This window comes from Helicobacter pylori (genome assembly GCF_003638305.1).
Classification (GTDB): Bacteria; Campylobacterota; Campylobacteria; order Campylobacterales; family Helicobacteraceae; genus Helicobacter; species Helicobacter pylori_DJ.
In genome coordinates this window covers 1-57671 of sequence record NZ_MVYP01000007.1, presented here as the reverse complement: position 1 = coordinate 57671, position 57671 = coordinate 1, and the positions used below count along the sequence as shown (strand labels likewise).

Here is a 57671-nt window from a genome sequence, read left to right as displayed (position 1 = left end):
ATGCCCAAAAACGCCCTTTAAAAACCCTTTTTCAAAAAGCTCTTTGCCTTGAGTTTTCACCCCACAGCCAGTAAATAGCACTTCTTTATTTAATCGCGCCATTTTTTTAGCGTAGCTTCTTACCGCGCTATCGGCCCCATTGGTTACGGTGCAAGAATTGATTACAATAATATCGGCTTCTTGTTCTTCTAAAGTCGTGCCAAAGTCCTTCAAATTCTCACCCATCACTTGCGTGTCAAAAAGATTCGTCCTGCACCCAAAAGTTTTGAAATAGACTTTTTTCATTTTTGTTCCCTTTTATTCCCAAAGCCATCGCCTAGAGCATCAGCATCCACTTTAAGCAGCTTGCTGGTCGTATAAGCGATATGAATATTTTCTTCTTTCAAAAAAGCTTCAACGATTTCAGCCACAATCTTGCTCCTTAAAGACATGGTTGCATACGAATTGGTTTGATACCACACCGAGATTTTTATCCCGTTATTTTCAGGCATCAAAAAGCATCGAGGCTTCACACTCAAGCTCCTTAAAGAATACCGGTCGCGCATTTTATTGAGCTGTTTATAGGTAATATCCGTGTATTCTTTAGACAATTCTGTAGCGATATTGAGCGCAATTTTAGACGCTTTTTTAAAATCAGAATCAAATGTAACGCAAAAATCCACGCCATCCCAAACCGTTTTCATCCCAAAATGGCTGTAATTAGCGAACATGGTGGTGAAAATATAATTATTAGGCACAAAGATAATTCGGCCCGCTCTCCTGTTATTCGTGTAAGTGGTAAAGGTTACATCTTCTAAAATCGTAATGTGCAACATAGAAATATCCAACACATCGCCAATAAAAATATCCGTCCCCTTAGCGATACGCACCCTATCACCCACATGCACGCTCCCCCCAATCAAAATAATAAACCACCCAAGCAAGCTCATGAATAAATCCTTCATCGCAATCGCTAAGCCCGCGCTCGCAAAGCCTAAAACCGTTACCAAGTAAGTAACATTTTCTAAATAAGAAAAAAGAAAAATTAAAACGATCACGCTCACATTCACGAAGTTAATGGCTTTATTCACGGTATAGACGCGCTCATTATTTTCAATGTATTTGCTGGAAATGATTTTTAAAATCCACGCAAACACCACGCTCAAAAGGGCCGCTAAAAACACATAAACCAATTTAAAAAGCTGGTTTTTAACTTGAGATTTGACAATGCTTATAGCTTCATCGCTGTCTTTTTGGAAAATCCCGATCGTGGTTTTTAGAATGTTTTGAGCCCCTTGCAATTCTAAGCGTTTGGCTTGAGTTTGATAAATCTCATCGCTTAGTTTCGCGCTTTTGTCTAAGGCGTGCCACTCATTTAAAAGCTGGTGTTTTTGATCTAAAAGCTTTAAAACTTCTTCTAAAGCAGTTTGGTTATTTTTAAGACTTTCATGCTTTAAACGCATGCTTTTAATGAAAGAAATGCCATCAATGATCGCAATAGGGTTAGCGATATTAGGGATATTGGGGATATTGGGACGCTCTATCAAATCCTTAAAAGGATTGACCCCATAGCTTTCAAACATTTTTTGTTGGGACTCTAAAGCCTTTAGGGTATGCTCTAAGGTGCTAATCTTTAATAAATCCTTGCTTTTTTTGTTTTTTAAACGCCTTAATTCCTGCCTCACGCTCTCTTTTTCGGTATAAATCTGGTTGTAGATCTTGTAGTTTTCAAATTTTTTCAACCACACGTTATCGTCTTTGGCGAGTTTTTTATCCACCAAAGCCATTTGTTTTTGTATGGATGATAATTCTTGGCTTTTATCTTCTGCTTGTAAAAACAAAAAACAAAAGAATAATAATACCCTTAATGCCATTTTTCTAACACCTTTATGATCGTTTCTTTAGGGATATGAGAGACCGCTTCAAACGCTCCAATGCCTTTAGGCAGAATGAATTTGATTGTCTTATCCTCGCTTTTTTTGTCTAAAAACAAGCGTTCGTAAAATTTTTGAAGATCAAGGATTTGGTAATTGAATACCAAATCAAATTTTTTCAATAAATTTTCTATGCGTTCGTATTCTTTTAAATTGAGCATGCCTAAAGAAAGGGCTAAATCATTCGCCATGCGCATGCCAATAGCGATCGCTTCGCCATGCAAAAATCGCTCATAATCAGTCTCGTTTTCTATCGCATGCCCAAAGGTATGCCCATAGTTCAACCCGGCCCTGATGTTTTGCTCTTTTTCATCTTGAACAACGACTTGAGCTTTGATACTGACGCTTTGGAAGATTACTTCTTCTAAACAATCTTTTAAATCCTTTGTTTCCAATCTTTCTACCAGGTTTTTATCAAAACACACCGCCATTTTAATGATTTCAGCCACCCCTGCTTGAAATTCCCTTTTTTCAAGGGTTTTTAAAAAAGCTAAATCAATATAAACCGCTTTAGGCTGGTGGAACGATCCGATTAAATTCTTGCCATAAGGCGTATTGATCCCTGTTTTCCCTCCCACGCTCGCATCCACTTGAGCGAGTAAAGTCGTAGGGATATTAATAAAATCAATCCCCCTAAAATAAATACTGCTCGCAAACCCCACCATATCGCTTATCACTCCCCCACCAAGGGCTATCATTAAAGAATGGCGGTTTAATTGCATTTCAAAGGCGTTGTTTAAGATCCGCTCTAATGAATGAAAATTTTTGTATTTTTCCCCAGACTCTATCACGCACACTCTGACTTCTAAGGCTTTCAAGCGCTCTAATAAATAGGGCAAATGCAACCCGGCCACGATGCTATCGCTAATGATGAGCGCTTTTTGTTTCAATTTTATTTCAGGCAGTTCCCCCAAAAACACTTTATAGCTTTTTTCTTTTAAAGGGATTAAGATTTCTTGCATTCTTTCACTCCGCTACAGGGATAAAAATTTGAGGGTTATCATCGTTTAAAAACGCTAATTTTTCCACTTTAGTGGATAAAAACCACCAAAAGCGCGTGTGCGTGATGCACTCTTCAAAAGGCATGAAATGCAAAATGGGATTTCTTAAAGAATTGAGATACATGATAGGATTTCTAATATCGGTTTGGAAAATCTCAATCTTGCGGTTGAGCGCGTTGGCTAAATTTTCATAATGATTGACAATCTCGTTTTTATAGCGCTTGTTAGGGTCAAAATCATAGAGCAACAAGCCCAAATCCATTTGCATAGACACATCAAAGATCACTGAAGACATGTCCTCATTAATATCCAAGCTTTCATTCAAAACCACCACGCTTTGAGAGGTTTTAAACAAGCCGGAAGTGTTGGTTTTATAAACTGGGGTGGCTGTTTTATACAAGGCCTTTCGGTGTTTTTTAGATAAAAAAAGCTCTCTGCCTACCACGATTAGGCCCATTTTTTTTTGGTGGTCTTCATGAAGTTTTTGGATAAAACTTTTCCCGTAAAAATCAAAATTCACTTCAATGCTTTCGGTTTCTAGCGCTAAAAATTTGTGGTAAAACTTAGGGCTAGTGGGGTGTAAAACCTGAATGTAGAGCTTGTAGCTCTTTAAATGTTTGTGCAAAAACAAGGCCTGATACACATCGCGCATCATCGCTTTTCTGTTCTGCAAACGCATATCAATGTATAAATAAATGCTCTTACCAAAGGGGGCTGGGAACTGCCCCACATTGCTTTTGACTTGATGATACACCGCGTTTAAAATTTCAGGATTACCTGCCACTAAAAGAATGTCTCGCGGCTGGATAACCAAAGATTTAGTGGAGAGCAACAAAACATCGTTGCGATAAAGCCCTACAATCCTGTATTCTTTTTGCCTGATAGAGCCAATATGTCTGTAAGCAAAAACGCTCCCAAAAGGCACATCAATCTCCATGATCTCGCCCTTGCCTAACCCAAACTCTCTAGGGGTGCTAGGGATATTAGGCAAACGAGAAATGAATTTATTGGCTAAAACTTCAAATTCATCAATCAAAATAAGCTTTTCATCTTTATTTTCTTCATTATTTTCTAAGGTTTTTTCACCATCTTTTTTCACGCTCAAAACCACGCGCATGCGTTTGAAATGGGTCTGAATGATTTTATGAATGATGCGCTGTTCTTTAAAATCTTGTATGATTAAAAACGCATCGCTCACCTCATCGTTTAACACTTGCAAAAGCCTGAAACTAGAAGTCGCATCAAAACAATAAAAAGCGAAAGTGCTTGGGTAGTTTTTAGGGATAAGGCTCTCATTTTTGACAACCACTATATAAAAATTATGATTAGAATAATGCCTTAGCACCAAGTCTAAAAAATTTTTTGCTACAATGCCATCTAGAATAAGGGCGATTTTTTTCAATTCCAAACTTCCTAAAAAATGATTACGCCATTATATCCAAGATTAAGGCTTAAACGATGGATTTTCAACTCCAAGCGACTGACAAACACGCGCGAGCTGGTCTTTTAAATTTAGCCCATTCTCAAGTAGAGACACCCGTTTTTATGCCCGTAGGCACGCAAGGCTGTATCAAATCTTTAGACGCTATGGATATGCAAGAAATTTTAGGCGCTAAACTCATTCTAGCCAACACCTATCACATGTATTTAAGGCCGGGTGAGAAAGTGGTTGAACAATTAGGGGGTTTGCATCGTTTCGCTCAATTTCATGGGAGTTTTTTAACCGATAGTGGAGGGTTTCAAGCCTTCAGCTTGAGCGATAACGTCAAATTGCAAGAAGACGGGATCGTTTTTAAATCCCATATTGATGGGAGCAAGCATTTCTTCACGCCCGCTAAAGTTTTAGACATTCAATATTCTTTGAATAGCGATATTATGATGGTTTTAGACGATTTAGTGGGCTTGCCCGCTCCCTTAAAACGCCTTGAAGAATCCATTAAAAGAAGCGCTAAATGGGCGAATATGAGCCTAGAATACCACAAAGAAAAAAACCGCCCCAACAACAACATTTTTGCCATTATCCAGGGCGGCACGCATTTGAAAATGCGAAGCCTTAGCGTGGAATTGACGCATGAAGGTTTTGATGGTTATGCTATAGGCGGTTTAGCGGTGGGGGAAAGCGCAGATAAAATGCTAGAAACGATCGCTCACACCGCCCCCTTGCTCCCCAAAGACAAGCCTCGCTACTTAATGGGCGTAGGCACGCCTGAAAATATCCTAGACGCTATCAGTTTAGGGGTGGATATGTTTGATTGTGTGATGCCCACCAGAAACGCCAGAAACGCCACCCTTTTCACGCATTCTGGCAAGATTTCTATCAAAAACGCGCCCTATAAATTGGATGATACCCCTATTGAAGAAAATTGCGCTTGTTATGCTTGCAAACGCTATTCTAAAGCCTATTTGCACCATCTCTTTAGGGCTAAAGAACTCACCTACGCTCGTTTAGCTAGCTTGCACAATTTGCATTTTTATTTAGAGCTGGTTAAAAACGCCAGAAAAGCCATTTTAGAAAAGCGGTTTTTGAATTTTAAAAAAGAATTTTTAGAAAAATACCACTCTTGTTCGCATTGAATGATGGAATGCAAAAATACTAAAAAGCGTTTTTTTACAATCAATGACAAAAAGCTTGCGTGAGTAAGCGATAACTTTTTAAAAAAAGCGGTCTTCTTGGGTTAGGGGGTTATTTAAGGGGGGTTGTAGGGGGAATTATTTCAAAATACCCCCTATCCCCTTAAGGAAGTGGGTTTTTACTATAAAAATTAAATTTAAAAACCCTATTTTTTGAAAAAATGTAAGGTTTTGAGTATCCATTCAAGGATAACAAAACCCTATCTTTGATAAATTTCAGGGTGGGTGCTTTTAAAACGCCTGTGGAACCAAAAATAACTTTCCGGGTGGTTTCTAATCACCTCTTCGCACAAACTCGCTTGGGCTTGCGTGCATTCTAAAATATCGTTTTGCGCGTTATCAGTGATTTGAGAGCGGATACTTTCATAATAAGTCGCTGTATAATGTGAATAATCGTCATTAAAATCAATGAATACCGGCTGGATGTCTATATTGTAGCGGCGCGATAAAATAGAGGCGATCGTGGTGTGCGTAGCGTCTTTATCAAAGAATTTCACCACCACCCCATCTTTGGGCACGACATTTTGATCCACTAAAATCCCCACAAGGCCATTGCCTTGATTATACATTTTAATGAGTTCTTTCATCGCCCCTATTTTATTGACAAAACGCACCCCAAACGCCTCTCGCCTGCTCATGATCATGTGATTGATGGGGGCGAATTTAGTCAAACGCCCCAAACACCCCCTACCATAATCCTTATAATATTGCGCTAAAGTCGTGCCTACCGCTTCCCAATAGCCAAAATGCATGCATAAAGTGATCGCTTGGCCTTCCTTGTTTAAGGACTTCCACACATTCTCTTCATTGATGAGCGTGAAACGAGCGTCGTATTCATCTTTAGGGATAAAGATCACTCTAATGGTTTCTAAAATGATGAAAGCAAAATTTTCATACCCCTTTTTAATGATCCTTTTTTTCTCTTCTTCGCTTTTAGAATCCCCAAACACAAAATCCAAATTGGCCTTAGCGTCAAAATAACGGCGCCTATCAAAGGTTCTCATCAGCCACGCTAAAGCTTTAATGCACCTTAAAAACCAAAAATGGGGCATTTTAGCCAAAATAAACCCCAAAATATTCACTAAAGATTCCACGATAAAAACGCTCAAAATGCGCAGTTCTGTTTTAAAACCCTTGTCGTTTTGGTTCAATATTTTTTCGTGTATGAGTCGTTCTTTATAAGTCATTCTTTTTCCTTTAAAATGTTTAAAACGCATTCTTTAATTTTTTTAGGCTCTATATTTTGGATAGAAAAATCCTTTTTATGATAGCTGGCGTTTGAATTACCGGTAAGCGAAATATTGATCGGGCTTTCTAATTTAAAACGCTCCATGGGCGTGTTGCCATAAAGGGTGATGCTAGCTTTTTGCAACGCCCATGCCAAATGCGTGATACCCGTATCGCCCCCAATAATCACATCCATTTTAAAGAGCAACGCCTTAACCTCGTTTAAAGTGAGTTTAGGGAGCAATAACACATCGCGCTGGTGTTTTAAAGCGTGATAAAGCGTAATGGCCTTCTTTTCATCAGCATGCCATAACAAGCAAATTTGAAAATTTTCTAACATTAACGCTAATTCTTTAAAACGCTCTGTGGGGTAAGTTTTATTGATTTTAGAAGTTTCTAAAACAAAAAGGATTTTTGGCTTATTCTCATTCAAATTTAACGCATTGATTTTTGGAGAATCTTGGTAAGAAAACACTTTAAATCTAGAGCTTAAGCTCTCTGAAATTTCTTTTAAATTTTCTTTTTGGGGCAAGTTTAGGGCTTGAGAAAGGAGCGTGGAATTGCGCTTTAAAATAGGCTCATCATAAGCGATAGAAACTTTTTGCGAGTAAAAAAACGCGCTCAAACCCTCTCTAGCTGAAGCGTGATCAAAGCCGACTTTTTTAGGGGCTTTTAACATTTGAGTGATGAGGGCGGATTTGATCAAACCTTGCATGTCAATGATTATATCGTATTCATAAGCCCTTAAAGATTTAAAAAGCTTAAAAATCTTCAAAGGGTTAAAGGTTGTGAGCGTGCTTTTTAAAGCGATGGGGTGTAATTTATCAATATAGGGGGAATGCTCTAAAATCGCGCTAAATCTTTCATCCACGAACCATTCTATTTGAGCGTCAGTGAAACGCTCTTTAATAGCCGCTAAAAACACCGCGCTCACGATAATATCCCCGAGCGCTGAAAGCCTGACAATCGCTATTTTCAAGCAAACTCTATCGTCAAAGGAATGGGCTTAATGAGTTTGGGGAGCATTTCTTTAGCCAAGTAAAGCGCGTCATTAGAATGGATCACAAGCTTGTTTTTTTCTAGCGTGTATTTTAAATGGTGGCTGTCTGTCAGGCACAGATTTTCGGCTAAAGAAAGGATAAAACTCAGCCATTGTAAGGTTAAAAGGCTTGGCATCATCGCGCTCATGTGGGCGATAGCGTTGTCTTTAGGGATTTTTTTATGGCTGAATTGCGCCAATAAGCAAATGATCGCTCTATCTTGGTGGCTAAAGCCATAACTCAAAGCGTTTAAAATAAAATACGCGCTGTGCTTGTGGGCTAAATAGACGCTTAAAATCTTACCCATGCTCGCTAATTCCCCCGCAATCTTTAAATGGAAAAGGTATTTTTCATCTATTTTATGCAAGGGCGATAAGGCTTCAAACAGTTTCACGCATTCTTTTTTGACCTTTTGGCTGTGCTTTTCATGGGGTAAAAAGCGATCTTTTAAAGAGATGAGAGAGGGGTTGATATTAGGGGGGAATTTATGGTAATGGTGGCGCAATAAATCGCTCAAAAACACGCCTTCTCTCACCCCTACCCCGCTAGTGATCATTAAAGAAGTTTTTAAATGCTCCAAAACGACTGATAAAATCAACGCCCCGCTCCTAATACTATCCAAACGCTCTTCATTCACCCCTAAAAGCCGTAATTGATCTTCTTTAAGCATGACGATTTTTTCAATGAACGCTAAATTTTTATGTGCATCTATTTCATAGCCATGCAAAGAATCAATAGGGTAATCAAAGCGTTTCATGAGTATCTTACTCAACGCCCTGATTGTCCCCCCCACCCCAAAGGCGTTTTTATGCTTAAAAGGCAGTTTAGAGATCTCTTTTTGGATAAAGGCTTTAGCCAATTTGACGTCTAAGTCTTTGTCTAAAAACATTTCTTTAATGCGAATCGTGCCGACATCAAGCGAGATTAAGTCCTTAATCTTACCTTTTTCAATCAACGCGCACTCGGTGCTACCCCCTCCAATATCTATCGTGATCCCTGAATTTTTATGCAACAAATTCGCGCACGCAATCCCGCCATAGAGCGCTTCTTTTTGCCCGTCAATGATTTTGATTTGCAAACCGCAAGCCTTTTTCACCCTCGCTACAAACTCTAACCGATTAGGGGCATCGCGCACCGCTGAGGTCGCTACGCACAGGATTTTTTTGCTTTTGTATTTGAGGGCGATTTCTTTAAATTCGCTCAAGGCTTTAACGGCTCTTTGCATGGGGATTTCTTGTAAGATTCCATTAAAAGCATAACAGCCCTCTGAAATCCTAACCTTGGACTTAGTCTCAAAAAGCAAGTAAAACCCAAACTGGCTCGTCTTTTTAAAGACAGCCAAACGCACTGAATTAGAGCCTATATCAATCACGGTTGTGATTTTAGCCATTGCTAGCCTTTAATCTTGCTCTTTTAAGCTTTCGTACTTGTATTTCAATTCCTCTTTGCTCTCTGCATTATTAGGATCCGGTAAAATCGCATCTACAGGGCATACGCTCACGCAACGCGGCTCATCATCATCATACCCGTAACACTCCGTGCATCTGTCTGGATCAATATTATAAATAGGATCGCCCTCTTCAATCGCCTCACTAGGGCATTCTTCTCTGCAAGCATCGCACGCAATGCATTCATCATTCACTAATAATGACATGACTAACTCCTTTTAAAAAGTTTGAATACGATTTTTACTCTAAATTAGCTTAAAATTCAATCTAAAAAGACTATTTTTTTTTGATTATAAGAATGGGGGACCTTTTCTAGCACGCCTAAAACCCCTAAATCTTTTAAATGAGTGTAATCTGGCTTGTCAGTTTCTACAAACACGCTCAAGCCCAAACGCCAAGAAAATTCTACCATGCCCTTTAAATCTTCTTTTAAAAGCTCTTCATCTAAAATGACCCCATCAGAGCCTTGAACAAGCGATTCTAAAAGCTGGTAGTGGCTGATGAAAAAATCCTCATGGACAATCAAAGAGTTCGCATGGCGGCGCAATAACCCTAAAACTTCTAAATCAAACACGCTTGGCGCGCCTATTTCGTATAATCCTTTGAAATTGACAATGACGCAATCGGTGTGGGTGTTTTCTTTCAAAAGCTTTTCTAAAACCTCATCAGGGGTTACAAAAACACAATTTTTGGTTTGAGGAATGATTCTAGGCAAGTAAGGGTTATACGATAGGCTTTTACCTAACATTTCATAAGAAAGCATGCCCTCTTTTAAGGCCAAGCTTTTTTGTAAATTTTCTAAAATCCCTATTTCTTGCATTCTTGAATGATTTTATTGTGTTCTTTTAATTCGGATTCGTTTTGGATAAGCTCTTTAGCGATGCTAGAAAAGATCTTTTTAGCTTCCAAGCAATTCCCTAATTTGTAATAACCCCATGCTAAAGAATCCAAATAAAGCACTGATCCAGAATCCAACGCTAAGGCTTTCCTCACAAGATCCATGCCCCTTTTAACATCCATGTCATAATCTATTAAGGAATACCCTAAAAAATTATAAAAGAAAGCGTCTTGCGCGTCTTCTTTATCTTTAGTTTTAGCAAGCCAAGCTTGGCGCTCTTTGGTGGCTTGCTCTAATTTTTGAATGATGGGCAACATCTCTTCTTTGGTGAGCTTTTTCTTATTCGCGCTCAAGCTTTCATAATGATAAATCGCCTCTAAGCCTAAGAATTTAGGGTCTTTTCTTTCTTGATAGATCAAAGAAGCCTGTTTGGAAGCTTGATCAAATTTCTTTTGCGCGGTGTATAAGTCTAGCAATAAACGCCTGTCAAAGGGGAATAATTCTGCGATTTGCTGGGCCTTATCAAACTCTTTTAACAAGATTAATACCCCTATGTAAAATTGGGCGTTTTGAACAATAGGGTTTTTTTCATACAAACGAGCAAAAGTCGTTTTAGCCAAATCAAGCTCGTTAAATTGCGTGAAGGTGTTGAGCGCTTTTTGGCACAATTGCTCTGAGCAACCATACCTGTCTATATGAGATTGCAACAAATCCAAGCCCTCTTTTTTGCGGTTTTGTAAAAAATAAATCGTAATGAGTTTTTCTAGGCTGTCTTCATCATGCACTTGGTTATAAAACTTATTCAACAAAGGGAAAGCCTTATCCAAACGCTTTTGAGTCAAATACAAAGTCCCTAACACATTGTCTGTAGCTATGGTCTTTTCTTCCTTACGGATTTTGTGTAATAGTTCAATCGCCTTATCAATCTGCCCCATTTGCGCATAGCCATCCACTAAAATCTTATTGATAGAAACATCGTTACGATTATTGGTGATTTTTTGATAAAGCATGGCTAAATGCATAGCGGTTTTAATGTCCCCTAAGCTCGCCGCTGAAATGGCCGCTTCTTTAGCATACACCACCTTATTGGTTTGCTTGTAAAGATTCATATAGCCTTTTTGAGCGGCAGCAAAATCCCCTCTATGGAAAGCGTCTGAACTCAATAGGATTTGATGATCTTCTGAAAGGGTTTCAGCCTTAAGGCAAGAAAACAGACTAAAAAGCAATATATTTACTAAAAATCTTTTCTTTGTTTGAATATTCATTATTTGATTTCCTTTTTTTGTATCACTATAGTGAATTTTAGCGCACTTTAGTTTCTTTGGTTTTTTGTGTGATGCCCGGACAGCTCTGGCAAAAAGCCTTTTTTTGCTCTTTAGAGAAAGTTTTCACGCTCTCCCAAAAAGGAAAAGTCTGGCATTGCTTAGGGCGCACGCTATAAATCTGGCATTTTTTCGTCTCCAAATCCAAAAACACGCACGCCAAACCCAACTCTTTAGCGTCTTTTTCTAATAAAGAGAACTTATACCCCACCTTTTTAACATATTTTTGACTGAATTCTTCTAATTCTAATTTTAAAAAAGCGCTAATTTGTTGCATTTCTTGGATATTTAAAAAAATATACCCGCTTTCCCCCACGCAACACTTTGCCCCACAACTCTCGCATGCCTTAGGATTAAAACTAAAATCAAAATCTTGCATTAAACTACCCTTATCCTATTGGAGATCAATACTCACGCTAAATTGCACCAACAGCCCTTCATCATCTTTAGAAATTTTTAAGGGCAATTGGCTTTGAGCGCTCGGTAAATACTTGTTGATTAAGGTGAAAAAAAGATAGGTTTTTTCCAATTCGCTCGCTCTGGCCATGATAAAAAATTGGGTTTTTTGAAGGGGGTTTTGAGAGAGCAAGGGTTTGATTTTATAAGCATCAAAACATTTTTTTAAGATCTTTTCTAAGATCCGCCTAGACTCTTCATCATTAAAAATCTTTAATAAGGATTCGCTGGTTTCTTTTTGATTACGATAGTTTGCTAGGGCTGTTTCAAAATGCCTTTGCGCGTATTCTAAAACGCTTTTTTTACGATTTTCTTCTAAAAGGATTTTTTTTAATTCCAGCATGCTAGGCCATAGAAAATACTCGGTATTGAGCCAACCCAATAAGGAAAAAACCCCTAAAAAAATAAGGTTTTTAATGATAAACCCTACATCGCCTGATTGCTCTCTGTCTAAGTGTGAAAAATGCAATGGCTTCATTTAATAGACTCCGGATTTTTTATCAGCAAGGAATTAGAAAAGTTGGTGGAGACAAAATTAAACCACCCGTCGCTTAAAGGGAAAAATTCCGCCCTAGAATAATCAAACATGGGGTTTAATTTGTTTTGAAACAAAAAATAAAAGGCTTCTTTAGAAGGGGTTTTACCACTAACCACCACGCTTTGCTGGTCTATTTCAATGCTATTAATAGTGATGGAATCCGGCACAATATTCAAAAGCCCTTGCAAAACATCTCGTATATCATCGTTGTAATTCAAACGCTTTTTGGCCTCTTTAATGAGTTTTAAGGTTTCATCAGTCTTAACCTGTAAGCGACTGATTTCATGGCGGTAGAGCCTTTCTTGGATCATCAAACTAGACGCGTTGTCTTGAGTGCTTTTAATGGCGTTACGCATAAACCACACTAACCCCCCTATTACCACAAAAGATAAAAAAATGTAAAAAACCCAAATTTTAGAAAGCTTGCTGATAAGGTATTTCGCTCTTGGCTCAATATAACTAAAATGCATGCTTTTCATTCTCCATGCGCGCTAAGATATTCAAGCGCTCCACTAAAGAAAAATCAAGCCTATCCACTTCTATCATCAAAGTTTCTTGCAGATGCATTAACGCTTTGTGGTGGATTTGACAGCTGTCTAAAACAACCACTTTTTCCACAAAGTCTATCTCTCTAGAATGATAGACGCTGCACAATCCCTCTTGCAAAACATCTGCAATTAAGGGGATATTCGTCATGCCTTCAATCAAACTATAAGCGTCCTCTGTTATTTTTTCGCTATTATCCTTACTGCTGTCTAGGCCTATCGCTTCTTCAAGGCTGTCAATATCTTCTTGGATTTCGCTCAAAAACAAATTCACAGCTTCATTACTCATTCCCATAGAATCTTCTTCTTTGCTCTCTATAAACTCTTCAGGTTGCTCTTCTAAAAACACGGATTTGGCTAAAAAAATCTCTTTTTTATCCGCAATCAAAAAATAAAACCTTGAACGCTCTAAAAGCAGATACAACAACGGCTTATTTTCTAAATTATCGCGCACAAAATCATAAATAAGGCTAAAGGGCGAAAACAAAAAATCCACATCCTGGATTTTAAAACGCTTAAAATCCTTTAAAAAATCCTTAGATTCCACATAAACGCAATACTTTTGATTGACTTCACAAGCCTGATAATCTTGATTTTCTTGTTTGATTTGTTCAAACGCCTGCTTTTCGCATAAAACCTCTTTAGCTTTACTCATCGCGCTAAAATAGGTGTAGGGGTATTTTTGGCTATAAGTTCTAGCGATTTTTAAGGCTTGAATGGGGACTTCACCATTTTTAGTCTCCACTTTAGTCTCAAAAGTTTTAAAAAATTTCTCTTTGATGCGGTGGTTTTTAACCCTTAAAACTTGAGCGGATAAAAGATTGTGATCCACATTAAAAGAGATATACACTTGAGAGCAAAATTTCTCTTTAAGCGCTTTTTTTAACCCTTTAAGCACCCAAACCCCTTTGAGATTCTTCAAACCCAACAGAATCCATGCGTCTTTTTAAATATTCTTTAGCCTTTGAAAGCTCCCATTCCTTAGGGATGATCACAGATTCTAGCATGTAATAATACACTTCGCTAAAAGGCTTAGGGATTTCAAATTGATCCCAAGTGTTCAACCGCCATGCGTTTTTACAAACCACCCGACAAGCGCTAATCCCCACGCCTGATTTTTGAGCTAAAGCGATCACCCCATCCGCTATGCTGTGTCGTGGGCCTTTAGGGCCATCAGGAGTGATAGCGACATCGCAACCTTCTTTCAAGCGTTTAAGCCCTTCTATCAAAACCTTAACCCCCCCTTTTTTGCTAGAACCTCTAATGTTTTTAAAACCAAAGCTTTCAAACAAACCCGCCGCAATAGAGCCGTCAAAATGCTGGCTTGCGATCACATAAACAGAAGATTTTTGAAGCCTTAAATACGCAAACCCGATCATGCCAAGCTCCCCATGCCAACAGCTTACAATAAAGGGTTTTTCTTTTAAATTTTGAGCTAAAAAATAGCGGTTTTTACAAGTTTTATGCAACAACCAAAGGACTCCAAACGCCAAACGAGGGACAACCTTTAAAACGATATTTTTCCTGAAAAATTTTAAGCTCAATTCTCGCCTTTAAACCCGCTCTTCATTGGTTATTTTGATTAGTTGCCTTTAATGGCCGCTATCAAGCGCCCTTTGGAGTGAGAAATGATTTCCACTTTTACAAGCTCGCCCGGATTTCTTTTTTCTTTACACGCTACTTCAATGAATTTCCCCGTATCGCTGCGCCCTTCAAAACCCACGATTTGATTATCCATTTCACGCCTATTTTCCACCAACACCACATGCGTTTTGCCCACTTCCAACTTGGCTTTTTCTTCTAAAATTTCTTTGTGCCTATTTTGCAACCTCTCTAACCTTGAAGATGAAACCTCTAATGGCACTCTCTCCTTCCAAGCTTCCGCTTCAGTAAAAGGGCGTGGGGAGTAAATGAAACTATAGAGCGTGTCAAAGCACACTTTTTCTAGCACCTCCATCGTGTCTTCAAAATCCTTATCGCTCTCATTAGGAAAGCCCACGATAATATCCGTACTGATACCCACTTCAGGCACTAAAGCTTTTAACCTCTCCACCCTATTTAAAAACCACTCTTTACTATAACCTCTTCGCATCATCTTTAACACCGCACTAGATCCGCTCTGTAAGGGCATGTGGATACTCTTGCACACTTTAGGGTTTTTGGCAAAGCGTTCTAAAAATACATCATTCATGTGCAAGGGGTGAGGTGAAGTGAATCGTATCCTTTCAATGCCTTGGATTTCGCTCAATTTATCCAGTAAATCGCTAAAATCCACTTTCGCATGCTCACTACTGAAACGAACGCCGTAATTATTCACATTCTGCCCTAAAAGCATGAGCTCTTTAGTGCCGTTATTCGCTAATTTCTCAGCTTCTTTCAAAATCAAATCCATAGGGATAGAAATTTCTTTGCCCCTAGTGTGCGGGACAATGCAATAAGCGCATTTCTTATCGCAACCTATGGAGATGTTTAGTAACGATCGGATTTGAGCCTTTTTTTCAAAAAATTCAAACGCATACGCGCTTTCATCATAATCAATCGCCACCTCAACGGCTTTTTCTTTATGGATCACTTGAGAGATTTTAGACACATTCCTAGCCCCTAACACAAAGCTCACGCTTGGGGCTTTTTTCAAAATATCCGCTCCCATGTGGCTTGCAGTGCACCCGCAAACCCCGATTTTGGCGTTGGGTTTTTTGATTTTAGCGAATTGACCGATTTCTGAAAACAATTTCCTCTCGGGTTTTTCGCGCACGCTGCAAGTGTTGATTAAAATCAAATCCGCTGTTTTAGGGTCGCTAGTCTCTTTATAATCCAGTTTGGATAGTTCGCTTAGTAGATGCTCGCTATCCCTAGAATTCATCGCACAACCCATGGTTTCAATATAAACTTTCAATACAAGCCTTTAAATAATGTGCAATTCATAAAGAAAATCTTTTTCATCAGTGCTGACCCTCACCTCATCTAAATAAGCCGTATGGCCTTTTTCTTTGAAAAAATCCACCGCTTTGAGCATGTCTTTATGGGCGTTTGTGGGGGCAAAATAGAAAATAGAACGCTTGTCTTCACTGAATTTGCGATACAAATCCTCCAACTCCACGCTCTTAGCGTCTGATTTTCTCGTATTCTTGGCTAAAACTAATTTCATTGACTCTTTCCTTAATTGATTTAGATTTCTCATTTTAACGCATTCTGTCTTTAAAACAAATTAGATTACCCTTTTCCCCCCTAAAAACAAGCGTTCCACTTCTTTAGCATGCAATAAAAATTGCAAAATCGCTTGCTCTTTAATGAATTTTTCATTGAAACCAAACACGCTCAAATCCGCCCTCTTATTGGCTTCTATCTCACCATTATTTAAGGCTAAAGCTTTAGCCCCATGCCTAGTCGCTCCTAAAAGAGCGATCTTAGCTAATTCTAATAACGGCATGTTATGGGAAAGCAAAAACGCTCTTAATTCGTCTAAAAGGCTCAGCGAAATGTTAGAACTCAAGCCATCAGTGGCCACGCTCACGCTCAAACCGGCTTCTTTAGCTCTCTCTAAATCCAACGCTTTCCCACTCAACAAGCGGTTAGAAAAGGGGCATGTGATTAAAAAAGCGTTTTTGACTTGAGATTTAATCCTTTTTAATACTTCTAAAGAAGCGAACTGGTTATGCACAAATAAAGTGTGCGTGTCTTTAAACATGTCAATGTAATCGTTCGCGCCCTCATAGAGCGATTTGAAATGAGACTCTTTTAAAAAATGCTGGTAAAAATTTTCAAACCACCCTTTAGAATTTTCCACCCATTCTAACTCTTCAAGCGATTCTAAAAAATGCGTAGAAAGCAGGCTTTGTGAATCTTTGGCCAATTGGATGACGCTCAAAGCCATGTCTTTTTGGACCGAATAAGGGGCATGCACAGCGAGAGCCGCTTTAAGTTTTTTATCTTCCAAATCTTTTAATTCCTTAAATTTGGCCTCAAACGCTTTTAATTTTTCTAAAGAATAGCTGCTCCCTAAAAACTCTAAAAACACGACAGCGCTCAAGGGGCTTTCTTTCAATAAATTAACTTCTATCAGGTGGTTAGAAATCGCTCCCACGCTCCCCACCCCGCTTTTTAATTGCGCAGCGATAGCGTTTTGGATAGCCCCTTGGCAATTTTCTAAAATCGCCCCCCCATTGTTTAACACGCTCCCTAACCAGCCAGAAAAACTCCCGTAATCAAAACTCGCTTTGTTGTTGGAAAATTCAAAATGGGTGTGCGCGTTGATAAAAGCGGGCAACAGAACGGAATTTTCAAAAAACTGCGCCTTTAAGTGGGGGTATTTAAGCGTTAAATTCTTATAATCGCCTATTTCAACAATCTTTTCATCAAAGACTACGCCATAATCTTCTAACACTTCGCATTTTTCATTACACAAAAAAACTAAAGACGCTCCTATGATTTGCATGCATTCTCCTTAATAAATGTGGTTTGCCCTTTTAAAATCATTCTTTGCACTTCGCCATACAATTCCAAACCATAAAAGGGCGAATTTTGATTACTCACTCTTGTTTGAGCGTTTAAATCTACAATCATCAGATTGGCTAATTGGTTTTCTTTAACCTCGCCTGCATTGAGTTTTAAAAACTTCGCTTGATTGATTGCCATGACTTTAATGAGCTGTTGGAAACTGATAACCTTTTTTTGAACCAAGAAAGTGTAAGCCACGCTAAAAGCGTCCTCTATGCTCTCACACCCAAAAGCGCTTTCTTCAAAAAGCTCTGCGTTAGAATTTTTAAAAACATGAAGGCTTGTGAGCATGGCGATTTCGTTATTTTTTAGGGCTTCTTTTAGGGCGTTTTGACCTTCCTTATCCCTTAAAGGAGGGGCGATTTTAAATCGTGGTTCATAATCTTCATACACGCTCTCATCTAAGATCAAATGGCTTAAGGGTGTTTGGGCTTGTAATTTCGCCCCTAAATCATTAAAGGCTTTGATGAGTTTGAGCGTGGCGATGCTATTGACTTTATCTAAAAGCATGGGGATTTGTAACGCTCTAGAAACTTCCATAAAACGCACCAAGCGCGTGTTTTCAAACGCATTTTCCACAAAATTTTGCCCCAATTCATAGGCTAATTCCCCACTATTTAGGGCTTCAAAAGAATTTTCTAAAGAAACTAAAAGAGGTAAGTTGTAGGATTTGGCGTAGTGGCTGATGAGTTCTAAAAAAGCATCAGATGGCACAATTAAAATTTCCCCCCCTTTATTTTTAAGCGTAGCGATGTCGGCTAGTTGGTTGTTTTTGATTGCCATGATATTTTTAATGCCGCTTTGATCGCAATCAAAAACATTGAGTAACCCTACCCCCCCTTTAAAAGCCTTTTGTTTTAAATTTTCATAACCCTCTAAACCAGTAACGCTCAAATCTATAAAGCTTGGCAGCACGAATAAATTGCCGCACTCAACCACTTCTTCATTATTAATAGGGTTTAAGTTTTCTTCAATCTCTGTAATGAGGGAATCTTTTAAGCGAATGTCCGCTCTTTTTAAAACCCAATCATCATAAAACGAAGCGTTTTTTAACAGCATCAAACCCTCCTAATTTTGTAAAAAGTTAGTCAGGCTTTCTAAAGAATTTGTCATGATCAATACCCCCATTAAAATAAGCACCAACCCTGAAACAATTTCAATCGCACGGTTGTATTTCTTTAAGGATTTTAAAAACAAAAGCGCTCTTTCTAGCATTAAAGCCACCAATAAAAAAGGGATCGCCAAGCCCATTACAAACACCACCATAAGGATTAAGCCATAAGCGTCCTTGCTCGCGCTCATGATCACTATGGAAGTGAATATCGGCCCGATGCATGGCGTCCAGCCCAGAGCGAAACTCATGCCCAAAAGAAAGGGGTAAAAGCGCTGCATGCTATTAGATTTGCTCGCCAAACGAACGCTTTGAGTCTTATACAAAAATGAAAAACGAAACACGCCTAAAAAATGCAAACCAAAAAGGATCACAATCCCCCCAGCGATATAATTCACCCAGGAAAACGAAAAGCTATGGATAAGCTTAGCCATAGACATGCCCACGCCCAAAAACACGAGCGAAAACCCTACCACAAACATCAAGGATTTTAAAAAAACCGAAACCCTTTTAGCCTTACCATCTTTAATATCCTCTAAAGAAATTTGCGAAATATAAGACATATACGCCGGGATCAAAGGCAACACGCAAGGGCTTAAAAAAGTTAAAATCCCAGCTAAAAGCGAAGTTAAAAGAGGCGCTGTGTCAAAGAGGTTAACAAGCGTGTTATCAAACATCATTCAATCCTTTTTCAAAAATAACCATTTCTTATCTTTTTTTAGAATAACAAAACCTCACTTAATCTTAGGCACAATCTCGTTATTTTCTACCACAAACGCCACGCTGTCATTCTCTTTAATTTTATCCTCTAAAATGAGTTCAGCGAGCTTGTCTTCTACCATTTCATAGAGCGCGCGCTTTAAGGGTCTAGCGCCATAGAATCTGTCAAATCCCACTTCAGCGATCAATTCTTTTGCCTTTTCGTCTAGGGTTATATTAATGCCCCTTTCAAGCGCTTTTTTTTGAATGTTTTTAAAGAGTATCCCCACGATATTAATGATAGCATGACTATCTAGGGCGTTAAAGGAGATGATTTCATCTAAGCGGTTTAAAAATTCCGGCTTGAAAAATTGCCTCAAGCTCTCTTTGATCGCTTTTTGTTTGTCGGCTTCGCTCAAATCCTCTTCTAAAAGCGCACCGCTAGCCACATTGCTGGTTAAAATCAAAATCGTGTTTTTGAAATCCACCCTCACGCCCTTACTATCGGTTAAATGCCCTTCATCTAAAACCTGCAACAAGAGGTTAAACACATCCGGATGGGCTTTTTCCACTTCGTCTAATAACACCACGCTATAAGGCTTTCTGCGCACCGCTTCGGTCAATTGCCCGCCTTCTTCATAGCCCACATACCCAGGAGCGGCCCCAATAAGACGGCTTATGGCGTGCTTTTCCAAATATTCGCTCATGTCAATTCGTATAAGATTTTTATCGCTATCAAACAAGAATTGCGCCAAGGCTTTAGCGCTCTCGGTTTTACCCACGCCTGTTGGCCCCAAAAAGAGGAAACTCCCTATGGGCTTGTTGCTATCGCTAAGCCCAGCCTTATTCCTTTTAATCGCTTTAGCGATCGCTTTGAGCGCTTTTTCTTGCCCCACCACCCTTTTTTGCAATTCGCTTTCAATGTTTAAAACCCTATTTTTTTCGCTTTGGAGCATTTTTTGGACCGGGATGTGCGTCCATTGGCTCACGATCTCAGCGATATTGTTTTCGGTTAAAGCGTTTTGCAATAACGCCCCGTTTTGTTGCATCGCTTCCCATTTATGCTGCAATTCTTTTTCTTTCTTTTCCTTTTCAGGGATTTTAGAGTATTCAATTTCAGCCGCTTGCTGGTAATCCCCATTGCGTTTAAACCTTTCAGCCTCTTTTTTCAAGCTTTCCATTTCCATTTTCAAGCGTGAAATTTCTTTGAACACTTCTTTTTCGTTTTCAAATTGCGCTTCTAATTGGATTTTTTTCTCTTTCAAATCGCTCAATTCTTTAAGGATTTCTTGCATGCGTTTGTGGTTGCTCTCTTTGTTTTCCATTTCAAGGGCTTGTTTTTCCATTTCCAGTCTTTGAATGGAGCGCTTAACGCTAGAAAGTTTGGCCGGCTCTGATTCCATTTGCATTTTTAATTGAGCCGCCCCCTCATCAATCAAATCAATCGCTTTATCGGGTAAAAACCTATCGGTGATATAACGGCTAGAGAGTTTAGCGCTCGCTATGAGCGCGGAGTCATTGATGGTGATATTATGGTGCGTTTCTAAAGTTTCTTTCAACCCCCTTAAAATCTGTAAAGCTTCATTGATGCTAGGCTCATTGAGTAAAATGGGTTGGAAACGCCTTTGCAATGCCATGTCTTTTTCAAAATACTTGCGGTATTCTTTTAAAGTGGTCGCTCCAATCGTGTGCAATTCCCCCCTAGCGAGCGCGGGTTTTAAAATATTAGCCGCATCCATGCCCCCCTCACTAGCCCCAGCCCCTACAATCGTGTGGATTTCATCAATGAATAAAATCACATTCGCGCTTTTTTTAACTTCTTCAATCACCTTTTTCAGGCGCTCTTCAAACTCGCCTCTGTATTTCGCCCCAGCCACCAATAAGCTCAAATCTAAAGCGATAACCCGTTTGTTTAAAAGCGTTTTAGGCACTTCCTTATTCACAATGCGTTGGGCTAACCCTTCCACAACAGCCGTTTTCCCCACTCCAGGCTCGCCCAGTAAAATAGGGTTATTTTTTGTTTTTCTTATCAAAATTTGCATCATGCGAATGATTTCTTCATCTCTTCCGATCACGGGATCCAGCTTATTTTCTAGGGCTTTTTGCGTCAAATCAATGCCAAATTTTTCCAAACTTTCCAAATTAGAATCATCGTTTTTATCCTGGATAGTCCTGCCTTTTCTTAAAGATTCTAAAGTTTTTTGCAATTCCTTAGTGTCTAAATAAGGCTTTAAAACGCTTTCAAAAAGGCTCATGTTCGCCAAAAGATACACATCGGTAGCGATGAAAGAATCGCCCCTTTTAGCCATCAAGCCTTGAGCGTTTTCTAAACTTTGGATTAAAGCTTGGTTTAATTGGATATTTTGCTTGCTGATTTGTGAAACTTTAGCAAACTTATTCAACTCGCTTTGAACGCTAAGTTTTAAAGCTTGAATATCCACAGGCATTTTTTGTAAGGCCTGAATGAGAATGCCTTGGGAATTATTGAGCATGGCAAAAAGCATGTGCAAGGGCGTTACTTCAGCGTTTTTATGGTGTAAAGCTAAAGCGATCGCGCTGTCTAAAGCCTCATGCAATTGGTCAGTCATTTTTTCAAATAAATTCATTATCAATCCTTCTTGAGTTTTAAAATCTTTACTATTTTACACTATTTTAACCCTCAAAGGTTTTTAAAACGCTCACACTAACGACAAACTCTCTAAAATACGCTTTTTAGACAACTCGCAATATTCTTTTTCAATCTCTAAACCCACGCTAAAACGCCCTAAGGCGTTGGCCTCTAAAATAGTCGTGCCAGATCCGCTAAAAGGATCAAAAATCGTGTCTTCTAAAAAAGAAAACAATTGGATGCAACGCCTAGGCAATTCCCTTGGGAATGGGGCTGGGTGCTTTAAGCGCTTTTTAGACTCTCCGCTAAAACTCCATAGCCCGTTCGTGTAGAGTAAAAATTCCTCTTTACTCATCGTAGAAGTTTGTTTTTTTCGTTTGTATTCGTTTTTATAAAAAACGACAATCAATTCCACAGGAGCGATAGCATAAGGCGCGCTAGCTTGCAGCCAACTCCCCCAAGCGGTGCGTCTTGAAATATTGCTTTCATTCCAAATAATCGTATTTTGGTATTTCCAACCGCATTCTTTAGCTATGGCAATAATATCTGCCCCAAAACTTTGCTTGCCATGCTTATTCGTATCTAAAGGGACATTTAAGCACAATCTCGCCTGTTCCTTACCCCAAAAATAACAATTTTTAAGCCAATTTTTACACCAATTCAAATAATCATCATAAGCCCTAAAATCATCACTCCCTTGATATTCAATGCTCAAATTATAGGGCGGTGAAGTAACGCACAAATCATAAAAACCTTTTTCAAAAGTCTCTAAAACGCTCGCATCGCCATGGTATAAATCCAATTTCTCCAAACTGAAATAAGGTTTCATAAAAGCCTTTTTAAATCTTCTAATAAATTTTCTATACCCTTAATTTTAGGGCTTTGATCAAAATGGCTTTTGGCTAAATAAAGGCCATCTAATTCATGCTCCATAACGATCCTAGCCTTTTTAGGCTTGCCTTTAAAACTGATCTCCTCATCGTTATCCGGTGTTATCATGAAAACTTTAATGTGAGAAGTTACAGGCGATTGTAGGAGTTTTAATTTCCAATAAGGCGTCTCTGTAAAACGCTCTCTAAACGAATTTTTTACCGATAAAATCGCTAGGATTTTGACATTATCCTTGTTGGTTTGATAAAGAATAATATCTCCATCAGGCAAAACGCTATATCCTCCAAAATGCACCAATAAAGCCCGTTTGACTTTATCCAGCTCGCCATTAATGCGCTTAGCCCTTAAGGTTTTATCGTTCGTCATTTTGACATTGTTTTTAATACAAAAATCTTTTAATAAAAGTTCTATGATTTTTTCTAACACCCTTCCTATGGTGCTGAAAAAGCCTTGTCTGGCCAAAATGCTGGCTTCTTCTTTGCTTTTATTTTGCTTAATATATTCGTTCATTTTATCATTTAAAAAGCGTTCTTTTTCTTGCGCATAAAAAACCTGTAAAAACTTGTAAGGCTCAGGTTGTTCTCTCATAAAATCTTTAAAACGCTCTAAAATAATATCGGCTAAACTCAATCCAAACACCTTTAATCAACAGAAATCCATCAAATTATAATACAAAACTTTTTGATAATGGCTGGTGTTTTAAAATCCCTTTGGCTCTATATAAGGGATTAAAGAGAAGAGTTATTTCAAAATACCCTCTATCCTCTTAAGAGTTTTGCCATAGAATAAGTCTAAAACAATAAAACAAAGTTTTAAGAAGCAAATTTTTTAAAAACAAACACCAATATTCACTAACCGCACTAATCGCTTAAAGTCATAAGTCTTGATAGTGATTTTCAAACCCCTACACCCTATCCACGCTCAAAATTTCAGCGCTCGCTTTGGCTTTTTCGTTATTCAATTCAATTTTATCGCCCCTTTTTAATGCCTCTAATTCTACCGCTTGATGATTTTTACTCACCAACGCCCCGAATTGGGGTAATTTCAAATGCGCATGAGCGAGTTTAAGGGCGTTTTCTAGCCTGTTTAAGCGCTCTGTTTTAGTTTGTAAAAAAGGGCTTGTTAATGTTTGGGTAGAGATTTTTTCTAAAAGCGTTTTTTTAAAGCGTAAAAATTCTAAGGTTTTATTTTCTAAAGCGATTGTTAGTTTCTCTAGCTTTAAAGCATTTAAATGGTGCTTGTTTTCAAAACTCAATCGTTTTAAAGAAGCCGCTAAATGCTCTAAATGCACCTTTTTTTGGTGGAGCAAAGTTTTAAAAGAGCGGTGCAATTTCACATTAAACCCATCAAGTTTTTGCAACCATTCATCGCTATTAGGGAGTAAAATCTCCATCGCGTTTGAAGGCGTAGAAGCCCTTAAATCCGCCACTAAATCGCTCAATAAAAAATCGCTCTCATGCCCAATAGCTGACATGCTGAAAGTTTTAGCCAAATACAGAGCATCAGCGATTTTCTCATCATTGAAAGAATACAAATCCTCCATGCTCCCCCCACCCCTAGCCACTACAATCGCATCAAAAGCGTTTTTTGTGTCATGAAAACTATCCGCATAAGCGATGCTCTCCACCACGCTTTGAATGCACCCCTCCCCTTGCATTAAAGTGTTGATGCAGACTAATTCACACATCGGCCATCGTTTGGAAGCGATCTTTTGCATGTCCGCCCAAGCGGCTGAATTTTGAGAAGTGATGACTGCCACTCGTTTAGGAAAATGCGGTTTGGGCAATTTATTGGCTTCATCAAAATAGCCCTTAAGGCGTAATTTTTCTTTCAATTGCTCTAAAGCTAAAGTTAATGAACCTATGTCTTTAGGCTCTATTTCAAAGCAATTGATTTGATAATCCCCCCTTGGAACATACACGCTAATGCCCCCAAAAACAACCACTTCCTGCCCTTCTTTTAAAGCGAATTTAAGCCTGTTAGCGTTCCCTTTAAACAGCACGCATCTGATGACTGATTGGCTGTCTTTGAGCGAAAAATACGCATGGCCGCTCACCTTATGGATAGTCAAATTACTCACTTCCCCTTGAACCCTAACTTGCAAAAAAGTCGCTTCTAAAAGGGCTTTGATTTGTGCGTTGATTTCGCTCACGCTCAATACATGCATCAACTCCCCCTTTTATAGCAAACGAGTAATATCATTGAAAAGCCCTAAAAACATGATAAAAACCAAAAACCCCACCCCCGCTAGCCACAACGCATTTTGTATGGGTATTGGCAAAGCGATATGAAAAATATTTTTAAAAACAACCCCTAGCATTTGCGCCCCATCTAAGGCTGGAATGGGTAATAAGTTTAAAATCCCTAAATTGATAGACAAAAACGCCCCAAACAACAAAAGCATGCTCACGCTATTGGCATGGCTTAACGCCCCCACAATGCCTATTACCCCGCTCAATTCCTTAACTGAAGCGCTCCCCATAATCAAACGCCTTAAAGAATCCACAATCAAAACAACGCCATCTTTAAACCGACTCAAGGCCTGCTTGAACGCCTGAATTAAGGAATAAGAGACAACGCCCATTTTTTGCATGTCCGGTTTAATGCCTATCACTTTGTATTGGATGATTTCATTAGGATCATTAGATTCGCTTATTACCGCCACGATTTTGGGGGTCAGGCGTTTTTCTAAAATCTGATGGTTTCGCTCTATTTCTAAAATTAACTCGCCTTGAGAACGCGCCACTATGCCTCTAATCTCTCTAAAACTCGCTATTTTTTGATGGTTGATAGAAAGGATTTTATCCCCTTTTAACAGCCCGGCCTCTAACGCGTTTTTTTCTAAACCGCCAATGATTGGCAGTAAGACTTTTTCCCCGCTCAATGCCAGAAAAAAATACACTAGAATCGCAAAAAGAAAATTGAAAAACGCCCCCCCAAACAATATCCATAGCTTTTGAAAAGGGCTTTTTTGCGCGTAGCTATCATTCGCTTGATTAATTTCATTTTCTTCATTTTCTTCTTTATCCATGCCCTTTAATTTCACATAGCCCCCAAGCGGGATCAAAGATAAAGCGAATTGCGTGCCAAAAAGCTTGAAAAACCAGAGTTTTTTACCAAAACCAATGCTAAAAACTTCCACTTTCACCCCACAAATCCTAGCGATAACAAAATGCCCTAATTCATGGACAAAGATCAAAAACGCTAGCATTAAAACCGCTATAATGAACATCATACCCCTGTTGGCTCTTTGGTGTTAGAATCTTTTAGGGTTGGCTCTTTGGGAGGCGTGGGCACTATAGGGGGCGTGGGATCTGTGGTTTTTTGGTTTTCTTTATTTTCTTTTGGGGGTTTTTGCCACAACTCTGTCAAAGCCGCCGCTTTTTTAGGATCCATTTTGGCTAAAATTTTACCGAGTTCTTGGGGCTTTAAAGCCATTAAAATTTCTAAGGCGTTTTGAGTGGGTAAATTTTCTAAAATCAGAGCCGATTTAGAATCTTTCATTTTAGAATAAGTCTCGCCAATCTTGCTGTCTTTAGCCTGCTTGATTTCTCTTAAAATGCTTTCGTTTTCTTCTATCAAATTTTTAAGGCGTTTCTTTTCTTCTGTTTGTAAGGTTTTAAAGGCTTCTTCTTTAGCCGCTAAATTTTTCAGTTTTTCGTCTATTTCTTTTTCTTTCTTGTTTAACAGATCGTTTTTTTCATCTAAAAGGCGGGCGTTTTCGGTTTGCAAGATCCTTAGAGACTGCTCTTTTTCACTCAATTGGCGCAAATCGTCTTTCAATTCGGCTTTTTTAGATTCAAAAATCGCAGAGCATTGCAACAATTCTTGCACGGCTTCTTCGCTAAAGAGCGCTTGTAAAATCAAGCCCATTAACAAGATCTTACGCATGCAAGCCCCCTTTTTGCCAGTGTAAAATCATGGCGTTTTCATCTAAAAGAGCCTGCTCTTTTTTTTCCAAAATTTCCTTTTCTTTTTGCTTTTCATTTTCTAAAATGATTTTAGCCTTTTCTAATTCCTGGTTAGCCAAAAAATAATCTTTTTCTAAAACTTTTAAATCCTTAGTTAAATTCTCGCCCTCTTGTTGGCAATGTTCTATCTCCATTCTTAGAGCGCTTTTTAATTGCTGGGTTTGTAAAAAAAGGCTCATTCCCCCCAATTCAGGGTTTTTAAACGCGCTCAATTGGGCTTGTTTGTCCAAAACTTCTCGCTCGTTTTGTTGCAATTCTAAACGCTTGCTTTCAAGTTTTTGCTCTATTTTTTCTAACGCAAGGGTTTTTAATTGCACCAATACGGAAGCGAATTTTTTCATAGAAAAATCGTGTCTTCTCTTTCAGGGCTTGTAGAAATAAGGCCAATTTTCACCCCCACTTCTTTTTCAATGAAACGGATATACTCTCTAGCGTTTGGCTCTAAATCCTCTAATTTTCTCACGCCCACGCTTTTTTCCCAGCCTTTAAAAGTTTGATAGACAGGCACGCAATCTTTCAAATCGCTAGGGAAAGCCTCCAATCTTTCGCCCTTTCTTTCATAAGCCACGCACACCTTAATTTCATTGATCCCGTCTAAAACGTCTAATTTCATTAAAGCTAACTGCGTGCAACCATTCAAAGCGCAAGCGTATTTTAAAGCCACCAAATCCAGCCACCCGCAACGCCTTGGGCGCTTGGTTGTCGTGCCAAACTCCGCGCCCTTAGTCCTTAAATGATCGCCCATGGGTGTAGTGTCTTCGCTAGGGAAAGGCCCATTACCCACACGAGTACAATACGCTTTCGTGATGCCTATCACTTCATTGATCGCTTTAGGGTTTAAGCCGGTGCTCACGCATGCACTAGCGCTCGTGGTGTTGGAGCTTGTTACAAAAGGGTAAGTCCCTAAATCAATGTCTAAAAGCGTGCCTTGTGCCCCTTCTAATAGGATTTTTTCACCCTTTTGGTTCGCTTCTATCAGCATGCTTGTCGTGTCTTTAATAAAGGGGCGAATTTTTGGAGCGTAAGTTTTAAAATACTCTCTCAAATCTTTTTCGTAATTCTCGCCCAAATCATACGCTTCTTTAAAAGGCTCAATGGCTTTGAAATGCGCGTTTAGTTTCTCTTCTAATATGGTATCGTCTAATAAATCCCCCATTCTTATCCCGCTCCTGGCCATTTTATCCTCATAGCAAGGGCCTATGCCTTTTTTAGTTGTGCCGATGTTTTGAGATTTTTCTTTAAAAGCGTCTTTTTTGGCATGATAAGGCAAGATCACATGGGCTCTGTCGCTGATAAACAAACGATTTTCTAAATCCTCAAACGCGCTGATTTCTTCGCACAAATCCTTAATACTCACGACCACCGCACTAGAAATGATGTTCTTGCATTTGGGGTATAAAACCCCTGAAGGCATTAAATGCAAAGAATGCTTAACCCCCTTATGCACAATGGTATGCCCGGCATTATGCCCGCCTTGATAGCGCACCACAAAGTCATAATCTTTAGCGATCCTATCAACAATTTTTCCCTTCCCCTCATCTCCCCACTGGATCCCCACAACGACATCTGCCATAAAATATTATCCTTAAAACAAAGTAGATTGGATGGTTTAAAAGCTTGTTAGAATACCAAAAAAAAAGTAAAAAGCCTCTTTATAAGCCCTAAAAAGAGCTTAAAAACCTATCGTGTAATTGATATAGAACGCATACAAACGCCTGTAATCCACATCAGCCCCATTGGCCCTCAAATACCTTTGATTGATAGCCGGGATTTTCACGCCAAATTCCATCCCATGCTGAATGCTTTGAGACGCGCTCAAAAACCGGCGGTGCATGGTGCTGGCAAAATGAGCCCTTAAGCCCAAATTGAATAAAAATTGGAAATTCGTGGGAGTGGGGTTTTCTTTAAACGAGTCTTTAATCTGATTTCTTAAAGAGCTATCCCAAGTGTTACCCGCTATTTGAATGCCTCCAAACACCCCCACATTCAAGGACTGATCGCTAAAAACCCTTCTAAAGATATTCCATAAAAAGTCCGTGCCAGCGCCATAAGTAAAGATATTCGCTTTAACAGCACTGCTAAGACTGCCTAATTGCGTAAAGCCATAATCAAAGAAAGCGTAATACCGTAAGCCTATATTCTTCTTGCTCCCAAAAAATTGCTTATAGCCCACTTGAATGCCAAAGCCATTAATAACCCCATGCTGAGAGCTTTTGCCTAGCCCAAATTGGGGCAAGTAAGGCTCATCGTAATTATTTAGCATTCCTCCTAGCTGTTTTAGATTCTCTTGATAAGTAGCGATTCGATCCGAGATGGTTTTCACATCCTTTTGAAGCATGGCCCCTGCACCACCGCTCTTATTCAAGCTTTCTGCGATCTGGCCTAGCTTTGCTGAAGAAGTGTCATTAAAAAGCTGCATTTGGGCTAATAGCCCTTTTAAAAACACCGAATTACTATCCAGATTCACTCTTGTAAGCGCGTTTAAAAGCGCCACGCTTTCCGTGGCTAAGAGACTGAATTCATTTTGAGAACCATAGAGAACTTTTATAATCCCTACGTATTCAGGAACGACTCCATTATTGCTGCCATTATTACTATTATTAACCAAGTTATACAACACATTACTCAAATACACTTGCAAGGCTTGAACGCTATAAGCGTTTTTATTCGCTTCAAAGCGTTGCTCAATTTGGGGGAGTATTTTTTTAAACTGGGTTAATTCTGCGTTGTTGTTGCCAACAGTTGTATTAGTATTGACAATTTGATTGCCTATCCCCAAAAGAGCGTCCATGGTCGTGTTTGTCGCTAAGGCTAAAAGCCCATTACCCCCTGCCATACCCACGCCCACTTGGCGGAAATCATCAATGACATTATTCCTTAGGGTGCTGCCTTTGTTATTGATGTTTTGTTGCGCGCCGCCGATTTGATAGCCCACTCCCATATAAAAGCCATCGTCTTCAGCTAACGCCATGCTTAAAGGAAGGCTAAAAAGCAGAGCGGTTTTTAAAAGCCCCTTTTTGAGTGTGTGGTATTGACCTTTTTTCATTCTTGTATTCTTTATCTCTTTTGTATTGGTGTTTTTCATCAAGAGCCTTCCTTAAAAACCGACTGAATAGCCCACATAGAAGCTAAAATTCCGCATATAGCTTGCGCTTGAGCCTTGGGTTGCAAAATATTTATGAGCGATAACAGGGATTTTCACCCCAAATTCTATCCCTTGGTCTAGCCTGTGCTTATTGAAATTGGTTTTTGCAAAGTTGGTGCGCACGCCCAAATCAAACAAGAACTGGAACGAGCTAGACTTGACATCAGGCCTTTGCCCGCTCAATAAATTCGTTACATTCGTGCTCCAAGTTTGCCCTGCAATTTGAGCGCCAAAGAAAAGACCGATTGTAGTCCTTTCCCTCCTTCTAGAGCGTTCATACACATTGTATAAAAAATCCGTTCCTACCCCATAAGTAACAAGATTCGCTCCCACTTTTAAATTCGTATCGCCAAAATTCGCATAGCCATAATCCAAAAACCCATAATACCTTAAGCCAATATTCTTCTTATGGGTGAAAAATTGTTTATAACCCATCTTAGCCCCAAAGCCGTTCATGCTCGCTGACTGATAATCTTTGAGCGAAAAGAGGTTAGGGATATAAGAAATCTTATAAAGAGAACTAGCCGAAGATTCAAACTGACCCAAACTCGCGTTAATAATGTTTATGACTCTGTCTAGCCCTTTCCTATAAACAAGCTGACTCCCAGTAAAACAAGGCGATGCACTGCTACAGATATTTTTTTCAATAAAACTCCCTAACCCCAAAGTCTCACGATCCAAAGAAATCCCGCTCTTAATCAAAGCGTTGAGCTCGCTAACCGTAGAATTAGCCCCTATCAAGCCCGTTTGCGAAGAAAAATTTTGCATGCCTGTAGCAATATCGCCCACACTCACGCCGTTATACGCTCCATTAGTCCCGCTTGCGCCTAAAAGCATGACTTTCATGATATTTTCGTATAGCTGTTCGTTATTGTTTTGTTGGATTTTGCTCAAATCCACTTGCCCTAAAGCTAAAACGATGTTTTGAGCCACTAAGAGCATGCTATCAGTGATACCGATTTGTTCTTTCCCTACATCCACCACCAAAGGCTTAATGACACCTTCTGAAGCGTATTGTTGGGATAGATCCAATAGTTTTCCTAAAATCCCTAGAGATTGCTCTAAATTGACTAAGGCTGGGTTTGGTGTGCTTTGTCCGTTTGGTTGTGATGGTTGCGCATTGTTTTTCAGGCTTTCACTCAAAAGAATTTTTGTTTTATTCCCTAAAATATCCAAGTAGTAGGATAAGGGAATGGCAGAAGTTTGCAACCTCACAGCCCCATCTCTGATTAACTGCTTTAATTCTTGCGCTTGGGTGAAGCCTGGATTTTTCAATTCCTGTCTGGCCAAACTCGTTTGATAATCTATGACAAAAAACGCCCCATCTTCTTCAGCGTTACACAAAGACATGCTCGCTAGCAAGGAAAGAGCGATCGTTTTTTTAAAGGAGTGGTTTTTCAAAAATATCCTTTTTGCTTTGATAAGTGATTTTACTTAATCCATAAAAGAAACTCTCTAATTTTAAGATAATCATTCTTAATTTGCTATTAAGTGTTTCAAAAAAGCATCAAATTGACATCTTTTAAGCAAAATGTTATAATGCTCGCTTAATTTTATTTGGGGTGTTAGCTCAGTTGGGAGAGTGCAACGCTGGCAGCGTTGAGGTCAGGGGTTCGAACCCCCTACACTCCACCATTATTACGCTTATCCTTTTTACTTTATTGATCAAACCTATTTTCTTGCTAGTATTACCCATAATTAATTATAATCTTAGGAATTGTTTTTCATCAAGGGAGTTTGAGCGTGAGCAGTTTGTTTAAAATGCGTATTTTTAGTTTTAAAAAGAATAAGCGGGCGGTGTTTTCACTCTATCTTTTTATCGCTTTATTAGCGCTTTCTCTTTTAGCCCCCTTATGGGTGAATGATCGCCCCTTATTCATCTATAAAGACAATAAAGCGTATTTCCCTATGTTTAAAAACTATGCGGAAGTGGAGTTTGGAGGCGATTTTTTCACCCCTACGGATTATAACGATCCTTATGTGCAAAACACGCTTTTAAAAGACGCTTTCATCATCCATGCACTCATCCCTTATAGCTACGATACGATCATTATGGATTTAGACTCTCCTGCCCCCACCCCCCCAAGCTTCAAACACCTTTTAGGCACAGACGATCAAGCCAGAGATGTGTTAGCTAGGCTGGTTTATGGCTATCGGGTTTCGTTAGTGTTTGGGATTTTACTCACCCTTTTTAGCGTTCTTATTGGCGTGAGTTTGGGAGCGTTTCAAGGGTATTATGGAGGGTTAGTGGATTTATTGGGGCAAAGGTTGAGCGAGATTTGGAGTGCGATTCCTATGCTTTTTTTACTCATTGTGATTTCTAGCGCGTTTAATTCCAATTTCTGGATCATCTTGTTTTTAGTCTTGCTCTTTAGCTGGATGGGGCTTTCTCAAGTCGTGCGCACGGAGTTTTTAAAAGCAAGGAATATGGACTACACCAAAGCCGCTAGAGCGCTTGGGGTGAATGATTTAAAAATCATTTTCTACCATGTTTTACCCAACGCTTTAGTAGCGACGATCACTTATGTGCCGTTTTTAATGGCGGCTAGCATTTCCACTTTAGTGTCTTTGGATTTCTTGGGTTTTGGCATGCCTATAGGGAGCGCAAGTTTGGGCGAATTAGTCAATCAAGGCAAGGATAACCTCACCACGCCCCATTTAGCGATCGTTGCGTTTGTAGCCATTAGCTTGTTGCTTTCTGTTTTGGTGTTCATTGGCGAAGGGGTGCGCGATGCTTTCAACGCTAACATGCTCAAATAAAGGGGTTACATGCTAGAAATCAAAAATTTAAACTGCGTTTTAAATGCGCATTTTTCGCTCCAAAACATCAATATTTCGTTAAACCCTAGCGAAAGGGTGGCGATCGTGGGCGAGAGCGGGAGCGGGAAAAGCTCTATCGCTAATCTCATCATGCGTTTAAACCCTAGATTCAAACCCCATAATGGCGAAATTCTGTTTGAAACAACCAACCTTTTAAAAGAAAGCGAAGAATTTATGCAGCATTTAAGGGGTAATGCGATCGCTTACATCGCTCAAGACCCCCTATCCAGCCTAAACCCATTGCATAAAATCGGCAAGCAAATGAGTGAAGCCTATTTTTTACACCATAAAAACGCTTCTCAAACGCTCCTTAAAGAACAAGTTTTAAACGCCATGAAACAAGTCCAATTAGACGAAAAATTTTTGGATCGTTACCCTTATGAGTTGAGCGGAGGGCAGCGCCAAAGGGTGTGTATCGCTATGGGGATCATTAATGCACCCAAATTGCTCATTTGCGATGAGCCTACCACTGCGCTAGATGCGCAAATCCAAAACCAGATTTTAGACTTGATCAAGCAATTGAGCGTGGAAAAAAACATCGCCCTTTTATTCATTAGCCATGATTTGAAAGCGGTCAAACGCTTGGCTGATAGGGTTTATGTGCTAAAAAAAGGCGAGATAGTAGAAACCAATTTGACTAAAGAGCTTTTTAATGACCCTAAGCACGAATATTCAAAACTCTTGATTCAGGCTTCAAATTTGCCCGCTAAAAATTTAAAAGCGCTAGATGAAACGCTTTTAGAAGTGAAGGATTTTAGCGTTTATTACTTGCAAAAACGCTTTTTTAGGCCTTCTTTAAAAAAACCCCTTATCGCATCGGTGGATTTTTCCCTCAAAGCTAAGGAAAACATCGGCATCATTGGCGAAAGCGGGAGCGGGAAAAGCTCTTTAGCGTTAGGGCTTTTAAAACTCGCTTTAAATAGCGGGGAAGAAAAGATTTTAGGCCAAAGCGTGGGGCTTTTAAATTCTAAGGCGTTCAAACCCTACCGCAAGATTTTGCAAATGGTGTTTCAAGACCCCTACGCTTCATTAAACCCTCGCTTAAGCATTCAAAGCATTTTAATAGAAGCTTTGCGCTTTGCTTACCCTAAGGCTTCCAAAGAAGAATGGCACCATTTAGCTGAACTTTGTTTAGAAGAAGTGTGTTTAAACCCTGAATTGCTTAACTTTTACGCTTATGAGCTCAGCGGAGGGGAACGCCAAAGAGTGGCGATCGCTAGGGCAATCGCTTTAAAACCTAGAATCATTCTCTTAGATGAGCCCACTTCCGCTTTGGATAAGAGCATTCAAAAAAGCGTGTTGGAATTATTATTGAGTTTACAAGAAAAGCAGGATTTGAGCTATTTGTTTATCAGCCATGATTTAGATGTGATCAAAGCGTTTTGCGATAAGGTGTTAGTGATAAGTGAGGGGAAAGTCGTAGAAACAGGCGCTATTGAAGAGGTGTTTGAAAACCCCAAACACGCTTATACCAAGCGTTTGTTGGAGTCTAGGCTTTAAAGCTTTATTCTAAAATTCATGCCTTTAAGCGTTTTTAATCGCTTTTTTAATGGGCGTTATCTTTTCATTTTCTACAAACAAAACAAAGAAACTTGATAAGGGGCTGTTTTTGAATAAGGGTAGTTGTCAATAAAGAATGAAAAGACCTTGGATTCTTTGGGCAAAATCTTTTCCTTAAAAATTTTTTCATAGCTTTTTTTGACAAACCATTTAAAAGCATGCTCTTCTACAAAATTATGAGGGTTTTTAAGGACTTCTAGGCGTAAAACGCATTTGTTTAGACTGAATTTGGAAATGTTTTTGACTCCCACTTGCAAAGAAAAGGCGTTGCTATAACTTAAAGGGTTAGCGTGTAAGATGCGTGTTTCTATGGGGTAAATCGCTTGAGTGAGTAAAATATTCAAAACAAAAGGCATGCTCAAAAACGCGCCCAAAAAAGCTGTTGTTGCCATATAGCTAGCTATGCGGTTTCTTAAAAGCAAAGCCAAAAGGAGCAAAATCGCACAAAAAAGGATTAAAACGCTCGCTATCAAAACGCTAATTAAAGTCGCTTGGCTTAAAAATCCCTTAAAAGACTCCAAAAAAGCTTGGATAAAGGCAAGAGACGCCATGCGTTTTTAAGGCTCTTTACTCTCGGCAATGCTAGATTTAACCTTACTTTTAGTGTCAATCCAAATGTTAGGCACAGCCCCGCCTGGAGTGAGCATGATTTGAGCGTTGTTATTCGTTTTTAACGCTTCATTAAACTGGCCTTGAACTTCAATTTGGCGCAGCCTTAAAAGCTTGTCGCTCAAGCTTTGCGAAATGCTCAAATTGGCTTGAGATTTCGCCTTAGCTTCAATCACGATCGCATCCGCCACGCCTTGAGCCTTAATCCTGTTAGCGTCCGCTTCCCCTTTAGCCAGAGCGGCTTGTTTTTGAGCTTCTTGTTTGGAGCGCTCCACCTCGTATTTCACCCTTTCTGATTCTTGGCGCGCGATTTGGACTTTTTCAATTTGCTCTTTAATCTTAGCGGGCAAGACGATTTCTCTCAATTGGATAGAGCTTAATTCCACAGGGGTGTTGGGAAGCTTAGAAACTTCTTTATTGATACCGCTATTAATAAGAGCGGCGATTTCATTGCGCTTAATAGGTAAATCTTCAGCCGGATAGCGCCCCACGACAGATCGTACCACATCGCGCACCACAGGGTTGATGATCTTTTGCTCCCAAGACAAGCCATAAGTAGCGATCGTTTGGGGGGTGGTTTGGGGGTTTAGGCGGTATTGCACGGTGAGCTCAATAGAAACGGTCAAACCCCTGCTATCCATCACGTTAATAGCGTCGTTTCTAAAAATCCCTTGATTTTTACCCGCCACGCCCATGTCTTCGGTGCGTGAAAAATTGATATTTCTGATTCTTGTATCCACAATGAGAATGTCTTGAATGATAGGCACAAAAAAGTGGATTCCTGGCTGTAAGGGGGTGGGTTCGTATTTCCCGGCGGTGATTTTAATGCCAATTTCTCCTGAGCTAATCACTTCAAAAGGCTTGGCCAAAAAAGCGATAACGCCTAAAAGGACAATGACAATTAAAACCGATAGTTTTTTAGAATTAAAAGAGTTAGACGGCGGGATGAAACGCCCCCCATTATTAGGCGTATTAGGCGTGGGGGTTTCTCTTTGAGGATTTTTCTTTTTTAAATGTTCGTTCAAATCAATGGGCATGAGTTTCCTTTTTAAATATTTTAACGGCGTTTGGGTTTTTTAGAATAACGATTCGTTTTGGGGTGTTTGTCTCTGTGGTGACTCTTTTTAAAAGAGTGCGCTGGCTCGTGCTGCGTTTTTTTGCTTGGGGGTTTTGGCGTTTTTTCTTTAGGGTTTTGGATCGCATCAATTTCTTGCTGGTTCAAGCCGATTTTGCTGGTTTCAAACTGCAAACTCAAAAGTTTTAAAACCAATTGAGACGGCTCAAAAATTTCGGTAAGCTGTTCATAAAGGCTGATGATCCCTTCAGACACTTTAGCGTCATGCAAGGTTTTGATGATCTGATTTTCGTTAATGGTGGGGATTTCAAAAAGTTCAATCTCTGAATCAATTTCTTTTTGCATGCGTAAAAGCTCTTTGTATTCTAAGGGGGTTACTAAAGTGATCGCCATGCCTTTTTTGCCCGCTCGCCCGGTTCTCCCAATGCGATGGATATAGCTCTCGGTGTTTAGGGGCAAGTGGTAATTAAACACATGGCTTACACCGCTAATATCAAGCCCTCGGCTCGCCACATCTGTAGCCACTAACACGTCAGCGTCATTTTTTTTAAACGCCATGATAGAAGCGCGCCGATCCCTTTGATCCATATCCCCATGCAAGGCGGTGCTTTTGTAATTTTTAGAAGCAAGGAATTGGTGCAATTCATCGGCTTCTTTTTTAGTGCGCGTGAAAACAATGCTCTTTTTGGGCGCTTGGGTGTCTAAAAGGCGCATGATCGCTTCAGCCCTCTCATGCTCGTTGATCACATAAAAGCGTTGGGTGATGTCAGTATTGGTGATATTAGAAGGAGCGATATGGATTTTAATAGGGTTTTCTAAAATCTTATCCGCTAATCTTTTAATCGGCTCTGGCATCGTGGCTGAAAAAAGCAAGATCTGCGCTTCGCTAGGGAGGTAGTCAAAAATCTCTTCAATATCGTCTAAAAACCCCATATCCAGCATTTCATCGCTTTCATCTAAAACGACCACTTTAGGCACAAATTTATGGATGCGCTCGTTTTTTAAATGATCTAATAGCCTTCCTGGCGTGGCGATCATCACTTGGGGGTTTTTCTTAATGAATTCGCATTGTTTTTTAACGCTCTGGCCTCCATACACGCACACGGTTTTAGTCCTATTGTGTTTGCCCAATTTAAAAATCTCATCGCTAATTTGCATGGCTAATTCTCTGGTGGGCGTGATCACTAAGGCCTCTATGGTGTGGTTGTTTTTAAGGTTGTTGATAATGGGCAGAGCGAAAGCGGCGGTTTTTCCTGTGCCTGTTTGGGCTTGCGCGATGACATCTCGGCCTTGCAAAACAGCCGGAATGGCCTTTTCTTGAATGGGGCTTGGGGAAGTGAAGCCGGCTTCATAGACGGATTTTAAAACCGATTCTTTTAAGCCCAAATCATTAAAACTCGGCTTATGATAAGCGTCATCATCAATTTCTGTAGGGAGTGGTGGTTGATTCAATTCCATGGGAGATTCATACCTCAATTTAATTTGAAACTTTATAAAAAGCTAATAAAAGGCTAAAATTAAAATCTTTGATTTAAAGTTTATAAGATTTTTGAGTATAGCATAAAAATGCGCTCAATTAAGTTTAAAGTTTTTATAAAAGGCTTATGCTAAAATAATTAGAATTTAAGGAATAAAGAAAGGGTTTGATTGAAACGGGTGTTTTTGTGGCTTATTTTTGTATTAGCTTTCCACAAGCTTTTGGCCGAAAAAATAGGCGATATAGCGAGCGTGGTGGGCGTAAGGGATAACCAGCTGATTGGCTATGGGCTTGTGATTGGCTTAAATGGCACAGGGGATAAATCCGGCTCAAAATTCACCATGCAATCCATTTCTAACATGCTAGAGAGCGTGAATGTTAAGATCTCTGCAGATGATATTAAATCTAAAAATGTCGCTGCCGTGATGATTACAGCCTCCTTGCCCCCCTTTGCAAGACAGGGCGATAAAATTGATATTCACATTTCTTCTATTGGCGATGCGAAATCCATTCAAGGAGGGACTTTGGTGATGACCCCTTTAAATGCGGTAGATGGGAATATTTACGCCCTTGCTCAAGGGGCTATCGTTTCGGGTAATTCTAATAACTTGCTCTCAGCCAATATCATCAACGGGGCGACTATTGAAAGGGAAGTTTCGTATGATTTGTTCCATAAAAACGCCATGACTTTAAGCCTGAAAAACCCCAATTTTAAAAACGCTATCCAAGTGCAAAACACCCTAAATAAAGTATTTGGTAATAAAGTAGCCATAGCGCTAGATCCCAAAACCATTCAAATCACCCGCCCAGAGCGTCTTTCTATGGTGGAGTTTTTAGCTTTAGTGCAAGAAATCCCCATTAACTACAGTGCGAAAAATAAAATCATTGTAGATGAAAAATCAGGCACGATCGTTTCAGGAGTGGATATAATCGTGCATCCTATAGTGGTTACAAGCCAAGACATCACGCTCAAAATCACTAAAGAGCCTTTAAATGACTCTAAAAACACGCAGGATTTAGACAATAACATGTCCTTAGACACCGCTCACAACACGCTGAGTTCTAACGGGAAAAACATCACCATTGCCGGGGTGGTAAAAGCCTTACAAAAAATTGGCGTGAGCGCTAAGGGGATGGTTTCAATCTTGCAAGCCCTAAAAAAAAGCGGCGCGATTAGCGCTGAAATGGAGATACTATGATAAACAACAATAAAGCCATGTTAGAGCAATACAACGTTTCTAAATTAGCGAGCGAAGAGAAATTAAAAGCGTTAGCTCAAAATAAAAACGACAAGCTTCTCAAAGAGCAAACCGATTCTTTTGAAGCACTGCTTTTAAAATTCATGCTGGATAGCGCTATGAAAATGGATAACCCCTTGTATCCTAAAGCCCCAGGCGATGAAATTTATGCGTCCATGTATAAGGACACCCTCTCTAAAGAATTGAGCGGGAATTTTGGCTATAGCGAAATGCTGTTTAATTTCTTAAAAGAGCAAGAAAAACAAAAACCATGAAAAAATCCAAGCGTTTAAAACGCCCTTATTTAAAAAACTCCCATCTGAAACGCTCTGATAAGGCTTCTTCTTTCAAGGGGTTGTTAAAAAAAGAAGACAATGTGATTTCATTAGAAAATTTTAAACCCAAAGAGAGCGAAGATTTATTAGAAAATTTTTCCAATAAAAAAGACATGCAAGAATTGCTAGGGCTTTTAAACCAATTCATTTTACAAAGCTACAAAGTAGAAAAGGAGTTTAAGGATTATAAAGCCCTCTATGAATGGGTCATAGAGATTTTACCGCAAGCGATTTGGGTGATGAATGAAAACGGGAGCTTTTTTTATAAAAATTCTTTAGCCAATCAAAGCCATGAGGTGTTCAATAAGGCTAAATTAGGAAATTTTAACACCGAAATTGAACATGAAAATAAAAGCTATTTAGTCCAGCAAAACAGCATTCAAGGCAAGCAAATCATCACCGCAACCGATATTAGCGCTCAAAAACGCCAAGAGCGGCTCGCTTCTATGGGGAAAATTTCAGCGCATTTAGCCCATGAGATCAGAAACCCCGTAGGCTCTATCTCCCTTTTAGCTTCGGTGTTATTAAAACATGCGAACGAAAAGACTAAGCCCATTGTTGTAGAATTGCAAAAAGCTTTATGGCGCGTAGAAAGGATCATCAAAGCCACCTTGCTTTTTTCTAAAGGCATTCAAGCCAACCGCACCAAGCAAAGTTTGAAAACGCTAGAGAGCGATCTCAAAGAAGCCCTAAATTGCTACACTTACTCTAAAGACATTGATTTTCTTTTTAATTTTAGCGACGAAGAAGGGTTTTTTGACTTTGATTTGATGGGGATTGTGTTGCAAAATTTCCTATATAACGCCATTGATGCGATTGAAGCCTTAGAAGAGAGCGAGCAGGGGCAAGTCAAAATTGAAGCGTTCATTCAAAATGAATTTATCGTCTTCACTATTATTGATAATGGCAAGGAAGTGGAAAACAAAAGCGCTTTATTTGAGCCTTTTGAAACCACTAAATTGAAGGGTAACGGCCTAGGATTAGCCCTGTCTTTACAAGTGGTTAAAGCCCATGAAGGGAGCATTGCGCTATTAGAAAATCAAGAAAAAACCTTTGAAATTAAGATTCTTAACGCTTCTTAATTGGGATAACTATCCCCCTTAAAAATGAGTTTTACGATAAAACAAAATTTTAAAAAGATTAAATAATATTAAATTGAATAGGGTTTATCAATATTTGACAAAAATAAGATCAAAACAATTTTTCATTAACTCTTTTGGTGTAGGATAGCGATCAAGGTTTTTATGAAAGTAAAAGCCTAAAACAATTTTAAAAAAAGGACTTTTGATGAAAACATTTGAAATTTTAAAACATTTGCAAGCGGATGCGATCGTGTTATTTATGAAAGTGCATAACTTCCATTGGAATGTGAAAGGCACCGATTTTTTCAATGTGCATAAAGCCACTGAAGAAATTTATGAAGAATTTGCGGACATGTTTGATGATCTCGCTGAAAGAATCGCTCAATTAGGGCATCACCCCTTAGTCACTTTATCCGAAGCGCTCAAACTCACTCGCGTTAAAGAAGAAACTAAAACAAGCTTCCACTCTAAAGACATCTTTAAAGAAATTCTAGGCGATTACAAACACCTAGAAAAAGAATTTAAAGAGCTTTCTAACACCGCTGAAAAAGAAGGCGATAAAGTCACCGTAACTTATGCGGACGATCAGTTGGCCAAGTTGCAAAAATCCATTTGGATGCTAGAAGCCCATTTGGCTTAAGCTATCAAAAAGAAGCTAGCATGAGAGATTACAGCGAGCTTGAAATTTTTGAGGGAAACCCCTTAGACAAGTGGAATGACATTATTTTTCATGCGAGCAGAAAGCTTTCTAAAAAAGAGCTAGAAAGGCTTTTAGAGCTTTTGGCTCTTTTGGAAGCTTTCATAGAAAAAGAAGACTTGGAAGAAAAGTTTGAATCTTTCGCTAAAGCTTTAAGAATGGATGAAGAGTTGCAACAAAAAATAGAGAGCAGGAAAACAGACATTGTGATCCAATCCATGGCGAATATTCTTAGTGGGAATGAATGAGCTTATCCGCTATGGCTTGATATTTCTCTTTTTTTTAGAAGCGTTTGGGCTTGATTATGGGATCGATAGAACGCTAGAATTAAAAAAAGATGAAGTCTTTAAAGCGATCATCAAAGACACTTCAAATGAACAAACCAAAGAAATCACGCTCTATTGGACGCTATATGCAAATAAAGGTTTAGTCATCAACATGCGTTTTAACCATTTCCCTTACCAGTTTATTTTATACACCGACCATGCGAGAAACACCTATAACCTCAAAGTTTTTGAAGAAAAATTTTCTTCTAACAGCACTCTGTCGCTTGTGTTTAAAGATTTTAAAGAAGATAAAGCCGCTTTAAGGCTTTTAGCCCTTATGCCCCTTGTTTTTTCTCCTAAAGAGCCTTAAGGAATTTGCATGCAAGAAAAACAACTCAAAGCCATTCAAAATAGAATCGCTTCTTGGATCAAAGAAATAGAAAGCGCCTTTATAGATGCATTGTTTTCTAAGATTGGCCCTTCAAAAATGCTGCGCTCCAAACTCATGCTCGCTTTATTAAATGAAAAAACAGACGCTATTTTATTGGATAAAGCGTTCAATTTGTGCGCGATTGTAGAAATGATACAGACCGCTTCTTTATTGCATGATGATGTGATTGACAAGGCGACCATGCGCCGAAAACTCCCCAGCATTAACGCTCTTTTTGGGAATTTTAACGCCGTGATGCTTGGGGATGTGTTTTATTCTAAAGCCTTTTTTGAACTCTCTAAAATGGGCGAAGTAATCGCTCAAATCCTCTCTAATGCGGTTTTAAGGCTCTCTAGAGGCGAGATTGAAGACGTGTTTGTGGGGGAAAGTTTTAATAGCGACAAACAAAAATACTGGCGTATTTTAGAAGACAAGACCGCTCATTTCATGGAAGCGAGCTTAAAGAGCATGGCGATTCTTTTAAATAAAGACGCCAAAATATATGCGGATTTTGGATTAAATTTTGGCATGGCGTTTCAAATCATTGATGACTTATTAGACATCACTCAAGACGCCAAAACTTTAGGCAAGCCCAATTTTAGCGATTTTAAAGAAGGCAAAACCACTTTACCCTACTTGCTTTTATATGAAAAATTGAATCAGCATGAACAAGGGCTTTTAACTTCTTATTTTAAACAAGATAGTCATGAAATCATAGAATGGACTAAGGAAAAATTCAAGCAATATGGTATCATAGAAGAAACCCTTAAAATCGCTCAAGTTTATTCTAAAAAGGCCCTTGAAGCCATTAAAGGGGAAAACAATTTGATTTTAGAAAAACTAGCGCAAGATGTCATTTATAGGACTTTTTAATGGAGTTAGAAACTCATTTGTCAAAATATTTCACCCTAGCCTTTACGCACAAAAGCATGAGCTTAGAAATGCGCGAAAAACTCGCTATCAATTCGAACGCAACGCTTAAAGAATTTTTACAAACCATTAAAACCCACTGCCCTAACATCAAAGAGTGCATGGTGTTATCCACATGCAACCGCTTTGAAATCTATGCGAGCCTAAAGCACGGTGCTAATACTAATGAACAAAAAAACGCGTTATTAAAAATTTTGGCTCAAAATAAAAAAATGAGCGTGTCTGATTTAGAAAAATGCGTTTTAATGAACACTGATGAAAGCGCAGTCCATCATGTCTTTAGCGTGTGCAGCAGTTTGGATAGCCTAGTGGTGGGGGAAACTCAAATCACAGGGCAGATGAAAAACGCCTATAAATTCGCTTTTGAAGAGAAATTTTGCTCCAAAGATTTAACCCGATTGCTCCATTTTGCTTTCAAATGCGCCGCTAAAGTGCGCAATTTAACCGGCATTTCCAAGCAAGGGGTCTCCATCTCTTCAGTGGCGGTCAAAGAAGCGCTTAATATTTTTGAAAAAGAAAGGATTAAGGATAAAAAAGCCCTTGTGATAGGGCTTGGCGAGATGGCTCAATTAGTCATCAAACACCTTTTAAACAAGCAATTTGAAGTGCTTATTTTAGGGCGTAATGCGGCTAAATTTGAAGATTTTGTCAAAGAATTAGAAGAACCTAAAAAAGTGAGTTTTCAAAATATAGAAAATTTAAACGCTCATATCAATGAATACGAATTGCTTTTTTGCGCCACTTCTTCGCCGAATTTTATCGTGCGAAATTCCATGTTAAAAGAAACGATTTTCAGGCGTTTTTGGTTTGATTTAGCCGTGCCACGAAATATTGAAAAGCCGGTATTGGATAATATTTTCTTATACAGCGTGGATGATTTAGAGCCTATGGTGAGAGAAAATGTGGAAAACAGGCAAGAGAGCAGGACGAAAGCTTATGAGATTGTGGGGCTTGCCACAATGGAGTTTTACCAATGGATCCAAAGTTTAGAAGTAGAGCCTTTGATTAAGGATTTAAGGGAATTGGCTAGGATTTCAGCCCAAAAGGAATTGCAAAAGGCGCTCAAAAAACGCTATGTGCCTAAAGAATACGAAGGCAATATTGAAAAGATCTTGCACAACGCGTTCAACACCTTCTTACACCACCCCACTATCGCTTTAAAAAAGAACGCTCAAAAAGAAGAATCCGATGTGCTTGTGGGCGCGATTAAAAACTTGTTTAATTTAGACAAATCTACCACTTGTCATGTCCAGAATTTGAATCTCTATAAATGCGAATATTACGAGGAATAATGCATGCTGTTTTCAAAACTTTTTGCCCCCACTCTCAAAGAACCCCCAAAAGATGCCGTGTTAAAAAGCCATAAGCACTTAGCTCAAGCAGGATACATTTATCAAGTAGGCAGCGGGATCTATAATTTCCTACCCCTAGCTAAAAAAGTGCTAGACAAAATAGAAAACATCACGCACAAACGCATGCAAGAGCATGGGGCGCAAAATATTTTAATGAGTTTTGTTGTTTTGGCGAGTTTGTGGGAAAAATCAGGCCGTTTGGATAAATACGGCAAGGAATTATTGGTTTTTAAAGACCGAAAAGACAACGATTTTGTTTTAAGCCCCACTTTAGAAGAAAATATCACCGAAATTGCCTCTAATTTCATCAAAAGCTACAAGCAATTACCCGTGCATCTTTATCAAATCCACACGAAATTCCGTGATGAAATCCGCCCACGATTCGGGCTGGTGAGAGCGAGAGAATTTATCATGAAAGATGGCTATAGCTTTCATGAAGATATTGAAAGCTTGGATGAGGAATTTTTAAACACGCAAAACGCTTATAAAGAGATTTTAAGCGATTTGGGTTTGGATTTTCGCATCGTGGAAGCGGATAGCGGGGCGATTGGGGGGAGTAAAAGTAAGGAATTTGTCGTTTTAACAGAATGCGGGGAAGACACGATCGTGGTGTGTCAAAATTGCGATTATGCCGCCAATATTGAGATCGCTAAACGCTCTAAAAGACTTGAGCCTTTAAATGTCCCCAAAGCGCAATTAGCGAAATTCCCTACCCCTAATACCACTAGCGCTCAAAGCGTGGCGGAGTTTTTCAAAACAGAGCCTTATTTTGTTTTAAAAGCACTTGTTAAAAAAGTGATCCATAAAGATAAAGAAACCCTAGCGTGCTTTTTTGTTAGGGGCGATGACAATTTAGAAGAGACTAAAGCTTTAAACGCCTTGAACATTATAGGAGCGAACGCTTTAGAATTAAGAGAGGCCAATGAAGAAGATTTAAACCACGCAGGGTTAATAGCGGGATTTATAGGGCCTTATGGCTTGAAAAAGCATGTTTCTTATATTATTTTTGATGAAGATTTAAAAGAGAGCGATTGCTTGATCGTTGGGGCTAATGAAAAGGATTTTCATGCGGTGGGCGTGGATTTAAAAGGGTTTGAAAACCTTGTTTATGCGGATATTGTCCAGGTTAAAGAGAGCGATTGTTGCCCTAATTGTCAAGGAGCGTTGAAATACCATAAGAGTTTGGAAGTGGGGCATATTTTCAAACTCGGGCAAGGCTATGCTAAAAGCTTGAAGGCTAGTTTCTTGGATAAGAATGGCAAGGAGCAATTTTTTGAAATGGGGTGCTATGGGATAGGCATTAGCCGATTGCTCAGCGCGATTTTAGAGCAAAAAAGCGATGATCTAGGCTGTGTGTGGACGAAAAATACCGCTCCTTTTGATGTGGTGATCGTGGTTTCTAACCTGAAAGATGAAGCGCAAAAAAAACTCGCTTTTGAAGTGTATGAAAGGTTGCTCCAAAAGGGCGTTGATGTGCTGTTAGATGACAGAGACGCGCGTTTTGGGGCGAAGATGAGGGATTTTGAATTGATTGGGGAGCGGTTAGCACTGATTGTTGGGAAGCAAACTTTAGAGAGTAAAGAATTTGAATGCATTAAACGCGCTAATTTAGAAAAACAAACGCTTAAAGACACCGAATTAGAAGAAAAAATTTTAGAAATGTTAGAAAGCGAATAAGGGGGAGTGAGTGGGAAAATTAGTGATTGGCTCTAGGGGGAGCGAATTGGCCTTATGGCAAGCGAATCACATTAAAGAACTCCTGAAAAAAGAATGCTCTATAGAAAGCGAGATTCAAATCGTTAAGACTAAAGGCGATAAAATCTTAGACACCCCTTTAAATAAGATCGGCGGTAAGGGGCTATTCACTAAGGAATTGGAAGAATTGCTTTTAAAAGGCGAAATTGATTTGGCGGTGCATTCTTTAAAAGATGTGCCGGTCGTGTTTGAAAAGGGGTTAGACTTGGCATGCATCACTAAAAGGGCTGATGTGAGGGACACTTTTTTGAGCGTGAAATTCCCTGATTTGATGAGTTTGCCTAAAGGAGCCAAGGTTGGCACGACTTCTTTAAGGCGCTCCATGCAACTCAAACTGAAGCGCCAGGATCTAGACACAGAAAGCTTAAGAGGGAATGTCCAAACCCGTTTGAAAAAGCTTGAATGCGGTGGATTTGACGCTATCATTTTGGCTGAAGCCGGGTTGTGCCGCTTAAACATTCAAGGGGCGAAATACCGCAAGGCTTTTAGCGTAGAAGAAATGATTCCTAGCATGGGTCAGGGGGCTTTAGGGGTAGAAATGCTCAAAAACCACAAGCATTTTATTACGCTTCAAAAACTCAACGATGAAGAAAGCGCGTTTTGTTGCCATTTAGAAAGGGAGTTTATCAAAGGGCTTAATGGGGGGTGTCAGATCCCTATTGGCGTGCATGCGAGTTTAATGGGTGATAGGGTTAAAATCCAGGCGGTTTTGGGCTTGCCTAATGGGAAAGAAGTCATCACTAAAGAAAAGCAAGGGGATAAAACTAGGGCGTTTGATTTAGTGCAAGAGCTTTTAGAAGAATTTTTACAAAGCGGGGCGAAAGAGATTTTAGAAAAGGCGCAGTTGTTTTAATGCGTTTGTTGATTGCGCTAGGTTTGAGCTTGTTAAGTTTGAACGCTAAAGAAGCGGATTTCATCTCTGATTTAGAATACGGGATGGCTCTTTATAAAAACCCTAGGGGTATTGCGTGCGCGAAATGCCATGGCATTAAAGGCGAACAACAAGAAATCACCTTTTATTATGAAAAAGGCGAAAAAAAAATCCTCTACGCCCCTAAAATCAACCATTTAGACTTTAAAACCTTTAAAGACGCCTTGAGTTTGGGCAAAGGCATGATGCCTAAATACAACCTCAATTTAGAAGAAATCCAAGCGATTTACCTTTACATCACCTCTTTAGAGCATAAAGAAGGGCGTAAAGAGGAAAGTAAAGATCCTTCCAAGCCTTAATCAAAGCGCTTGATTTATGCTAAAATGGAGCGTTGCATTTTTTGTTTTGATTAAAGAGGGTTCTAAAAATCAGGATTTAAAAGAAGGTAAAAATGAGTGTCAAAATTTTAAAAATATTAGTTTGTGGGTTATTTTTTTGGAGCTTGAATGCCCATTTATGGGGGAAACAAGACAATAGCTTTTTGGGGGTTGCTGAAAGAGCCTATAAAAGCGGGAATTATTCTAAAGCTACATCTTATTTTAAAAAAGCATGCAACGATGGGGTGAGTGAAGGTTGCACGCAATTAGGAATCATTTATGAAAACGGGCAAGGCACTAGAATAGATTATAAAAAAGCCCTAGAATATTATAAAACCGCATGCCAGGCTGATGATAGGGAAGGGTGTTTTGGTTTAGGGGGGCTTTATGATGAGGGTTTAGGCACGGCTCAAAATTATCAAGAAGCGATTGACGCTTACGCTAAGGCATGCGTTTTAAAACACCCTGAGAGTTGCTACAATTTAGGCATCATTTATGATAGAAAAATCAAAGGCAATGCCGATCAAGCGGTTACCTACTACCAAAAAAGCTGTAATTTTGATATGGCTAAGGGGTGTTATGTTTTGGGCGTGGCTTATGAAAAAGGCTTTTTAGAAGTCAAACAAAGCAACCATAAAGCCGTCATCTATTATTTGAAAGCATGCCGATTGGATGATGGGCAGGCTTGTCGCGCGTTAGGGAGTTTGTTTGAAAATGGCGATGCAGGGCTTGATGAAGATTTTGAAGTGGCGTTTGATTATTTGCAAAAAGCTTGTGCTTTAAACAATTCTGGTGGTTGCGCGAGTTTAGGCTCTATGTATATGTTAGGCAGGTATGTCAAAAAAGATCCCCAAAAGGCTTTTGATTATTTCAAACAAGCATGCGATATGGGGAGCGCGGTGAGTTGCTCCAGGATGGGCTTTATGTATTCGCAAGGGGACGCTGTTCCAAAAGACTTGAGGAAAGCCCTTGATAATTATGAAAGGGGTTGCGATATGGGCGATGAAGTGGGCTGCTTCGCTCTAGCGGGCATGTATTACAACATGAAAGATAAAGAAAACGCCATAATGATTTATGACAAGGGCTGTAAGCTAGGCATGAAACAAGCATGCGAAAACCTCACTAAACTTAGGGGGTATTGAAAAATTCAATCAATCCCCCTAAATTATCATCGTGTTTGACTCAAAACTTTTCAAAGATTTGGCTCTGTTTTAAGAGCTAAAGCAGAAACCCACCCTATTAATTTTTCAATCTTTAGTGTTTTTAGGGCTTTGTCTATTTTCAAAAAGAAAACTTTTTGAATGTTTTTTGCGGTTGTTTGGTTGTGTTTGTTAGCGTGTTTTTATAGTATAAATTTTTGTTAGGTTAGCTTGAAGTGGGTTTTAGGTTTAAAAGTCCTATAAAAATGTTTTAGCGTGTTTTTGCGCTATGGGATAGATATGCGTTTGGTTGTGTTTTTCAATGGTTTTAATTTATGGCTTTTGCGTGGTTGTTATTATAAGCACGCTACAAACACGAATCACACGATAATAAAGCGGTATGCATGTGCTATAAAAAGACTTGATAAAAATAACGAAAAATAGTTAAATCTCAAGCGTTCTTTTAAAAATTATTGTTAGATGAGACAGATAAAAACGCTTTTAGTTTAAAGATAGAGTTTTAGGGGTTTGTTGGTTTAGTTATTCTTTAATTTTTTAAAAAATGGGGTTTTTAAAACTCATAAAAGGATAGGGGTATTTTGAAATCATTCCCCTACAACCCCCCTTTTAAAATCCCCCTAACCCCCTAAGAGCGCGTTATGAGAAATTATCGCTCGCTTTTCGCAAGCTTTTTTATTTTGGTTGTCAAAACACCCAAAGGTATTTTTTAGATTTCATAACCAATATCCAAAACAGAGCTAATTTTTAAAACCCTACAAAGACCAATAGATCGCTCCAAAGAACACGATACTCCCTATCAAAACGCTTACAAACATGCGTTTAGTGTCCTTAAAAGCCACCATTAAAAACGCGCTCAAATAAAACAACAATAAAAACACGCAAAAAATCCCCAAAAGCACTTGAAACACGATGCCCACCTTAGCCTTATGCAGCATGATGAGTGCACCTAAAAAGCCCCTTTCAATGGTTTTGATTTTTGTTTGATCGCCTTTAGTTTCAAGGTTGATTTCATACAAAGGCGTGCCAATGATTAACGCTCCCCTATGCTCTCTAGGCTCTATCTTTTTAGGCATAGCGATATGGTTTTCTTTTATAAAGTCTTTTAAAAAGTCCAATCGTTCTTCTTTTTTTAAGGATTTTTCTAAAACCCATTCTTTGATCTTAGCACCAGTGTCTTGGCGCACCCCAAAGAGCAATAAAAGCCCGCTAACCGCAAAAAGAAGCGCCAAAGGGAAGAAAAAAGTGGTCGCATAGATGTGAAAATAACGCATCATTGCAACCATTATTGCAACCTATGGCTCACGAATTTAGAAAAATTATCCAAGATCAACCCCCCTTTTCTAAACCCTAACGCGCAAGATTCATAAGCAAAAAACACGTTAGGCTGATAATACAACCCGTTATGCGAATTGAGTTCGTAAAACTCCTGATAAATGGGCTTATGGTTAGAATAAACGCCGTCCGTTTTTAAAAGCGATTGCATGGAAGCTTCAAAGATTTCACTATTCGCCCCTTCCCTACCAAAAGCCACTTTTTTAATTTGCTTTTTATTAGCTAAAGGTTCATAGCTCGTTTCTAACAATAAGGGGTGGTTGGGGTATCTGTCCCATAAAAGTTTTAAAAAACGCTTGGATTGGAAAAGGATCGTATAAGCCGGGTTTAAAAAAATCGTGTTTTTATTTTCCATCATGCCTTGCATCAAAAGGGCTAATTCTGGCTCATCAATAGCGATGTTTTCCCATGGGATCAGTTTGAATAAAAACTCAAAATTTAAGCCGTTTTTAAACACGCCCTCTTCTACATTAAACTCTACTTCATCAATGTAAGAAAAATCCGTTTCAAACCCCACGCTTTGAGCAGCGTCTTGCAAAAAACGCATGGTACGCTCTTCTTCAATATTCCCCCTAACGCTTGAAAAAAGGATTTTCCACCCCTCATACATTTCCTCAAAACGGCTCGTGTCTTCACCCAAAGTAACTAGGCGTTTAAAATTCTCGCCAAGCGCTTCATAAAGGTTATTGAATTGCTTGTTTTCATCATAGCCATTGGCTTTGAGTAACGCCCACTGAATCACCGCGGTTTCATAGAGCATGGTGGGGGTATCAGCGTTAAATTCCAGCAATTTAATAGGCTTGCCATCAAGCCCCCCGGCCAAATCAAAACGCCCGTAAATATGCCAATGCACTTCTTCTTCAAAACTCTGTTTGATCATAGGAATGAGCGCGTTAGGAATATCCAATTCAAAAAAGCGATCGTTTTTAATGGCCTCTTCAGCCGTCTCCACAAACATGTCATAAAGCTCATTGCAAGCGTCATAATAAGCGTCCGCTTCTTTTTGAGAGACAACCACCATTTCATCAGCGATATAAGATGACATGTCATCGTTAGTGTGCCAATCTAAACCGATTTCTTCTAAAGTCTTATTGTCTAAAGGTTTTAAAGGAATCACTTGCATTTTTTAACCTTAAAATAGATTTTATGCGTTAAAGCCCCTTGTCCCAGAGCTTACCGCCGGCGAGCTAGTAGGCCTACTAGAGCCAAAAAACCCGCTCTGTCCCTTACTCGCTCCGCCCATGCTTGAAGCACTAGGCACGCTTTTAGAAAAGGAATTTTGAGAGCGTTGGTAAGCTTGCGGGGATTTGTAGGTCCGTTGGGCGTTTTGCTGATAATTAGGGTTATTGAAAAGCTTATTGCCAATATAACTCCCTAAAATCGCCCCCGCCGCGCTCCCTAAAATCGCGCTCCCCAAGCCAAAGCCTGAGCTTTCACTCCCCCCACCCCCATTATTAGGCTGGATAAGCTTGCTCGTGCCGTTGTCAATTTTGGCTTCTTCTTCTTTGATGAGCTTTTGAATCTCTTCATTGCTGAGCACTCGTTCATTGCCTTGCAAATCGCGCACTATAATGTGGGTTCTTGAACTGGGGTATTCTTCAACCACCTTGTAAGATTTATCCTTTTGCTCTTCTAAAATCACGAACGCGCCTTTTTGAACGCTTTGGCTTAAAGAGCTTTGCTCTTTGGGCTTGTCATCAGCATTGCTCTTACACCCCACAATGCTCACCATCACTAACGCGCTCAAACCACCCACGATCGCATAATCAGAAATCTTTCTGTAGGGTTTTTTCATGAGAGTAACCTTATATCATGCCTTATAGTGGTATAAGAAAGGCACGCCCTTAATCACGCCAGATTCAAAAATCTTTTTCGTAACATTTTCCACTTTGGTGCGTAAATCTTCAGGCTCTTTTTGGGCGTTAATATCGTATTGGGTGGAATAAATCTTTTCAAGAATAGAGATTTTATCTTCCACGCTCGCTCCCCTAGCCCTAGCCTTCGCCATTTCTTCTTGGATTAAAGCCGCTTTTTTAGCCGAATTGACCCCAAGCCACCCCACTACAACCATTCTCACGGTGTTTTCTTTCAAGTGATCCCTGAGTTTAGTGAGCTCTTTTTGGCAATGAGGGCACATGGGATCAGAGACAATATAAAGGATTTTATCCTTATTTTCAGCGTTAGTAGAGGGCAACTCTATCACATAATCAGCCGGCACTTCATCAAAAATAGCGTTCAACTTCGCGCTGTTTTGCTGGGTGGTGTTAAGGGCTAGGATTTTTTGATTGGTCTCTGTAAGCAATTTCACGTCTTCGCTATTATTGCTAAAAAAGATACCGCCAAGCCCTATGACTAAATTACCATCCTTACTCACTACAAGCGGGATATTGTATTTAGTGTCCGGATCTTCAATAACGACCATTTTTAAATCCTGGCTGGATTTTAAAGGTTTGACTTCTAAAATACGCACCTTTTTATTGGTTTGTTTTTCAATCACGCTCACTAAATTATCCTGCATCCGTTTGTCATTAGCTGAAACTGAATGTTTAGGGGCTGCCCCTAAGCTTACAAGAAGTAACGCGCTCAACACACTCGCTCTTAATATCATTAAAAACTCCTAAAGTTCAATAGCCTAAATCCTTACAATAAAAGGAATAAGCTTTTAATGGGTATAATACCATAAAAATCCCCTATTTTCATAAGGCTTAAAAAGGTTTAAAGATGATTATCATTCCTGCTAGATTAAAATCCAGTCGTTTTGAGAATAAAGTGCTAGAAGACATTTTTGGCCTGCCTATGGTAGTGCGTTGCGCTAAAAATGCGAATCTAGTAGATGAATGCGTAGTCGCTTGCGATGATGAAAGCATCATGAAAGCGTGTCAAAAATTCCACATTAAAGCGGTGCTAACCTCCAAACACCACAATAGCGGCACAGAACGCTGTTTGGAAGCGGCGCAAATTTTAGGGTTAAAAAACGATGAAAGGGTTTTAAACTTGCAAGGCGATGAGCCTTTTTTAGAAAAAGAAGTCATTTTAGCGTTATTAGAAGCCACCCAAAACGCCCCTTTCATGGCGACTTGCGCTAAAGTCATTGATGAAGAGCAGGCCAAAAGCCCTAATTTAGTCAAGGTGGTTTTAGATAGCCAAAATAACGCTTTGTATTTTTCGCGCTCCCTTATCCCCTTTTTACGAGATTTTGATGCGAAACGCCAAACCCCCCTTTTAGGGCATATCGGTATTTATGGCTTCCACAATAAAGAAATATTAGAAGAATTATGCGCTTTAAAACCTTGCGTTTTAGAGGAAATAGAAAAATTAGAGCAGTTAAGGGCTTTGTATTACCAAAAAAAGATTCTAGTAAAAATCGTTCAAAGTGAAAGCATAGGCATTGACACCAAAGAAGATTTGCAAAACGCTTTGAAAATTTTTAGCCCCGATCCCCTTGAGCGGTGAAATTTAAAAATACTCAAAACATTTTTCACTATCAAAAACCTTTTTTTAAATCCAAAAAAAAGCAAAATTTCTTAATTTTTGCTCAATTTTATTAAAAATTCAATAAATTTATGGCACAATTTAAATGCATTGTAAATAAAGTTTCAATTTGATACGATTTTACAAATAAAACATTACTTTAAGGAACATTTTATGAAAAAAACGATTTTACTTTCTCTTATGGCGTCATCGCTCCTCGCTGAAAATGACGGCGTTTTTATGAGCGTGGGCTATCAAATCGGCGAAGCGGTTCAACAAGTGAAAAACACCGGCGAAATCCAAAAAGTCTCCAACGCTTACGAAAATTTGAACAATCTTTTAACCCGCTATAACGAGCTCAAACAAACGGCCTCTAACACTGATTCAAGCACCGCTCAAGCGATTGACAATCTAAAAGAGAGCGCTAGCCGATTGAAAACGACCCCTAATAGCGCTAATCAAGCCGTGTCCTCAGCGCTCAGCTCTGCGGTGGGCATGTGGCAAGTGATAGCCTCTAATTTAGCCAGTGGCACGCTATCCACTAGCGAATACGACAAAATCAAAGCGACTTCTCAATTGCTCCAAAACACCCTAGAAAATAAAAATACAGCCAACAATAATACCACCATTGATAATGATGCCTCAAAACTTTTAGATGACGCTAAAACCATTATTAATACCCTTCAAAACCAATGCCCAGGAATAGACGGAGGCAATGGCAAACCATGGGGCATTAATGCAAGCGGGAACGCATGCAATATTTTTGGCAACACCTTTAACGCCATCACTAGCATGATTGATAGCGCTAAAAAAGCCGCCGAGCAAGCCCGAAGAACTGACCCAGAAAGTCCAAACCAACCAAGCGCATTTAACAACGCTGATTTCAATAAAAATCTCAATCAAGTCTCAAGCGTTATTAATGACACGATCTCTTACCTCAAAGGGGACAATTTAGCAACCATCTATAACACCCTTCAAAAAACGCCTAATTCTAAAGGGTTTCACAGTTTGGTGAGCCGATCTAGCTATAGTTATTCCCTCAACGAAACCCAATATTCTCAATTCCAAACCACCACCAAAGAGTTTGGCCATAACCCCTTTAGAAGCGTGGGTTTAATCAACTCTCAAATCAATAACGGCGCGATGAATGGCGTGGGCGTGCAATTAGGCTATAAGCAATTTTTTGGGAAAAATAAATTTTTTGGGATCCGGTATTATGCCTTTTTTGATTACAACCATGCCTATATCAAATCCAACTTTTTCAACTCCGCTTCCAATGTTTTCACTTATGGCGCGGGCAGTGATCTTTTATTGAATTTCATCAATGGCGGATCCGATAAAAACCGCAAAGTCTCTTTTGGTATTTTTGGGGGCATCGCTCTAGCGGGAACGACATGGCTTAATAACCAATCTGCGAATTTAAAAATCACCAATAGCGCCTACAGCGCCAAAATCAACAACACCAATTTCCAATTTTTATTCAACACCGGCTTAAGGCTTCAAGGGATCCATCATGGCATTGAATTAGGCGTGAAAATCCCTACGATCAACACCAATTACTATTCTTTCATGGGCGCTAAATTAGCCTATAGAAGACTTTATAGCGTGTATCTCAATTATGTTTTGGCTTATTGATATTGAATTGGTTCTCATTACTAATGAGAACAAAGCCAACTTTTTGGCTCTCAAGTGAATAACGGCATCATTTTACTTGACTTTTTACAAAAAACACACTAAAATTTATTTTTATTTTTTGAGCGAAATTCCAGATTAGCTCAGCGGTAGAGTAGGCGGCTGTTAACCGCTTGGTCGTAGGTTCGAATCCTACATCTGGAGCCATACTTTTAACTCATCTTTTTTATAGCAAAATTCACGCAATCCCTTTAGATTTGATCCATAACGCATTGACTAACACCCCCACCACAACCCCTATCGCTAAATTATGCGTGTATAAAACCACAGCCACGACTAAAAGCATGTTCAGCGTGTCATAGAGCTTGATTGTTTTAATGTTCATAACGGATTGGAAATTAAAAGTGGTGAAAGAAATCATCACCATCACCGCCACAACCGCCACAATGGGAATCTTAACCACGTATTCATTAAACACTAATATTAGCACCATTAAAGAAAAGCCGGCAAAAAAAGTAGAAAGCCTTGTTTTGGCCCCGGATTTTGCGTTAATGATAGACTGCCCCACTAAAGCGCACCCTGTCATTCCCCCCAAAAGCCCTGAGATGATATTCCCCAAGCCTTGCGCTTTAGTTTCTTTATTTTTATCGCTCACGCCATCTTTTAAAATGACATCTAAAGTTTTAGCCGTCAATAAGCTTTCTATCGTGCCAACTAGCGCTAAAGAAAGAGCGTAAGGCAACAATTCTATAACGATTTTAAAATCCAAATTTTTGGGGATAATGATGAAATGAAAGCCTGAAACCCCTTGCTCAATACTCCCCAAATTCGGTGCATGCATATCAAAAATTAAAGCGATTGCACTCACTGCAAGGATACAAATCAGATTAGAGGGGATTTTTTTAGTGATTAAGGGGAAGAGGTAAATGATGAGTATCCCAATAGCGAGCAAGACAAACACCCCTAAATTTTGGTTTTGAAGGAATTTGAATTGCTCTGTTAAAAGCAAAATGCCTAGCGCGTTCACAAAGCCATACATCACTGATTGGGGGATAAATTTTAAAAGATTCCCTATTTTCAAATAGCCTAAAAGAATTTGCAACACCCCTGCCATAAGAGTCGCCACGCCCGCGTATTCAAGCCCATAGTTTTTAACCACGCCCACTAAAATGAGCGCCACTGAGCCAGCCGCTGCGCTAATCATCGCCTTTCTAGCCCCAAAAAGAGACAACACAAAAGCCATGTAAAAGGTCGTATAAAACGCCACGCCCACATCTAAACCCACCATGATCGCAAAGCCAGCCGTCTCTGGGATCACAGAAAGCCCCACCACAAAACCAGACAACAAATCTTTTTGAATGTTGCTCAACCATTCTTTTTGTATCTTTTCAAACATGCCACTCTTTTCAATTCAAATCGCTTTCATTATAACCAAAGGTTTAAAAACCAATTTCAAATAACTCCCTAAGAGCGCTTTTAATAAAACTCTCGCTCGCCTAAAATCAAGCTCTATGATATTTTATTGTAAAAAATACTTAAAATTGTTTTTTTTTTTTTTCAAAATATAAATTTTAAGTTAAGAATAAGCATTTTATGGTAAAATGGCGAAATCTCATAAACATGACTATCATGGGAATGCGAAACCAACAAAAATCTAATAAAAGGAGAAAACATGAAAATCAAAAAATCTCTCTTGCTCTCTCTTTCTCTCATGCTCTCATTATCAAGAGCTGAAGACGACGGATTTTACATGAGCGTGGGCTATCAAATCGGTGAAGCGGTTCAAAAAGTGAAAAACACTGGAGCATTGCAAAATCTTGCGGACAGATACGATAACTTGAGCAACCTTTTAAACCAATACAACTACCTTAACTCTTTAGTCAATCTAGCCAGCACACCGAGTGCGATCACAAGCGCAATTGATAATTTAAGCTCAAGCGCGATTAACCTCACTAGCGCTACCACCACTTCCCCCGCCTATCAAGCTGTGGCTTTAGCGCTCAATGCCGCTGTGGGCATGTGGCAAGTCATAGCCCTTTTTATTGGCTGTGGCCCTGGCCCTACCAACAATCAAAGCTACCAATCGTTTGGTAACACACCAGCCCTTAATGGGACAACCACCACTTGCAATCAAGCGTATGGGACAGGCCCCAATGGCATTCTATCCATTGACGAATACCAAAAACTCAACCAAGCTTATCAAATTATCCAAACCGCTTTAAACCAAAACCAAGGAGGCGGGATGCCTGCCTTGAATGACACCACCAAAACAGGGGTAGTCAACATACAACAAACCAATTATAGAACCACTGCACAAAACAATATCATAGAGCATTATTATAAAGAGAATGGGAAAGAGATCCCAACCTCTTATTCAGGCGGATCAGCACTCCCACTCTCAATAAAATTCACATTCAATAATAACGCTGAATACCTTTTGCAACAAGCCGCCACTATCATGCAAGTCCTTACCACTCAAAACCCCCATGTGCAAACGAGCAATGGCGGTAAAGCGTGGGGGTTGAGTTCTACGCCTGGGAATGTAGTGGATATTTTTGGCCCTTCTTTTAACGCTATTAACGAGATGATTAAAAACGCTCAAGCCGTTTTAGAAAAAACCAAACAGCTTAACGCTAATGAAAACACCCAAATCACGCAACCAGACAATTTCAACCCCTACACTTCTAAAAATAAGCAGTTCGCTCAAGAAATGCTCAATAGAGCCAACGCTCAAGCAGAGATTTTAAATTTAGCTAAGCAAGTAGCGGACAATTTCCACAGCATTCAAGGGCCTATTCAAGGGGATTTAGAAGAATGTAAAGCAGGATCGGCTGGCGTGATCACTAATAACACTTAGGGTTCAGGTTGCGCGTTTGTGAAAGAAACTTTAAACTCTTTGGAGCAACACACCGCTTATTATGGCAACCAGGTCAATCAGGATAGGGCTTTATCTCAAACCATTTTGAATTTTAAAGAAGCCCTTAACACTTTAGGGAAAGATTCTACAGCAATCAATAGCGGTATCTCCAACTTGCCTAACGCCAAGTCTCTTCAAAACATGACGCATGCCACTCAAAACCCTAATTCCCCAGAAGGTTTGCTCACTTATTCTTTGGATACCAACAAATACAGCCAGCTCCAAACCATCACGCAAGAATTAGGCAAAAACCCCTTTAGGCGCATCGGCGTGATTGACTATCAAAACAATAACGGGGCGATGAATGGGATCGGCGTGCAAGTGGGCTATAAGCAATTCTTTGGTAAAAAAAGGAATTGGGGGTTAAGGTATTATGGTTTCTTTGATTATAACCATGCTTATAT

55 protein-coding genes, 2 tRNA genes and 1 pseudogene (1 of these 58 running past the window's edge) are annotated in these 57671 nt (G+C 39.4%); 20 read left to right on the top strand and 38 right to left on the bottom strand.

Annotated elements, in window-relative coordinates; translation table 11 throughout:
* The 4 genes in view from mtaB to EAL04_RS04395 are tightly spaced (at most 4 nt apart) and all read right to left on the bottom strand, a layout consistent with a single transcriptional unit that may run on beyond the window.
* On the bottom strand, positions 1-285 hold the start of the coding sequence (gene mtaB, locus EAL04_RS04410) for a tRNA (N(6)-L-threonylcarbamoyladenosine(37)-C(2))-methylthiotransferase MtaB (RefSeq protein WP_120973552.1). The gene continues 972 nt to the left of window position 1, outside the view; 285 of the gene's 1257 nt are visible here — the first part of the coding sequence; its start codon is at positions 283-285; the stop codon falls past the left edge of the window.
* Positions 282-1853, bottom strand: coding sequence for a mechanosensitive ion channel family protein (locus EAL04_RS04405; RefSeq protein WP_001218224.1), 1572 nt, complete (start codon positions 1851-1853; stop codon positions 282-284). The genes mtaB and EAL04_RS04405 overlap by 4 nt, the downstream gene beginning before the upstream one ends.
* The gene (gene aroB, locus EAL04_RS04400) at positions 1844-2875 is read right to left on the bottom strand and encodes a 3-dehydroquinate synthase (RefSeq protein WP_120973547.1); all 1032 of its coding nucleotides are present in this window, start codon (positions 2873-2875) and stop codon (positions 1844-1846) included. The genes EAL04_RS04405 and aroB overlap by 10 nt, the downstream gene beginning before the upstream one ends.
* Before the next feature lie 4 nt (positions 2876-2879).
* Positions 2880-4316, bottom strand: a complete 1437-nt coding sequence (locus EAL04_RS04395) for a COG3400 family protein (protein ID WP_162982485.1) — start codon at positions 4314-4316, stop codon at positions 2880-2882.
* Positions 4317-4372: 56 nt separating this feature from the next.
* On the opposite strand from EAL04_RS04395, the gene tgt reads away from it, so the two are divergent.
* Positions 4373-5488 carry a tRNA guanosine(34) transglycosylase Tgt gene (gene tgt, locus EAL04_RS04390; protein WP_120973542.1) on the top strand — a complete coding sequence of 372 codons (1116 nt, stop codon included), beginning with the start codon at positions 4373-4375 and terminating at the stop codon, positions 5486-5488.
* 257 nt (positions 5489-5745) lie between these two features.
* Here the strand turns inward: tgt and EAL04_RS04385 are convergent, their stop codons facing one another.
* The 26 genes from EAL04_RS04385 to hopF form a co-directional block, all read right to left on the bottom strand.
* Positions 5746-6732, bottom strand: coding sequence for a lipid A biosynthesis lauroyl acyltransferase (locus EAL04_RS04385; protein ID WP_120973540.1), 987 nt, complete (start codon positions 6730-6732; stop codon positions 5746-5748).
* A complete protein-coding gene (gene waaC / locus EAL04_RS04380; protein ID WP_120973539.1) occupies positions 6729-7751 on the bottom strand; it encodes a lipopolysaccharide heptosyltransferase I in 1023 nt (340 codons plus the stop codon). Before waaC ends, EAL04_RS04385 begins: the two co-directional genes overlap by 4 nt.
* Positions 7748-9202: a Ppx/GppA family phosphatase gene (locus EAL04_RS04375; RefSeq protein ID WP_120973536.1), complete on the bottom strand. Its 1455-nt coding sequence runs from the start codon at positions 9200-9202 to the stop codon at positions 7748-7750. Before EAL04_RS04375 ends, waaC begins: the two co-directional genes overlap by 4 nt.
* A 9-nt stretch (positions 9203-9211) precedes the next feature.
* Positions 9212-9466: a YfhL family 4Fe-4S dicluster ferredoxin gene (locus tag EAL04_RS04370; protein WP_000055463.1), complete on the bottom strand. Its 255-nt coding sequence runs from the start codon at positions 9464-9466 to the stop codon at positions 9212-9214.
* Between the two features lie 56 nt (positions 9467-9522).
* Complete coding sequence (locus EAL04_RS04365) at positions 9523-10080, bottom strand: beta/alpha barrel domain-containing protein (RefSeq protein WP_120973534.1); 558 nt, start codon at positions 10078-10080, stop codon at positions 9523-9525.
* Positions 10068-11363, bottom strand: a complete 1296-nt coding sequence (locus tag EAL04_RS04360) for a tetratricopeptide repeat protein (protein ID WP_120973532.1) — start codon at positions 11361-11363, stop codon at positions 10068-10070. The genes EAL04_RS04365 and EAL04_RS04360 overlap by 13 nt, the downstream gene beginning before the upstream one ends.
* A 37-nt stretch (positions 11364-11400) precedes the next feature.
* Positions 11401-11799: a YkgJ family cysteine cluster protein gene (locus EAL04_RS04355; RefSeq protein ID WP_100960057.1), complete on the bottom strand. Its 399-nt coding sequence runs from the start codon at positions 11797-11799 to the stop codon at positions 11401-11403.
* Between the two features lie 15 nt (positions 11800-11814).
* The gene (locus EAL04_RS04350) at positions 11815-12354 is read right to left on the bottom strand and encodes a hypothetical protein (protein ID WP_000803090.1); all 540 of its coding nucleotides are present in this window, start codon (positions 12352-12354) and stop codon (positions 11815-11817) included.
* The gene (locus EAL04_RS04345) at positions 12351-12884 is read right to left on the bottom strand and encodes a hypothetical protein (RefSeq protein WP_120973530.1); all 534 of its coding nucleotides are present in this window, start codon (positions 12882-12884) and stop codon (positions 12351-12353) included. Before EAL04_RS04345 ends, EAL04_RS04350 begins: the two co-directional genes overlap by 4 nt.
* Positions 12874-13857, bottom strand: coding sequence for a hypothetical protein (locus EAL04_RS04340; RefSeq protein ID WP_120973528.1), 984 nt, complete (start codon positions 13855-13857; stop codon positions 12874-12876). The genes EAL04_RS04345 and EAL04_RS04340 overlap by 11 nt, the downstream gene beginning before the upstream one ends.
* Positions 13850-14503, bottom strand: coding sequence for a lysophospholipid acyltransferase family protein (locus EAL04_RS04335; protein ID WP_120973527.1), 654 nt, complete (start codon positions 14501-14503; stop codon positions 13850-13852). Before EAL04_RS04335 ends, EAL04_RS04340 begins: the two co-directional genes overlap by 8 nt.
* Positions 14504-14541: 38 nt before the next feature.
* Complete coding sequence (gene miaB / locus EAL04_RS04330; protein ID WP_120973525.1) at positions 14542-15855, bottom strand: tRNA (N6-isopentenyl adenosine(37)-C2)-methylthiotransferase MiaB; 1314 nt, start codon at positions 15853-15855, stop codon at positions 14542-14544.
* A gap of 9 nt (positions 15856-15864) precedes the next feature.
* Positions 15865-16107, bottom strand: coding sequence for a nuclease (locus EAL04_RS04325; RefSeq protein WP_000780061.1), 243 nt, complete (start codon positions 16105-16107; stop codon positions 15865-15867).
* Positions 16108-16167: 60 nt separating this feature from the next.
* A complete protein-coding gene (locus EAL04_RS04320; protein ID WP_120973523.1) occupies positions 16168-17394 on the bottom strand; it encodes an adenosine deaminase in 1227 nt (408 codons plus the stop codon).
* Positions 17382-18515, bottom strand: coding sequence for an amidohydrolase family protein (locus tag EAL04_RS04315; protein ID WP_120973521.1), 1134 nt, complete (start codon positions 18513-18515; stop codon positions 17382-17384). Before EAL04_RS04315 ends, EAL04_RS04320 begins: the two co-directional genes overlap by 13 nt.
* A gap of 9 nt (positions 18516-18524) precedes the next feature.
* Complete coding sequence (locus EAL04_RS04310) at positions 18525-19244, bottom strand: cytochrome c biogenesis protein CcdA (RefSeq protein ID WP_162968981.1); 720 nt, start codon at positions 19242-19244, stop codon at positions 18525-18527.
* Between the two features lie 57 nt (positions 19245-19301).
* Positions 19302-21872 (bottom strand): ATP-dependent Clp protease ATP-binding subunit, encoded by a 2571-nt coding sequence (locus tag EAL04_RS04305; protein ID WP_120973519.1) that lies wholly within the window; start codon positions 21870-21872, stop codon positions 19302-19304.
* Positions 21873-21944: 72 nt separating this feature from the next.
* Positions 21945-22703: a DNA-methyltransferase gene (locus EAL04_RS04300; RefSeq protein WP_120973517.1), complete on the bottom strand. Its 759-nt coding sequence runs from the start codon at positions 22701-22703 to the stop codon at positions 21945-21947.
* Complete coding sequence (locus EAL04_RS04295) at positions 22700-23395, bottom strand: BsaWI family type II restriction enzyme (protein ID WP_120973515.1); 696 nt, start codon at positions 23393-23395, stop codon at positions 22700-22702. Before EAL04_RS04295 ends, EAL04_RS04300 begins: the two co-directional genes overlap by 4 nt.
* Positions 23396-23669: 274 nt before the next feature.
* Positions 23670-24932: an exodeoxyribonuclease VII large subunit gene (xseA, locus tag EAL04_RS04290; protein WP_120973513.1), complete on the bottom strand. Its 1263-nt coding sequence runs from the start codon at positions 24930-24932 to the stop codon at positions 23670-23672.
* A gap of 12 nt (positions 24933-24944) precedes the next feature.
* Positions 24945-26000, bottom strand: a complete 1056-nt coding sequence (rseP, locus tag EAL04_RS04285) for an RIP metalloprotease RseP (RefSeq protein WP_162982484.1) — start codon at positions 25998-26000, stop codon at positions 24945-24947.
* The gene (locus tag EAL04_RS04280) at positions 25997-26656 is read right to left on the bottom strand and encodes a MotE family protein (protein ID WP_120973511.1); all 660 of its coding nucleotides are present in this window, start codon (positions 26654-26656) and stop codon (positions 25997-25999) included. Before EAL04_RS04280 ends, rseP begins: the two co-directional genes overlap by 4 nt.
* On the bottom strand, positions 26649-27077 hold the full coding sequence (locus tag EAL04_RS04275) for a flagellar export protein FliJ (protein WP_120973509.1): 429 nt from the start codon (positions 27075-27077) through the stop codon (positions 26649-26651). The genes EAL04_RS04280 and EAL04_RS04275 overlap by 8 nt, the downstream gene beginning before the upstream one ends.
* Complete coding sequence (gene purA, locus EAL04_RS04270) at positions 27074-28309, bottom strand: adenylosuccinate synthase (protein WP_120973507.1); 1236 nt, start codon at positions 28307-28309, stop codon at positions 27074-27076. Before purA ends, EAL04_RS04275 begins: the two co-directional genes overlap by 4 nt.
* Positions 28310-28408: 99 nt before the next feature.
* Positions 28409-29821: a Hop family outer membrane protein HopG gene (gene hopG / locus EAL04_RS04265; RefSeq protein WP_120973505.1), complete on the bottom strand. Its 1413-nt coding sequence runs from the start codon at positions 29819-29821 to the stop codon at positions 28409-28411.
* A 12-nt stretch (positions 29822-29833) separates the two neighbouring features.
* Positions 29834-31282, bottom strand: coding sequence for a Hop family outer membrane protein HopF (gene hopF / locus EAL04_RS04260; protein WP_120973503.1), 1449 nt, complete (start codon positions 31280-31282; stop codon positions 29834-29836).
* Between the two features lie 158 nt (positions 31283-31440).
* Between hopF and EAL04_RS04255 the strand changes: the two genes are divergently transcribed.
* From EAL04_RS04255 to nikE, 3 genes are all read left to right on the top strand, one after another.
* Positions 31441-31516: transfer RNA gene (locus EAL04_RS04255), tRNA-Ala, on the top strand.
* Between the two features lie 102 nt (positions 31517-31618).
* Complete coding sequence (locus EAL04_RS04250) at positions 31619-32641, top strand: ABC transporter permease (RefSeq protein WP_205585785.1); 1023 nt, start codon at positions 31619-31621, stop codon at positions 32639-32641.
* Positions 32642-32650: 9 nt separating this feature from the next.
* Entirely contained in the window at positions 32651-34201 is a 1551-nt protein-coding gene (gene nikE / locus EAL04_RS04245; protein ID WP_120973501.1) for a nickel ABC transporter ATP-binding protein NikE, read from the top strand.
* Positions 34202-34272: 71 nt separating this feature from the next.
* Here the strand turns inward: nikE and EAL04_RS04240 are convergent, their stop codons facing one another.
* The 3 genes from EAL04_RS04240 to EAL04_RS04230 are packed head-to-tail and all read right to left on the bottom strand — an operon-like array spanning position 34273 to position 37403.
* Positions 34273-34812 (bottom strand): DUF2393 domain-containing protein, encoded by a 540-nt coding sequence (locus EAL04_RS04240; RefSeq protein WP_120973499.1) that lies wholly within the window; start codon positions 34810-34812, stop codon positions 34273-34275.
* A 6-nt stretch (positions 34813-34818) separates the two neighbouring features.
* Positions 34819-35907: a prohibitin family protein gene (locus tag EAL04_RS04235; protein ID WP_001121051.1), complete on the bottom strand. Its 1089-nt coding sequence runs from the start codon at positions 35905-35907 to the stop codon at positions 34819-34821.
* A 20-nt stretch (positions 35908-35927) separates the two neighbouring features.
* On the bottom strand, positions 35928-37403 hold the full coding sequence (locus EAL04_RS04230; RefSeq protein ID WP_120973498.1) for a DEAD/DEAH box helicase: 1476 nt from the start codon (positions 37401-37403) through the stop codon (positions 35928-35930).
* A 189-nt stretch (positions 37404-37592) separates the two neighbouring features.
* On the opposite strand from EAL04_RS04230, the gene EAL04_RS04225 reads away from it, so the two are divergent.
* The 12 genes from EAL04_RS04225 (at position 37593) to hcpE (ending at position 47897) form a co-directional block, all read left to right on the top strand.
* Positions 37593-38621, top strand: a complete 1029-nt coding sequence (locus tag EAL04_RS04225) for a flagellar basal body P-ring protein FlgI (protein WP_000832068.1) — start codon at positions 37593-37595, stop codon at positions 38619-38621.
* On the top strand, positions 38618-38935 hold the full coding sequence (locus tag EAL04_RS04220; RefSeq protein WP_000609401.1) for a hypothetical protein: 318 nt from the start codon (positions 38618-38620) through the stop codon (positions 38933-38935). The genes EAL04_RS04225 and EAL04_RS04220 overlap by 4 nt, the downstream gene beginning before the upstream one ends.
* Positions 38932-40077, top strand: coding sequence for an acid survival sensor histidine kinase (gene flgS / locus EAL04_RS04215; RefSeq protein WP_000748785.1), 1146 nt, complete (start codon positions 38932-38934; stop codon positions 40075-40077). The genes EAL04_RS04220 and flgS overlap by 4 nt, the downstream gene beginning before the upstream one ends.
* 205 nt (positions 40078-40282) lie before the next feature.
* Positions 40283-40717 carry a DNA starvation/stationary phase protection protein gene (gene dps / locus EAL04_RS04210; RefSeq protein WP_000846455.1) on the top strand — a complete coding sequence of 145 codons (435 nt, stop codon included), beginning with the start codon at positions 40283-40285 and terminating at the stop codon, positions 40715-40717.
* Between the two features lie 20 nt (positions 40718-40737).
* Positions 40738-41022, top strand: coding sequence for a DUF2018 family protein (locus EAL04_RS04205; RefSeq protein WP_021177370.1), 285 nt, complete (start codon positions 40738-40740; stop codon positions 41020-41022).
* A complete protein-coding gene (locus EAL04_RS04200) occupies positions 41015-41410 on the top strand; it encodes a hypothetical protein (protein ID WP_120973496.1) in 396 nt (131 codons plus the stop codon). Before EAL04_RS04205 ends, EAL04_RS04200 begins: the two co-directional genes overlap by 8 nt.
* 9 nt (positions 41411-41419) lie before the next feature.
* Complete coding sequence (locus tag EAL04_RS04195; protein WP_120973494.1) at positions 41420-42343, top strand: polyprenyl synthetase family protein; 924 nt, start codon at positions 41420-41422, stop codon at positions 42341-42343.
* The gene (gene hemA / locus EAL04_RS04190) at positions 42343-43692 is read left to right on the top strand and encodes a glutamyl-tRNA reductase (protein WP_120973492.1); all 1350 of its coding nucleotides are present in this window, start codon (positions 42343-42345) and stop codon (positions 43690-43692) included. The genes EAL04_RS04195 and hemA overlap by 1 nt, the downstream gene beginning before the upstream one ends.
* 3 nt (positions 43693-43695) lie before the next feature.
* Positions 43696-45429 (top strand): proline--tRNA ligase, encoded by a 1734-nt coding sequence (proS, locus tag EAL04_RS04185; RefSeq protein ID WP_120973490.1) that lies wholly within the window; start codon positions 43696-43698, stop codon positions 45427-45429.
* Positions 45430-45439: 10 nt separating this feature from the next.
* Positions 45440-46360, top strand: coding sequence for a hydroxymethylbilane synthase (gene hemC, locus EAL04_RS04180; protein WP_120973488.1), 921 nt, complete (start codon positions 45440-45442; stop codon positions 46358-46360).
* On the top strand, positions 46360-46737 hold the full coding sequence (locus tag EAL04_RS04175) for a c-type cytochrome (protein ID WP_120973486.1): 378 nt from the start codon (positions 46360-46362) through the stop codon (positions 46735-46737). Before hemC ends, EAL04_RS04175 begins: the two co-directional genes overlap by 1 nt.
* Before the next feature lie 92 nt (positions 46738-46829).
* Positions 46830-47897, top strand: coding sequence for a Sel1-like repeat protein HcpE (hcpE, locus tag EAL04_RS04170; RefSeq protein ID WP_000111735.1), 1068 nt, complete (start codon positions 46830-46832; stop codon positions 47895-47897).
* 770 nt (positions 47898-48667) lie between these two features.
* Here the strand turns inward: hcpE and EAL04_RS04165 are convergent.
* From EAL04_RS04165 to dsbK, 4 genes are read right to left on the bottom strand one after another with little or no spacing between them, the layout of a single operon-like run.
* Entirely contained in the window at positions 48668-49198 is a 531-nt protein-coding gene (locus tag EAL04_RS04165) for a PepSY-associated TM helix domain-containing protein (RefSeq protein ID WP_120973484.1), read from the bottom strand.
* Positions 49198-50370: a glutathionylspermidine synthase family protein gene (locus EAL04_RS04160; protein WP_120973482.1), complete on the bottom strand. Its 1173-nt coding sequence runs from the start codon at positions 50368-50370 to the stop codon at positions 49198-49200. The genes EAL04_RS04165 and EAL04_RS04160 overlap by 1 nt, the downstream gene beginning before the upstream one ends.
* Before the next feature lie 21 nt (positions 50371-50391).
* Positions 50392-51042: a UPF0323 family lipoprotein gene (locus EAL04_RS04155; protein ID WP_000743481.1), complete on the bottom strand. Its 651-nt coding sequence runs from the start codon at positions 51040-51042 to the stop codon at positions 50392-50394.
* Between the two features lie 15 nt (positions 51043-51057).
* Positions 51058-51855: a protein disulfide-isomerase DsbK gene (gene dsbK / locus EAL04_RS04150; RefSeq protein ID WP_120973480.1), complete on the bottom strand. Its 798-nt coding sequence runs from the start codon at positions 51853-51855 to the stop codon at positions 51058-51060.
* A gap of 113 nt (positions 51856-51968) precedes the next feature.
* On the opposite strand from dsbK, the gene kdsB reads away from it, so the two are divergent.
* The 3 genes from kdsB to EAL04_RS04135 all read left to right on the top strand — a co-directional run bounded on the left by kdsB (position 51969) and on the right by EAL04_RS04135 (position 54557).
* Entirely contained in the window at positions 51969-52700 is a 732-nt protein-coding gene (gene kdsB, locus EAL04_RS04145) for a 3-deoxy-manno-octulosonate cytidylyltransferase (protein ID WP_120973477.1), read from the top strand.
* A gap of 192 nt (positions 52701-52892) precedes the next feature.
* On the top strand, positions 52893-54353 hold the full coding sequence (gene hopA, locus EAL04_RS04140) for a porin HopA (RefSeq protein ID WP_120973476.1): 1461 nt from the start codon (positions 52893-52895) through the stop codon (positions 54351-54353).
* A gap of 129 nt (positions 54354-54482) precedes the next feature.
* Positions 54483-54557, top strand: a tRNA-Asn gene (locus EAL04_RS04135).
* 31 nt (positions 54558-54588) lie between these two features.
* Here the strand turns inward: EAL04_RS04135 and EAL04_RS04130 are convergent.
* The gene (locus EAL04_RS04130; RefSeq protein ID WP_162982483.1) at positions 54589-55746 is read right to left on the bottom strand and encodes a SulP family inorganic anion transporter; all 1158 of its coding nucleotides are present in this window, start codon (positions 55744-55746) and stop codon (positions 54589-54591) included.
* A 276-nt stretch (positions 55747-56022) separates the two neighbouring features.
* Here EAL04_RS04130 and EAL04_RS04125 point away from each other — a divergent pair.
* Positions 56023-57671 (top strand): annotated as a pseudogene (locus EAL04_RS04125) (SabA family sialic acid-binding adhesin); the annotation flags it as partial.

What these genes read in the sequence shown, in the direction of transcription:
- EAL04_RS04405 (WP_001218224.1), bottom strand. Translation starts at nt 1,853, where the DNA reads ATGGCATTAAGGGTATTATTATTCTTTTGTTTTTTGTTTTTACAAGCA.
- aroB (WP_120973547.1), bottom strand. Translation starts at nt 2,875, where the DNA reads ATGCAAGAAATCTTAATCCCTTTAAAAGAAAAAAGCTATAAAGTGTTT.
- tgt (WP_120973542.1), top strand. Translation starts at nt 4,373, where the DNA reads ATGGATTTTCAACTCCAAGCGACTGACAAACACGCGCGAGCTGGTCTT.
- EAL04_RS04385 (WP_120973540.1), bottom strand. Translation starts at nt 6,732, where the DNA reads ATGACTTATAAAGAACGACTCATACACGAAAAAATATTGAACCAAAAC.
- EAL04_RS04375 (WP_120973536.1), bottom strand. Translation starts at nt 9,202, where the DNA reads ATGGCTAAAATCACAACCGTGATTGATATAGGCTCTAATTCAGTGCGT.
- EAL04_RS04370 (WP_000055463.1), bottom strand. Translation starts at nt 9,466, where the DNA reads ATGTCATTATTAGTGAATGATGAATGCATTGCGTGCGATGCTTGCAGA.
- EAL04_RS04365 (WP_120973534.1), bottom strand. Translation starts at nt 10,080, where the DNA reads ATGCAAGAAATAGGGATTTTAGAAAATTTACAAAAAAGCTTGGCCTTA.
- EAL04_RS04360 (WP_120973532.1), bottom strand. Translation starts at nt 11,363, where the DNA reads ATGAATATTCAAACAAAGAAAAGATTTTTAGTAAATATATTGCTTTTT.
- EAL04_RS04355 (WP_100960057.1), bottom strand. Translation starts at nt 11,799, where the DNA reads ATGCAAGATTTTGATTTTAGTTTTAATCCTAAGGCATGCGAGAGTTGT.
- EAL04_RS04350 (WP_000803090.1), bottom strand. Translation starts at nt 12,354, where the DNA reads ATGAAGCCATTGCATTTTTCACACTTAGACAGAGAGCAATCAGGCGAT.
- EAL04_RS04345 (WP_120973530.1), bottom strand. Translation starts at nt 12,884, where the DNA reads ATGCATTTTAGTTATATTGAGCCAAGAGCGAAATACCTTATCAGCAAG.
- EAL04_RS04325 (WP_000780061.1), bottom strand. Translation starts at nt 16,107, where the DNA reads ATGAAATTAGTTTTAGCCAAGAATACGAGAAAATCAGACGCTAAGAGC.
- EAL04_RS04320 (WP_120973523.1), bottom strand. Translation starts at nt 17,394, where the DNA reads ATGCAAATCATAGGAGCGTCTTTAGTTTTTTTGTGTAATGAAAAATGC.
- EAL04_RS04315 (WP_120973521.1), bottom strand. Translation starts at nt 18,515, where the DNA reads ATGCTGTTAAAAAACGCTTCGTTTTATGATGATTGGGTTTTAAAAAGA.
- EAL04_RS04310 (WP_162968981.1), bottom strand. Translation starts at nt 19,244, where the DNA reads ATGTTTGATAACACGCTTGTTAACCTCTTTGACACAGCGCCTCTTTTA.
- EAL04_RS04305 (WP_120973519.1), bottom strand. Translation starts at nt 21,872, where the DNA reads ATGAATTTATTTGAAAAAATGACTGACCAATTGCATGAGGCTTTAGAC.
- EAL04_RS04300 (WP_120973517.1), bottom strand. Translation starts at nt 22,703, where the DNA reads ATGAAACCTTATTTCAGTTTGGAGAAATTGGATTTATACCATGGCGAT.
- xseA (WP_120973513.1), bottom strand. Translation starts at nt 24,932, where the DNA reads ATGCATGTATTGAGCGTGAGCGAAATCAACGCACAAATCAAAGCCCTT.
- rseP (WP_162982484.1), bottom strand. Translation starts at nt 26,000, where the DNA reads ATGATGTTCATTATAGCGGTTTTAATGCTAGCGTTTTTGATCTTTGTC.
- EAL04_RS04280 (WP_120973511.1), bottom strand. Translation starts at nt 26,656, where the DNA reads ATGCGTAAGATCTTGTTAATGGGCTTGATTTTACAAGCGCTCTTTAGC.
- EAL04_RS04275 (WP_120973509.1), bottom strand. Translation starts at nt 27,077, where the DNA reads ATGAAAAAATTCGCTTCCGTATTGGTGCAATTAAAAACCCTTGCGTTA.
- purA (WP_120973507.1), bottom strand. Translation starts at nt 28,309, where the DNA reads ATGGCAGATGTCGTTGTGGGGATCCAGTGGGGAGATGAGGGGAAGGGA.
- hopG (WP_120973505.1), bottom strand. Translation starts at nt 29,821, where the DNA reads ATGAAAAACACCAATACAAAAGAGATAAAGAATACAAGAATGAAAAAA.
- nikE (WP_120973501.1), top strand. Translation starts at nt 32,651, where the DNA reads ATGCTAGAAATCAAAAATTTAAACTGCGTTTTAAATGCGCATTTTTCG.
- EAL04_RS04240 (WP_120973499.1), bottom strand. Translation starts at nt 34,812, where the DNA reads ATGGCGTCTCTTGCCTTTATCCAAGCTTTTTTGGAGTCTTTTAAGGGA.
- EAL04_RS04235 (WP_001121051.1), bottom strand. Translation starts at nt 35,907, where the DNA reads ATGCCCATTGATTTGAACGAACATTTAAAAAAGAAAAATCCTCAAAGA.
- EAL04_RS04230 (WP_120973498.1), bottom strand. Translation starts at nt 37,403, where the DNA reads ATGGAATTGAATCAACCACCACTCCCTACAGAAATTGATGATGACGCT.
- EAL04_RS04220 (WP_000609401.1), top strand. Translation starts at nt 38,618, where the DNA reads ATGATAAACAACAATAAAGCCATGTTAGAGCAATACAACGTTTCTAAA.
- flgS (WP_000748785.1), top strand. Translation starts at nt 38,932, where the DNA reads ATGAAAAAATCCAAGCGTTTAAAACGCCCTTATTTAAAAAACTCCCAT.
- dps (WP_000846455.1), top strand. Translation starts at nt 40,283, where the DNA reads ATGAAAACATTTGAAATTTTAAAACATTTGCAAGCGGATGCGATCGTG.
- EAL04_RS04205 (WP_021177370.1), top strand. Translation starts at nt 40,738, where the DNA reads ATGAGAGATTACAGCGAGCTTGAAATTTTTGAGGGAAACCCCTTAGAC.
- EAL04_RS04200 (WP_120973496.1), top strand. Translation starts at nt 41,015, where the DNA reads ATGAATGAGCTTATCCGCTATGGCTTGATATTTCTCTTTTTTTTAGAA.
- EAL04_RS04195 (WP_120973494.1), top strand. Translation starts at nt 41,420, where the DNA reads ATGCAAGAAAAACAACTCAAAGCCATTCAAAATAGAATCGCTTCTTGG.
- hemA (WP_120973492.1), top strand. Translation starts at nt 42,343, where the DNA reads ATGGAGTTAGAAACTCATTTGTCAAAATATTTCACCCTAGCCTTTACG.
- proS (WP_120973490.1), top strand. Translation starts at nt 43,696, where the DNA reads ATGCTGTTTTCAAAACTTTTTGCCCCCACTCTCAAAGAACCCCCAAAA.
- EAL04_RS04175 (WP_120973486.1), top strand. Translation starts at nt 46,360, where the DNA reads ATGCGTTTGTTGATTGCGCTAGGTTTGAGCTTGTTAAGTTTGAACGCT.
- hcpE (WP_000111735.1), top strand. Translation starts at nt 46,830, where the DNA reads ATGAGTGTCAAAATTTTAAAAATATTAGTTTGTGGGTTATTTTTTTGG.
- EAL04_RS04165 (WP_120973484.1), bottom strand. Translation starts at nt 49,198, where the DNA reads ATGGTTGCAATGATGCGTTATTTTCACATCTATGCGACCACTTTTTTC.
- EAL04_RS04160 (WP_120973482.1), bottom strand. Translation starts at nt 50,370, where the DNA reads ATGCAAGTGATTCCTTTAAAACCTTTAGACAATAAGACTTTAGAAGAA.
- EAL04_RS04155 (WP_000743481.1), bottom strand. Translation starts at nt 51,042, where the DNA reads ATGAAAAAACCCTACAGAAAGATTTCTGATTATGCGATCGTGGGTGGT.
- dsbK (WP_120973480.1), bottom strand. Translation starts at nt 51,855, where the DNA reads ATGATATTAAGAGCGAGTGTGTTGAGCGCGTTACTTCTTGTAAGCTTA.
- kdsB (WP_120973477.1), top strand. Translation starts at nt 51,969, where the DNA reads ATGATTATCATTCCTGCTAGATTAAAATCCAGTCGTTTTGAGAATAAA.
- hopA (WP_120973476.1), top strand. Translation starts at nt 52,893, where the DNA reads ATGAAAAAAACGATTTTACTTTCTCTTATGGCGTCATCGCTCCTCGCT.
- EAL04_RS04130 (WP_162982483.1), bottom strand. Translation starts at nt 55,746, where the DNA reads ATGTTTGAAAAGATACAAAAAGAATGGTTGAGCAACATTCAAAAAGAT.